The following is a 45040-nucleotide window of genomic DNA, read 5'->3' as shown; positions in this document are numbered from 1 at the left end:
TTTCTTGACGCATTTTCGCGATCGCCTTCCGTAACCGAGATATATTTTCATCCTCTGAAAATAGAGGAATACGGCGATAAGTAACCAAGGTTAGAAAAAATACTCCTCCTGGCACATAAGAACGACGATATTGTGACATAAATAATATTATAAACAAGTGCGATGTGCGATCGCATGATCTTGTAGGGTGGGACCCATTATGTTAATTTAACGATTCCATCAGAAATTATATACATTTGCCCACGCTACTCGCTGATACAGAAGACCGTTTCTTGCTTCTTGGCAGAAGCTATCGAATGCGAATATTACTCATCGTTCATTGTTACAGAGAACAAGAATCAGTAATTAGAATAATTTCGGCTCGAAAAGCCACTAAAAACGAAAGTAAATTTTATCGAGGATAAAACCATGCAAAAAGAATATGACCTTGACAAAATGAAAAGCAGACCCAATCCTTTTGCCCAAACATTAAAACAACAAGTAACTTTACCCTTGGGGATAGAAGTCATAGAATATTTTGAGGCAATGGCACAAGAAAAAGGAGTTAATTGGCAAGAATTAATTAATTTATACCTTGAAGATTGTGTTGCCAGCAAACGCGAACTATCTTTTGATATCTCGTAGTGCGATCGCCTGATATTGTCGGGTGGGCAAGATTACGTTCATTTGACAATTTCATCAAAATTATATCCATTTGCCCACCCTACGCCTACGCCTCTTTACCCAAATCACCAAATCTTTGCCATCACTAAGCTGAAACCGGGTAACTCTGGCTCACCACTAACCTGCTCCGGATTTTCCAAGATTTGAACCTCTTGATTCGGGCGATAGACATAAACAGTGCAATTTTGGCGGTCAATTAACCAGCCTAGAGATACACCATTCTCTATGTATTCCTGCATCTTCGTTTTCAAACTACTTAAAGTATCACTCGCCGAGCGTAACTCAATCACACGCATCAGGACAAATTGGCGCAAAGGATGCTTTTTCCTCCTCAGTCAGAGCATTCCACCGTTCCGTTTTAATCCAAGACGCATCAGGCGTTCGCGAAGCGTCTCCGTAGGAGAATCGCGTTGCACCATTAGGAAGGGTAAATCCTGCACTGGAGTCAAAACCCAAACCTGTACCATCAAGTTCCGCCCAGATACCAAGCTGTACAGCCAGATTAAAGTTGCGGTTTCCGGTATCTGAAAAAGCAGGTGGCATAATCACAACATCTCCAGCCGCAGTACGTTCGATACGTAAGTCTCGATTGGCTTGGCAAAAGGTGTAGAACTCCTCGCGAGTCATTGGCGCGATCGCGGGTAGCGAAATCTTTAAGGGAGTGGTTTCAGTTTGGATGAGTAGAGTTGTGGTCATAACAATATTCTCTTCCGCCAAGACGTTCAGTTAGCATAATGGGTCGAGATGTCCTGTATCAAATGTAATTAAAGTTCATACTTCTTCCGCATCTCTTCCAGACTAATAAGCTGTTCGGCATTTAAACCTTAATATTAAGAACGGCGAAAGCCTTGCCGTAGTGCGAGCCAGAGAGCTCGCTACATCAAGCATCTTGCTCGCTACTAATACCCAATTTAAATGCATGACAGCTTACCTTTTCCTTCCCTCAAACGGCTTCGAGCCTTATCTATTCGCTTAAGGAACTAATGATATCGTATTTCACGGTAACTTGACTCAATCAATTGCTCATAGATATTTGAGTAAGCGATCGCCAATCTTGTCGGGTGGGCAAATGGACATAATTTTTGGTGAAATTGTCAAATGATCATAATGGGTCCCACCCTACCCGCGTCTCTACTACAAGCTTACATTGATCACGTATCACAGTAAATCAGCTACGATCAATAGAATAGTGTTTGTGCGATCGCAGATGCCCTCAACCTCTTAATCAAACCCCCGCTTCTCATGCCCTCCGTGGACACAAAAACCCGTGAACAGATTGTAAAGAGAGTTCTAACCGCCCGTAAAAATAGGGCTGAGTTTTTGCTCCAGATGAAAAAACTCCAGCAGCAAGGTTGGCAAGCAGCACGCCAAGCTGCTGCTACCTTGAAGGAGGAATTTGGCGCAAATCGCGTTGTTTTATTTGGTTCAATGCTTGATCACCAGCACATGACCTGGCATTCTGATATCGACCTTGCCGTTTGGGGACTTGAAACAAACCATTACTTGCGGGCTGGAGCAGTTGCTGAAAGAGGACACCATTTCTCCATTGATCTGATAGATGCTGAATCATCACCCCCCCATATCCAAGCAGCTATTCATCAAGGGATAGAACTGTAACGATGACTATGTTGGTCCAGCGCATTGAGCAGGAATTAGCACCAATTCAAGAAGCAGTCACTCAAACTCAACGACTGATCAACAAACTTCCCCAAACTCAAGACGAGGATATGCAAAACGCACTCATCGATCGCGGCTATTGCACTGAATATGCAAAGCTATTATACGGGAGCAGAGCGTATCTTCTATGAAATCGCTAAAGAGATAGATGGAGATATGCCAACAGGTGCAGATTGGCATAAGCAATTATTGGAACAACTGTCTGTAGAGATCCCGACGGTTCGCCAAGCTGTACTTTCAGAGACAACATTAGTTGACTTGGACGAATTCCGACGCTTTCGCCACGTTGTGAGAAGTAACTACGCTCATAATCTCAATCCTGATCTAGTCATACAATTATCAGAAAAATTAGCGAGTTGTAGCCAGAACTTGAGGCAAGATATTCAGGTTTTTATGAGAGGTATGGGGCTAGGCTGAACTGGTTTGCGATCGCGTCTCTATAACCAGCTTACCCCATCTATGAAATCAGCAATGGGGAGTCTGTCTTAGTCGAAATTTCCCAAGTGACAAAAGAGGGCTAGAGTTACAACATTATAGTTCACCAGGGGAAGCGATCACACTGATTTTCTCTTTCTGATTGACTATAATTGTATAACTCCTCAGCATTATTGAAGCAATTGGCTTGGGATCAGTAAATCATTGGGTAACTGAAGCGGCATCATGGAGTATAAACCCGTACACAAGAAAAATTCATCCTGGACTCCAACCACAGTACAGAAAAAGGGTAAGAGTCCCGGTAAAATGGGACATTTTTCAATTCAAACCAAACCCAACCAGACATCTACCCCACCCCAAGAAATACGGGAATATTCCAGAGCATCAGCCGATAGACTCGCCGCCAATGTAATGCGAGGAATCCAAGCTAAGGAGCAGGAGGAAGCTGAAGGGTCAACAGTACAACGCAAATCTGAATCACCCTGGGCACCAACGTTTGAGCCACCCCCACCCTTACCACAAAGCCCTGCTTCCAAATTAAAAGGTGCTTTTGCCCCAGTATCAGAGAACCCGATTCAACGTCAATGTGCTGATTGTGCCAAAGAAGAGAAGGAACAGGCGGGGGAAGCAGGAAAAAACAAAAACTTAGAGGAAATTGGTATTCAAACCAAGTTGATCATAGGAGCGCCTGGAGATGCTTATGAACAAGAAGCTGACCGAGTAGCGTCTCAGGTAATGTCAATGTCAGCCCCTACGGATAGTTCAGCATCAGTTCAGCGTCAGTTGGACACCAATCACCCCCATCACCCCAAGCAGATATGGCAAAGAGCGCAGTCTATTGAACCTGTGATGCAGAGGCAAATTGATCCGCGTGTGCAAATGCGCCAGATGATACAACGGGCGCATCAAATAGACGGAAATCAAGCTTCTGGGGATGTGAAAAGTCGTTTAAATTTGTCTCAATGTGATAAAAAAAACTCACTCACACAACGTTTATCATGGTCAGAGGTTACTGAAACAGCAGGACAAATTGGAAATACGATTACAGATGCAGCTTCTAGTGTTGGCGAACAAGTTGAAAGAGGAGTTAATTATTTGACAAGTCGTCCAGAACGGCAACGAGCGGAACGAGAACGTCCAGAACGAGAACGTGAAAATCCAGGTGATTTTTGTACTCCCTATTCCTCTAGAGCCGAAGTTTATGCGGCAAAAACTTACCTGTGGACGACACTGATTCCATCGGCAACAGGAATGTTCGGAATGGATGTGGCGGGATTATGGCAACAGTACTTATCGGACGCATCAAGTGGTTACCGGACTTTTACTAAAGGGAGTAATATTGCTAATGCTTTTGCTAAATGTAATGTCATTCGACAACGGACTGAAAATTTGATGGCAATAGCCATAAATCGTACAGACCGATTCAAGACATTGGCGGCTAATAGATGGGTCGATGTACCTGTAAACAGGGTATTCACTCCTGCTGAAATTAACTATGGAATTAACTTTAGTAATCCCTATGATATTCCCGGTCACATTGCAGGTGGTGTTGGTAGTAGTAGCTTGGGAGCTGATACTCGGACATTAAAAGGCTATTTGAGTGTTTATCGAGAAACTGATTATACAGGCAAGACAATAGGATATCAGTTGAAATCAAAATTTGAATTTGAAGTCAAAGATACAGTCGATTTTTGTCCCGGTCAACCAGGTTCAGCTTTGGAACAGAGTTTGACAATTCCAGCTAGCCGACTAGAAGCTTCTGGTGAAGCATTTGACGTGCCTTTTGAAGTTCAATTTGCTGCCCCAGAAATTATTCGGACTATCGGTTTAACATCAAGTGGTGTTTCATCAGATGATAATTCAGACCGACGACATCGAACTGATCGTCAAGACGTAGGACGAGATTCAAGGCGTAGGCGTTAGCTTGATTTGATTAGTTTAACCGTTTTTCAGGCAAAACTATGATGTGTCTATTCTTAATTCTACTGTTAACAATGGGATGTGATGTGCAAAAAGCTGAATCTGACATACAAACAGCACAACCCGAAATTCATCTTATTCCAGAGGGATTTGTCGGTCATGTCAGTTTATACTTTGATACACCAGATGGAGCGCAAAAAAAATGGGAAGGTAATGCTCGTCTGTATGAAATTCCCCGGAGGGGTAAATTTCGCACCAGCTTTTCTCCTAATCTTGGGATTCGTCCACCTAATTCTATGCGGTTTTATTATGTGGATTCTCAGGGAAATCGTACTCTTATTCCCTCCCGAAAAGCTCAAAATCTATCACCAGATACTGTAGTGGTCAGTAATGTTTATGTCATTGATCAAGAACTCCACTACTTCATCGATCATTTAGACCGCATTGATACCTATAAAAATCCTGCGATCAACGAGAGCGAAAGACAATATCAATAAATTGATGGTGTTATTAGGCTAAATACTCAAGTAGCCGAAAAGTCCGGTTCTTCCGTTATCTGAAAAAGCTGGTGGCATAATTACAACATCTCCAGCCGCAGTACGTTCGATACGGAGGTCTCGATTAGCTTGGCAAAAAGCATAGAACTCCTCGCGAGTCATCGGCGCGATCGCGGGTAGCGAAATCCTTAAGGGAGTGGTTTCAGTTTGGATGAGTAGAGTTGTGGTCATAGCAATATTCTCTTCCGCCAAGATGTGCACCTTCCATAATTGGTCGAGATGTCCCGTATCACAAGTCTGTCTTAGTCGGAATTTCCCAAGTGACCAAAGAGGGTTAGAGTTACAACATTATCGTTCAGCCGGGGAAGCGATCGCACTGATTTTCTCTTTCTGATTGACTATAACGGAAAAGAACAACATGATGATGAATTGCTATAGGTACTTTGATGCTTCTAACTGTCCACAACGATTAGTTCAAGCAATGGAGGAAGTCGTCGAACGCGCTCGAAAGCTTGTCGAAGGAGCAGTAACTGTTGCAGTAATAACTGCGTTTATTGCTGCAATTATTGTACTTGGTAAAGCCATTATTGCTGTGGGTGTAGCTGGCACTGTAGCAGCAGGGATTGCAGCAGTGATAGTGGCGATCGAGTTAGCCCTAAAGCAAATTCAACAAGTACACTAAACAATCTCGCGATAATATGCAAGTACCTCCCAACAAAAACCTGAGAGTATATTTCTTTAATGCTTTTGCTGCGCGCCAGAAGCCCCTAAATACTCAAATACTAGTACCAGAACCTCGAGTGCAGTACGAATGTAGCAAACTGGGTCAATTTTTGGCCACAATGACCCCCATAGAACTCACCGCCTACCAGCTTCGCTATCAAGATTTGTAATATCTGGCTACAAGTTATGGTGCGAGCTGTATTGTAGAGTTTGGCAAAAACCTCCTTCTTACCATTAGGAAATTTAGTGTTTGGAAAGTCAAATCTAAATTAGCTCCTTCAGAAGAACTTGACCCCACAAGAGAACTTGAGATACATATAGAGTAGGAATCGATATCGTATTCATGTGTTATTAATCCATTCAGGGATAACTAACAAGAATTTACTATGGGTCAAGGCGGATACTGCGATCGCGTCTCTACTACAAGCTTACATTGATCACGTATCACAGTAAATCAGCTACGATCAATAGAATAGTGTTTGTGCGATCGCAGATGCCCTCAGTACGCACGGCATTAAATACGCGACTATTATACTCGCCTACTTTATCGTCTAAATCTTGACAATCCCGAACCTGTGATAAATAATTATATCCTGATTTGAATTTCTATAGGTTATTATATGCAGCTTGGTCCTGGTTTTTGGGCAACATTCTATTATTATTTTACAGGGATGACCCTGGTTGTGGCTGTCTTAGCCTCGCAAGTGCTAGGTCTAAGTTTAACTCAACCCCTTCCGTATCGTTATGGTATTACGCTCGGTTTTGTCGCTGGATTAGTGGGGGCTTACTTCAATCGCAGCGTGACTTTTTCTCTAGAGTTTAAAAACAAAAAAGTCTTTACTAAAACCCTAAATAAAACCTTATCCGATATGGGGTTTGAACCCAAGTCAGAAATCGATAGTTTTGTCGTGTATCAACGTCCGGCTTTGCGTAACCTTTTTTCAGGTAAAGTGTTTGTGCAAATTGATAGTGGCATAGCGACAATTATTAGCCGTGCCAGTATAATTAGACGATTGCGTCAGAAAATTGAACCTTAGAAAGAAGAATTACTGAAATAAATAAATCTGAGTGGGGTATTAAGTAGGTTGGTGGAAATAAACTCAACCTTATGAAGTTATGTGAACAAGCCTCAAACCCTTACAAATGACGAATGATCAATGACGATCAGCTTGCTTTTGACCTAACGATTGCACTTGGCAAAATCCGCTAAAATCAATAAAGATTGCATCAGCCCTAAACTTAACCCTAACCATGTATGAACTTGAACCAGTATACAAGCGCTTTCCTCAAGTGCCAATAGAGCGACGGTTCTATGCCTTCCTGATTGATTTTGTCGCCGTTTGGCTGGTTAGTTCGATGGCGGGTGGAAATCCTTTTTTGCGAGTGTTAGTGTTTTTGGCACTGTGGTTAGGAATGCGGGTCGTATTGGTATCGAGCAATCAGGGTCAGAGTTTAGGACGCTGGGCATTGGATATGAAAGTGCTGGATGCCAAATACGGCAAACTTCCAGGGCTATTGACACTAAGCAAACGAGAAGGCATTCTGGGTGTCTGTGCGCTCTTAGCCATGTTTGGCTTCAACGTTTTGGCTAATGGCATCTCCATGCTACTCTCCATGCTGCTGTTAATTGCACCATTAGGGGTAGATTGTGGCATCGCTTTATCGGAACCGGAAAAACAGCAAGCGTTTCACGATCGCATTGCCCAAACCCTGGTGATTCCAACCCGTCGTGGGTTCTCTCTGGATCTGCGTCTAAAGCGATGGGTTGCCCAAATCAGGCGTCGTATGCAAAAATAAGAGATTGTGTTTAAATTCACTCACGCCCTCATTTAATTTACTAGACGTAAGACTATGGCAAGTAAGAAAGGTGTTCGACTGGTTATAACCTTAGAATGTACAGAGTGTCGCACGAACGCAGACAAGCGCACAAATGGTGTATCTCGCTACACCACAATGAAAAACCGCCGCAATACCACAGGGCGGCTAGAACTGAAAAAGTTCTGCACTCATTGCAATAAGCATACGGTGCATAAAGAAATTAAATAGCCATGTCACAATGGCAATGCATCCTAAACTGAAATTGATGACCACAAACCCCTAAGAACTGCCCATGACCTACTTTCGCAAACGTCTTTCTCCAATCAAGCCGGGAGAACCCATTGACTACAAGGATGTGGAATTACTCCGCAAATTCATTACCGAACGCGGTAAAATTCTGCCACGTCGGATTACAGGTCTAACGTCTCAACAACAACGGGCATTGACCCGCTCGATTAAACGGGCTCGCCTTTTAGCATTATTGCCTTTCGTCAACAAAGAGGGATGATGCGGCTCAACAGAAGCTCAGGGTGAGGAGTGGTGAGATAATCGATCTCTGACTAAGCGGTGGTGTCAAATGATTAAATCCTTTGATACCCCGTCTAATGATTTTGGTATCATCCCATCACCCGTTAGACTAGGTTTAGAGTGTGATAACTCTGGCGAGGAACACCACATCCAATTTGGATGCAATGCCACTTTATAGGGGCATTACTGGCGATTTATCCCACGCTGAATAGAAAATTGCAGCGTGGGGAACCTATCGCCGGATTAGTGAAAAACTAAAGATAAACGACCGGGATTAGCAAAGCTGGTGGAAAAAGGAACACTTATCGAATTTCGTGTGCAAGGCGATCGTCATCTAGCGATTGTAGACCGTCCAGATGGCAAAACCCGCTGGACAGTTATCGACGAACAGGGTCAATCTCACACGCTTCATCCCCGGCAAGTTACTTACGAAGTCCAGGATGGTACATTTGACGTCTCAGAAATTCCCGACTTTCTCAGCCAAGTCGAACCATATCTAGATCCATCCAGCCTAGAAGTGGCATGGGAATTGCTGGTGGAAGAGGGAAAAGCGGTAACCTGTGCGGAAATGGCACAGCTTTTGTTTTCTGACCAAAGCCCATCCCTATGTTATGCGGCTCACTGCTTGCTATCGGATGACAAACTCTACTTTAAACAAAAAGCCGATAGCTATGAACCGCGTCCAGCTACGAAAGTGGCTGAAATTAAACATCAGCAACTCGCCGCAGAATCGAAGCAGCGAGAGCAAGAAGAATTTTTAACCCGCACCCAGCAGAAACTCAACGGTGAAGCGGTAGAGTGGCAAGAGAGCGATCGCACTCGCTTTGATCTCCTGGAACGGTTTGTCCTTTATCCGGAAAATGCATCTCGTGCAGCCCAAGATATACTCGCTACCTTGGATCGCCCCCAGACTCCCCAAGCGGCATTCGATCTGTTGGTAGACTTAGGGATTTGGAGTCCTACCGAGAATCTGTTTTTGCGGCGATCATCTTACCCTGTTCACTTTCGTCGTGAGGTTATTGACTTGGTTCAACAATACCTGGATTCTCCGCCTCCCGACCCGGATCAAGACCGCTTAGACTTGACTCATTTAAAGGTATATACCGTTGATGATGAGAGTACCTCAGAAATCGACGATGGGTTGAGTTTAGAACAACTCGACGATGGTAGAGAGCGTCTGTGGATTCATATTGCTGATCCAACCCGCTTAGTCAGACCTGACGATGAACTGGATCGAGAAGCCCGACGGCGCAGTACAACACTCTATTTGCCGACGGGGATGATTTCCATGTTTCCTGCTGAACTGGCAACGGGTCCGATGAGTTTGGTGGAGGGTCAAGTTTGCCCAACACTAAGTTTCGGGGTAATCCTCGATGAAGATGGCAGTGTTCAAGAGTACAAGATTCACCCTAGTCTGATTAAACCGACCTATCGCCTCACCTACGAAGATGTAGATGAAATGTTGGAACTGGGGGTGAAGGCAGAACCGGAAATAGCCGCGATCGCGAAATGGGCAAAGCGTCGTCAAGAATGGCGGTCAAGTCAGGGTGCGATTAGCATCCACATGCCAGAGGCGGTGATTAAAGTCCGTGATCAGGATGAAATCATCATTCAGGTTTTAGAGGATTCCCAAGCGCGGCTAATGGTCGCAGAAATGATGATTCTAGCTGGGGAAGTCGCTGGACGTTACGGTCAAAGCCATCAAATTCCTCTCCCCTTTCGTGGACAACCTCAGCCGGAACTGCCCTCTGATGAAGAGCTGCTGGTATTGCCACCTGGTCCAGTGCGCTTCTGTGCCATGCGGCGCTGTATGCCTCGCAGTGAAATGAGTATTACTCCCCTGCGTCATGCGGGTTTGGGTTTGGAAACTTATACCCAAGTCACTTCTCCTATCCGTCGTTATACGGATTTGCTGAATCATTTTCAGCTAAAAGCTCACTTGCGCGGTGATCCCTTACCTTTTTCAGCGGAATACCTGCAAGAAACCATGCAGGGCGTGACTACAGCCGCATCAGAAGCCGCAATGGTGGAACGCCAAACCAATCGCTATTGGGGATTGGAATATTTACGGCGTCACCCGGATCAAGTGTGGCAAGCGCTAATGCTGCGTTGGCTGCGCGAACACGATAACTTGGGCTTGATTCTGTTAGAAGATTTAGGGTTAGAGTTGGTGATGCGGTTTAAGCGATCCGTTAGACTAGGCGATCGCTTAGATGTTCAAGTGACTCATGCCGATCCACGTCAAGATGTGATTCAGTTTCGAGAACTGATGGATCAGGCGGTTGAACCTGCTGCTACCTAGAAGTTAGGGAGTTATCAGTTATCAGTGAGCAGTTATCAGTTATCAGTTATCAGTAGCATCGGGAGATGATGGAGATGGGAAAGTTTCGGTGAAATGTCTGTTGTAGGGGCGGGTTTTACCATTAACGGGAAGCTTTTTACCCAGATATCTTTAAACCCGCCCCTCTAGAGTGCAAGTCATCTTCAACCAAGGACAAATGACAAATGACAAATGACGAATGACCAATGACGACTGGCTAGAAATTGGTAGAATTGTAGCTCCTCAAGGATTAAAAGGAGAACTGCGCGTCTATCCCAATTCAGATTTTCCCGAACGCTTCGAGAAATCGGGACAACGTTGGTTAAAACAATCCGGTGATAGCCAACCGCAACCTGTGGAATTATTAGGAGGGCGTTACGTTCCTGGTAAAGAGATCTATGTCGTAAAACTTGCTGGGGTAGAAAACCGGGAACAAGCCGAAGCCTTAAGGGATGCAACGCTATTGGTTCCAGAGAGCGATCGCCCAGAATTGGGAGAGAATGAATATCATGTCCTAGATGTGCTGGATTTAGAGGTTTTCAACCAGTTAACTGGAGAAGCTGTCGGTATCGTGGTGAATGTGATTCCGGCGGGGAATATGCTTTTAGAAGTCAAACTCCACCAGCAACCTGAACCAACCCCAGCTAAACCGGAAGCGCCACTCCCGAACAGAATTAGTAAGCAACGGAAAGCTAGGAAAAAACCATCCAAGCCAGTAACGGTTTTGATTCCTTTTGTTGATGAAATTGTCCCAGTAGTAGACCTTGAAAATGGTCGGATTGAGATTACACCGCCTCAGGGTTTGCTATGATTTTTTTTACTGAAATATTTCTTTGAATCGCAGTAGACACATCGATAAAGTCAGCCTAGAACTAAAGTTCTCCTCTTAAAGCTTAAACCCGTTAAAACGGGTTCCTATCGGTTCGGCAGACCTTCTCGCCTACCAGATGACCCATGTTCAAGTTCCAGGACAGCCAGGAATCGGAATACCCAAGCCAGGTAATTCTAGCACACCTTCAGACCGAGGATTGCCATACACTACCCATAAGATTAAACCTACATTCCGCAGATCCTGACTGAGAGCATTAGGAAGGAATAAAAAATTCACTCCGACAAAATTAATAGGTCTAACAATTATTGTGTTTCTGTTGCTTTTTTGTTTATTTTTTATCCCAGGAAATGTCCACTGTTTTTTAAATTCTTTTAATCTTTCGACAAATACACTTTTATTATCGACAATCCCAATCCATTCAAAATCATCGCTTTCATGACTTGTCCGGGACTAAGAGTTTCTTTCTTTTTTATCCCTACTATTTTATTCACTTCTTCCACCAATCCCATCTCATCTATTATTCCCGCCACTATTCCTAATGCCATCCGGGGGCAAGGGTTTGGGCGACGATATAAGTTCCGGCTTCTAGGTCAGAGAACGTATAATTGCCGTCTTCATCGGTTAGGGTTGAACGTTCTCCGATATCGAATTTACCATTTTGATTGTCATCCAGGTAAACTGTCCCACCTGCGATTCCCGGTTCAAACGTATCCTGGAATCCATTACCATTCAGGTCATGCCAAAGCTTGCCGTTGATTTGAGAGGTCATTGGTATTGATGCTGGGTTTTTTAAACAAATATAACAATCTCTCGCGTTTTGCATAAAATTGGTGGGTTGATCGAGAGTAATAAGTAGAACTGAATTTTGCGAGTTGATACCTTCAGGTACTTTCTGAGTCATAACTTTTCAGTTCTTCATAACTATCAAGGTGTAATTCAACCATGATGACTGCTCACAAAATCCGTCGAACGCTTCTCACTCTAACCAGTTTTGCTACGTTAGGGTTTGCTGTATCCCTACCCGCCCAAGCCATAGAATTTCGGTCGATTGACGGGTCACACAACAACCTGGATAATCCGACTTGGGGTGAAACCGAAATTGAACTGATTCGCCTCCTCGAACCCGATTACAGTGACGGAATTTCCGCGCCTGCGGGGATGAATCGCCCCAACCCTCGCGCTATTAGTAACGCGATCGCATCTCAATCCGAATCACTCCCCAATCCCTTCCACGCCAGCGATTGGCTATGGCAATGGGGACAATTTGTGGATCATGACATCGACTTGACTGATCCGCCTGCGGGTGCAGAACCGTTACCCATCATCGTTCCAGAGAATGATTTAATCTTTACCCCTGGCTCAGAGATTCCCTTTAACAGAAATGTCGCCGCACCAGGAACGGGTACAGATAGTAATAATCCCCGCCAACAAGTTAACGCGATTACAGCGTATATTGATGGGTCAAGTGTCTATGGATCAGACTTAGAACGAGCGAATTTTTTACGATCTGGAGAAGGCGGAAAACTCAAAACCAGTACCGGGAATCTGTTACCCTTCAATACCGCAAATTTGGAGAATGCCAATCCCTTTGGTGTTGATGCTGACGATCTATTTATCGCCGGGGATGTGCGGTCAAATGAACAGATTGGCTTAACAGCCGTTCACACGCTTTTTGTCCGGGAACACAATCGGTTAGCCGATGAAATTGCCGCCGATCCCAACACTGCCGAAAAAGCCGCTGATGCGGGACTTTCTGTAGATGACTATATCTATCAAACCACCCGCCGGATTGTCGGTGCCCAAATTCAGGCAATTACCTACAATGAGTTTTTGCCTTTACTCTTGGGTGAAGGGGCGATTGATCCCTATAGTGGCTACGATGATACCGTAAACCCCAGTATCAGCAACGAATTCTCGACCGCCGCCTACCGAGTGGGTCATACGATGCTATCCTCAGAACTGCAACGGATCAACAATGATGGCACATCGGCAGGGAGTATTTCATTGAGAGACAGCTTTTTCAATCCCCAAGAAATTACCGATAACGGGATTGATTCGTTACTCTTAGGATTAGCCTCTCAAAAATCGCAAACTATTGATGCATTCATCGTCGATGATGTCCGCAATTTCCTCTTCCCCGCCGGAAACGGAGGACTGGATTTAGCCGCCGTGAATATTCAACGGGGACGAGATCACGGACTTCCCAGTTATAATGAAGCGCGTCGGGGGTTAGGGTTAGGCGGATACACGAGTTTCGATCAAATTACATCCGACGCCGAAATTGCCCAACGCTTCCGAGATATTTACGGCACAACCGATGGTCAAGATAACATTGATTTAGTCGATTTGTGGATCGGGGGAATTGCTGAAGACGCCTATAACGGCGGAATGGTTGGCGAATTGTTCAATGTGATTATCTCAGACCAATTCCAGCGTTTACAGGATGGTGATCGCTTCTTTTATCTAACCGATCAGGATCTCCTGAATTTAGTCCCGGATATTGGCGATACGAGGCTTTCGGATATTATTGTCCGCAATACGGATATTACGACAATTCAGGATAATGCCTTTATTGTCGCCAAAGATGTGCCAGAACCTTCGGCACTATTCGGATTGTTTTTAATTGGGGTGTTTGGCGGTAGTTTGGGGCAATTACGTCAGCGCCAATCCACCAACCAAGGACATTCCCAATCAATATAGCGATTCATCCGGTAGGGGCGCAAAGCTTGCGCCCTTATCCAAGTATCGCATCAGACCAGAAATTGCTGTAACAGGCGTCAACTCAACCTACGACCTATCTATCCAGTAATCCGAATTATTGCCAGTCAATTGTAGGGGCGGGTTTAGGGACTCAATTCTGCTATTCCCCAATCAATGAACAACAAAACCCGCCCGGGTCGCTTATGTTACAGTTTTTCAGTGCTGCTAACATCTTAAGATGAAAACATTAACCAATAAAACCTTTATTAAGCTGTCACGCATTTAAATTGGGAATGGGTAGCGAGCAAGATGCTCGCACTACTGTTCCCTGTCGGTTCTGGCGGTTCGGGAGCAAAAAGATAAGTGTCGGACTTAAGCACACAGGTCATTTAGGGTAGGGGCACGATATTATCGTGCCCCTACAGGTGGCTTGAAGAGTTTCCCAACACCCGACACCCGACACCCTACCCCCTATTTACTTTTGAGCTATCTTACCCGCCCCTTGAGCTTATCGAGTCTATCATTGGCATCTTTTGACCGAGAAGCCTGTCAAAACCTGATCGAACAGGCGGTGAAGCCATCAAATCACAGCGTCAGGCGAGTAAGTAGTGGACTGACACAGCTAAAATTGTGGGATAGGTTGGGTTCGTAGTAGGGGAACCTGAGCCCTCTCCGGCTAGGCGTTATAGCACTAAAGTGCTTACTACAAGCCGACTCCCCCAGCTTCCCCTCAGTAATTACCTTCTCTGGCGCGATTTCGTTCGGTTCGACAATCCCGATCGATATTATCAACCTCTTCTTGCGCTTTACACTGCTCGTAGACAATTTGACCCGTTGAATAATTGGGAAGTTGTTGTCGTTTTTCCAATGCTTTTTTAAAGTATTCTAGTGCAGTTTCTGGCTTATCTTGATGCACTAAAATTTGGGCTTTCAGGTATAAAACTTCTGGATTATCCGGCGTCATTGCCAAAGCGCGTTCGACATAATCCATCGCCTGATTATATTTTTTCAAATCTCGGTAGGCTACAGCTATCCCCCGATATGTCAGATACTTGGGATAACCATGAGTTTCTAACTTTTCAATCGCATCAGCCGGGTCAGCAAAGGGGACATTAACCGCTAACATCAAATCCATGTGACCGATGAGTAAGTTTAACTCTGGATCTTCACCATCAATATCTTTGGCGGCGTCTAAATATTGAAAGACTTTCTGTAATTTACTCAGCGCTCTAACCGGACCTTCTTTCTCAAAGTTATAGGTTCCTTCTAAAAAGTGACCGACAGCCGTGTAAAGATTACCGCGTAGTGGATCAGACGCAATCAGTTGTTCAGCCGTAGTTTTGGTTTTTGTAGCGTAAATATTCAGGGTTTCTAACTCTCGCTCAGTGTACGCGATCGCGGCTAGCATGGCATAGACTAACGGATCAGTTCCCTCACTGGCTTCCGCTTGCTGGAGGTAGTCCTTGGCGGCTTGATAATCCCCCTGTTGGAAAATCGATTCAAATGCCGCTTCTGTCTTATCGCCAATATTGCGGGGATTACTGGGACGAAAGGGATCGCCAGCTAAACTCGGAGTCACCCAAAAACTGACAACCATAATCGCTGCACCAGCTAAGGCGTTTACAGTTCGTCGCGGGGTTGGCAACCAATGATTCATGTCTTAACTACAACTAATGTCTGTTAACGTTCGACGTTGGCGGGAATTGGAGGTTCCAGTCCGCAATCCTAAGACAATCGATGTCAGAATGAAGAAGATCCGATCATCTTTTTGCTCAACGGATTTGGATGCTTTATCTCAAAAATATAACCTATCACCCCCCCGCTACCCACACCGCTATCTTAAAAGGTTTGACTCTAACCCTAGCACCGCAACAACTCGGACTGATCATCGGTCGCAGTGGGTCGGGTAAAACGACCTTATTGGAGATTCTGGCAGGTTTAGCCCAAGCCACATCGGGTGATATATTCTGGGGTGAACAAGGATTAACTCCTGATCACTTACAACAACTCGCCGGATTGGTGTTTCAGTTTCCTGAACGCCATTTTTGTGGCAGTACGGTGCTAGAGGAATTGCGAATGGGACACCCAGAATTGGGTTCAGAACGGGTTCAGGAAGCTTTAAGCGAAGTCGGACTGGGTGAGATTTCGCTATATACGTCTCCTCATGCGCTCAGTGGTGGTCAACAACGCCGTTTAGCCTTAGCGGTTCAGTTAATTCGCCAACCGACGGTATTGATGTTAGACGAACCCACTGCGGGACTAGATTGGTCAATGCGCCGCCAGTTAGCAAGTTTGCTCTTAAAACTCAAGTCCCATTGGACATTACTGGTGGTGACTCATGATGCAGGGGAGTTGTTGCAAATTGCTGACTCCTGTTGGACAATCCAACAGGGTGAACTGAACTCGGTTGACCCGGCGAGTCTGGGACAAAAGGCGGCGGTTACGAGTCATTAGTCATTCGTCTTTTGTCATTAGTCATTCGTCCTTCGTGGACATGATATTAATGAACGATCAACAATTGCTTCCGGAAATGGTTGAGGTTTGGCAAGAAACCTTAGACTGGCAACCTACCGAGAGTCAACACCAGCAGTTTCAACGTCTGTATGCTGGAATTTTGGCAGGGAATCGCCAGTTGAATCTAACCCGCATCACCCAACCGGAGGATTTTTGGGAGAAGCATTTATGGGATTCGTTGCGAGGTGTGGCTTCCCTGTTGTCAGGGGAGGAGAAACCGCTCAATATTATTGATATTGGTACGGGTGCAGGATTTCCCGGATTGCCTGTGGCGATCGCGCTTCCTTCAAGTTCGGTGACGTTACTCGATTCGACGCGCAAGAAAGTTACCTTTCTCGATACCCTGATTCCCCAGTTAGCCATCCCTAATACTACAACTGTACTGGGTCGGGCGGAAAAAGTTGGACAACACCGTCAGCATCACCAACGGTATGACATCGCCCTGGTTCGGGCTGTGGGTTCGGCATCCGCTTGTGCGGACTATGCGTTACCCTTCCTGAAGCCTGGAGGGTTAGGGATTTTATATCGAGGACATTGGAGTGACGATCAAACCGATGAGTTGAAGGGGAAGGTTGAATCATTAGGGGGCGCGATCGCATCGGTTGAATCCTTTACCACGCCGCTATCTCAGAGTATCCGCCACTGTTTGTACTTACGGGTCATCCCTGATCCGGCTTGAATCCCCTAGTCGTGAGTCCTAAATCACTCACATCTGGTAAAAAACCCCAATCTTTCTGATATACTAGCTTGCCTGCGGCAACTCGTGTTAGGTTAACAATAGTGTAAATATTCTGTAATAATTAGAGTTACGAGCCAAAGCATTAGCTTCAAACCTGATATGACGACCCGGAGTTCACAAAGGGGTCGTAGCTAAACCGTGTAAATGGTCAAAAGAGTTTGATTTTACTACATCAGTCTGTGCTGTTGAGGTTGGTCAGGATCAGTGGAAAATTATCTGGACGTAAAAATCGTTCATTCCTTTCCTCTATCCTGTTTCAATCCAATTGCTGGTGTATGCTCATGGATTTAAATTTCAATCACATCTGGAGGTATCCTTCATGTCCGTTCGTCTTTACGTTGGCAACCTGCCAAAAGAACCCGTTGATCGCGATGAACTGCAAGCAATTTTTGCCGAAGCTAGTCCATCGGTTTCCACCAAAGTGATTAAAGATCGCAAAACGGGGAAATGTCGCGGATTTGGTTTTGTCACCGTTCCCAATGATGAGTTGGCTGAGCAAATTATTGAGAAATTCAACGGTCACGTCTTTAAAGACAGCGCCTTGAAAATCGAAAAAGCCCAGCCCAAGTCAAAAAGTTCCAATGAGGAGGAATCTCGCCCAGCTGGGGGTGGTGGTGGTGCCTCTGGACGTCGAGGGGGTGGCAAAAAAGCCAAACGGAATACTCCGGCACCCGATGCGGGTTCAGTTCAACCTGACCCCCGGTGGGCAGATGATTTGGCAAAACTCAAGGAACTTTTATCGGCACAACCGAATAATTCCTAGAGTTGGTTTAACTCAAAAGCTCAATCAACTGAACTCGTCTAGCGACAAAAGCGGCGTTAGACAACCCGCGCTAACCGTAGGACACGGTAAACGCAGTGTTTTCTGCTGCCAATTTGCCGTGTCCGTCTTTGTTGCCAACTTTCAGGCAATGGTGATCGCTAAAGACCGACCGACAATGATACCCTTACTTCTGGGGTGACACCCTGAAATCTGGGCATCGTTAACCCAACGATGACATAAGCCCCATCCCCAGTAATTCATAACCAAGAAGGACATTTTAGTATGAGTGCAGAAACTGACCCGGTTAAGGTGATGAAGCAAGAAGTCGGTAAAGCAGCGGCTGAACGGGTGCAATCCGGGACAATTGTTGGCTTAGGTACAGGCTCAACTACGGCGTATGCGATTCAGTATATCGGCGATCGCATCAAAAAAGGTGATCTGAAAGATATCAAGGGAATTCCCACTTCATTTCAGGCAGAAGTGTTAGCGAAAGAGCATGGTATTCCCTTAACTAGCTTAGATGCGGTGGATCATATTGATGTTGCCATTGATGGCGCTGATGAAGTTGATCCGCAAAAGAATTTGATTAAAGGCGGTGGTGCCGCCCATACTCGTGAGAAGGTTGTGGATTCTCTCGCCGCTCAATTTATTGTGGTGGTTGATAGTGGTAAGCTAGTTGATCGACTGGGTTCTACGTTTAAACTACCTGTAGAAGTTATTCCTATGGCGTATGCCCCAGTGATGCGGGCGCTTGAGAAATTGGGAGGCAAACCCGAATTACGGATGGGGGTCAAGAAAGCGGGACCCGTGGTAACCGATCAGGGCAATATGGTTATTGATGTTACCTTTGATTCTATGGATAACCCAGGTGAATTAGAAAAGACGATTAATAATATTCCTGGTGTTTTAGAGAATGGTTTATTTGTCGGTGTGGCTAATGTGGTGCTAGTCGGTGAAGTGAAAGATGGTAAACCGCTAGTACGCGAGATGTAATCGGTTATCCATCTAATTTTATTGTAGGGTGGGTAAGACTATAAACATTGAAATGCTGATGTTATAGTTCGTTGCTCTTGCCCACCAAGCGAGGAACTGTAATTTAGTAGTATGGTTAAGTTGGGTTTATAACGCTCTATCTGCCCGAGTCGGATTCGTGTTATCTACAACAAACCGCTGTTGAGCATCGAGACATGCTTGAACCAGAATCGCTTCCCGATGCCGAGTTTTGAGCATATCCAAGTTAATCCGGATATGAGTATTATAAAAGCGATCGCGGCAAAATGATGATTTCCCTGACGCCTGAATTCCGATTAAGATAACCGCTTCCATAGTGGTTTTGCTTTATTGCTGCGACAACTCCATAACCCTTAAATTGAAGGGTACTGAAATTTTGGCTGGTGGGCATTGCCCACCCTACTGGCTACGATATATCAGGGATTTCGGTGATATAAAATTATTGAGCGTACCATTGTCTTTAAATTAGGATGAGAGTGACGGCGGTGATTTTTTACGGTGTTGGTGATAGTATCGGTAAACCTCAAGGTTTAACAAACAAGCCATCAGCCAGGTTAATCCTGCCGCTTGTCCAGCGACGATATCTGTGGGCCAATGAATACCCAGATAAAGCCGACTGAAGCCAATTAAAGCAATCAAGGTAATAAGTAGGCTAACAATCCACCACCGCCAACGGCGAAAGTGGCGGGCTAGCAAATAGGCAATAAAACCGTAGATAACCAGTGATAACATGGCATGACCACTAGGGAAACTGGAGGTATTGGGTTCACTCCTAGTCATTTCCCAGAGTTGAGGGCGCTGACGGTCAAATAACTGTTTAATTAACAGGTTTAATCCGGTTCCGCCAATAGCCGTAATCGCTAAAGCGGTAAAATAAACGCGCTGTTGTCGCGCCCAAAATATTGCCCCTAAAATTAGACAAATTAGAGTAACAACCACGGTTCCACCGATAATCGAAGCACCCCGCATCACCCAATCTAGCAGCGGCGAATGGAGTCGTTCTACCAGCAACATGAGCGTTTTGTCAATTGCCTGGGTTTGATCCTCTAACACCTCATCTGCAATTTCTAGAAAAACCCAAAGCCCCACTATTGTCAAGATTACCCCGGCAATTGGGATAATAGCAAGCTTCCAGAATAGAGGCTTATTAGCTTGCGATCGCCAAATCTGGATGATAGATGCAATGATTTGGCTTAATTTTTCCTTGAACACCGTTCATTTCCTATCTTATAAAGAAGTTATATTAACCATTCAATTAGAGTATCACCAATAACTGCTCAATCAAACCTGCCTTTCCTAAAGGAAATAATAATGTAGGGGCGGGCGCGAGCCATTTAATTAGGATATCACCGATAACTGCTCAACAAAACCCGCCCTTTCCCAAGACATCATCTCTCAACTTCAGTGGTATTAGTAGATGTCAAAGAGAATTTAAGCGTACCTTGATTAGCATGTCATTCAACGCCTCTTTTACTGATGGTGTTGCAGGTAGTTCACTCGACTGACTGGCTTGTTCTAATTCATCATACAGCCGTTCGTATTCTCCCCGATAAAATGCTAAATCTCCCTCTTCTATCGGAGATTTTTCCGCATTGGTTAATTTCTGGGTAATTAAATCGGAAATATAGCTTAATCTAAATTCTTCATTCAACTTGAGCAAATTGGCTTCTACTTCACCGGTTTTCATTAAATGAATACCTGTGAGTAAAACCCGATAGACATAAAGCAAGGGCTTAATGCGACGCGGACATTCTTTGCCAAACAGTCGCCATTGAGTTCGGGCAAACCCCAAGTAGTGATGGCTGTGGTGGCGGGTGATGCATCCTTTCGCGATCGCCTTTAATTCTTGATGGTCTGGAGTTGTATAAACAATCAGGGGAGAGTACAATTGCTCTAAGACATATCCATTCTTTTTCAAGAGCAGAGAAAAGAATTTTTTGATATCGTGAGTGACTAGATCCAGTTCCAATCCATCTCTCATTTGCGATACTTCAATTATCTCACGTCCGGCTTCCAATCCGACTACTTCTTGTATCGGTAAAATGTGACTACCGCGCAAATCGTAATCAGAATCGGGTGAGGGGAATCCATATAAATGCGCCCCGCTAATAGTGGCAAACAACAGCGGATACGGCTGATCGGCAATAGCGGGAAGTAAGGTATTTTGTCTTTCAATCATGATTTGTCTGATTTTTTAAAATATCTCTACCGATTGGGTTAAATCGGATTAATCGGAAACCTTCGTAGGAGTACAAAACCTTGTGTTCTTCTCAATCCTTAATTTAATTGATAACGCTTACACCCAGGAAATATAGGAAGCAACAGCCTTAATTTGTGTCAACTTAAGCTCAAAACTTGGCAATACCTTGATTTGACCCCTCCCTAACCCCACCCTTGCCAAGGGGAGGGAACTCGGATGACTTTTAGTTATTCTGCCTAATCTTAATGTACTGACACTGAATCCACTAAAAAACGCTTTTGTTGATAGGGTTGCTGACAGGGGAACGGCTGTTCAATAAACCAGTGTTTACACCCATCTGGTGACAGAGACGAAACTTGACTTCCGGCACTTTGAAACGCACCGTGCATACAAATGTTTCCCTTATGTTCTCGTAAAATTGATTGCGCTGTCTCAATCGAAAATTTGCCTTCATTAACTTGACATAAATGTCTGACTGTCCCTTCTCTGGAATCAATGGATAGGGATTCTGAATATCCTCCTTCCGAAAAAATGCTGGCAAAATCAAAATCTTCCTCTCCCGCACACCATCCTCGATTCACCGCATAATTAATTATCTCTGGATGGCGCAAATCACCTGAATTCCGAATACTGAGATTATTAGAAATTGAGCGAGTTCCTTGTTGTACTCGTTCAGCTACCCAATACTCGCCAGCGGTTTCTAATACCCAGGCTTCTTGGTAGTCTGCCAGAATAAATGAATTATGATAATTCATGGCGAAGTTTTCGGCACAATTCCCGCCTTGTCCATATTCTTTTAGCAGTGAGGTAATTACATAAAGCGCATCTAATGCTGTTTTGCCGCGTTCTAAGCCTAAGCGGACTAAATCCATGCCCAGCAAACCTTTGGTTTTATAGGGTTCAACTGTCCAAACGGCTTCATTGCCAATCACAACGCCACATTCATTCGCCCCCATTTCTGCACCCCACATCCATCGGGGTTTGGAGAGGATCACAGCTAGGGTTTTGTTAACTTGGGGAATGGCAATATAGGTACATTCAACTGTTGTGTTTGAGTTTTTGTTTCTGGCGGGAATGACGACAACATCTTGAATTTCACCCTGGGGGCGATCGCTATTTTTGCCGAAGATAACGTTACCGTTGACTGTTGAGTTGGGTAAGGCAACAAATGTATCACACATAGGATTTATCAATTTGACTTCAAAAACAGGTGGTGAATGGAATAAGGGATTTAATGGTGTAGAGACGTAGCATGCTACGTCTCTACAAGGTTAGGATGTGGGGCAAATATTTTGATATTTCATTATTCATTATAGGAAGGAATGCGAATGTTTAGGGCGAAGACAGGGCAACTACGAACGACTCCGCCTTGCTTGAATTAAAAAGGCATTGGCTTTTTCATAATCCGGACGTTCGGGTAATGAAGTTTTTCTCAATGCTTCATCAAACTGATGATGTAACGCTAACCGCCAAGCGTTTACCTCGTCCCAAGCCATGTCTCCCTGGCGAATCGCTAGCAATTGTTGTCGATAGTCCTCGACTTTAACCGGAACAAAGCCGTCTTTGAGGATTGTAATCCCTGATAATAACAACCGGATCAGATGCATGGCGTGTTTTAACCGAATTTTTCCTTTGGTGCGGAGATCTTGCTCCATTTTTTTGAATTGGGACATTACATAACCGTTATAGGTTTGATAGACTAATTGCGACAGAAACATTTCTCGCTGCTCTAGCAAGTCTTTGGCGATGGGGGTTGCTGTCTCGACTAAGGGAGTATACAAGCATTCTAAAACATTGGGATTGGCTTTAAGCGCTAAGATTAAAAACTTTTGGAGTTCCCAATAACATTCCTGGTTTTCTTTATTTTCTAATTGTTCGGGAATGCCGTAAAGTGACCAGTGAACGTCAGCAGGCGGTAAGTAAATCCCACGACGGTCAATATCTGAGGTTTCCTGATCTAAACCAAACGCCCTAGACCCGACAATACAACGATAGATGACATACTCGTATAAATTGTAATCACTCAGGCTATCTGCGGCTTGCTGTAATCCTTCGTTTTGAAAATGCTTACGGATACTAAATTCTTGTCGATTTAGGGTGATTTCAACGTTGTTCGGTAAACGGATACGATAGGCATGGGAATTATCAGTTGGCGATTTGACGATAACACCAACCGCACCGCGTACACATAAGGGTTCATTGGCAGAATTTTTGACCTCGACACGACTGACAACTTGCGTACCGACGGGCAGAATTAAGTTAGGATTCATGGATAACTCGATAAGCTGTCATGCATTTAACTTGAGTATAGGTAGTGAGCAAGATGCTCACACAACAAGGATTTTTCTGAGAACCGTCTGCCTTATGCCTTTGACACAGCGATCGCGGATTGTCCTAAACTGATACCAAACACCGATCATTAATCAGGGCATGGGGCAGAAACGGGCAATAGTATGCGGATATTATGGCAAGGGCAATGGGGGTGATGAGGCGTTGCTGGCGTCGTTGCTACAAATGCTGCCTAAATCGATAACACCACTGGTGCTTTCAGGTAATCCGAACCAGACAGGTAAACGCTATGGGGTAGAAACCTGCGATCGCACCTCAGCGTTTCGCGTCTTGCAAGCCTTTAACCAAGCCGATAGTTTTATCTGGGGGGGTGGTAGTTTAATCCAAGACGCTACCAGTGCCATGAGTCCAGTGTACTACAGTGGTTTAATGGGATTAGCTCAACAGCGGGGCTTTAAAACCATTGCCTGGGCGCAGGGAATCGGTCCATTGCAGCGTCCTCTAACCCGCTGGATGGCGCGACAATGTTTTCAAGGGTGTACAGGCGTCAGTGTGCGCGATCGCACCTCAGCCGCTCTCCTAGCCGATTGGCAGGTGCCGTTTCGGGTTGCTCCTGATCCAGTCTGGGCATTAGACTCAACCCCAGTCCCTGGATTGTGGGATTTACCGGCACCCAGAGTCGCCGTCACCTTGCGATCGCACCCCCATCTTACCCAAGAGCGTCTCGCCAACCTCACCCAAGCTCTGATCGCCTTTCAAGGAGCCACCAAAACCTGTATACTACTTGTGCCATTTCAGGCATCTCAAGATCTGAGCATCGCCCAATCCATTGCCTCCCAGCTTCCAAATACCCATCAGATTTTCCAGCTCGATGAACCCCAACAATTAAAAGGATTGTTTCGCGGGGTAGAAATGGCAATTGGGATGCGCTACCACAGTCTGATTATGGCAGCAGCCCAAGACTGTCGCTGTTTTGCCTTAAGCTATGACCCGAAGGTTGATTCCCTAATGGCAGAACTCGACTTGCCGGGATGGAGGTTAACCGACATACCCAATGACCCAAACGCGATCGCGCATACCTGGATCGATTACTATGCCAATGGTAATCCTCTTAGCCGCGATCAAATCCAATCCTTAGTCGATCGGGCGTTGATGCATCAAGATTTATTGGTAGACATCCTCGTCAAGGAGTCATGAAAAACAAAGGCAGAGGGCAGAAAGCAGAAGGCAGAGGGGTAGAGGGGGTTTATTCCGATGATTTTGCATACTCTGGTGAGGCGGTTGTTAAATTCTCCCAGCACAATTTGTAATCTGGCGAGTTTTGTGTCTTACTTTGGAAAGGAGTCAAAAACCAGGAAATCTTAACTCACCTTGGCTCTGAGCCATCCCCCAGCTTAAAACCCAAAATACTGGTTTATATCAATAACAACTTAAAATTCATAGTCCATAATTGATAATTTGGTTGATTTGTGACCCTCTGGATGAAGAGCAATGAGTGATTCTGACACCCCCAATAAAGAGCCTCTCCCGGAGTCCAGTGAATGGACTGATGAGAGTGCTGAACATACTCCCGATGAGCCAGAGAATCCTGAATCTCAGACGCTGCTCAACCTCTTTCAGATAGCCGACATGAATGAGGATGAACCCCAGCCGGATGTGGACATCGACCAAACCGTCGAGTTAGACTCCCCACTCAACGTTGAGGCAGAACCTAGCGATCCTGAATCACTCCCCACCCTGGCAGAATCTCGCAACAAAGACGCGGATTGGTTTGCCCTTGCTCAAAAAATGCGCCAGCGCAATCGCCGCTTGCTCGAACAAATTGCTCAACTTCAGGGCGCCCTGAATGAAAAACAAGACGCCTTAAACGCCGAGATGCTGCGATCGCAAGAGCAGGATAGTCTGATTGTCCGCCAAGGTGAGGAACTTAACACGCTGCAAGACCAATTAACTCGTCTCTTCCATACCCTAGAATCCTCCCATCAAGCCGCAACTCGTCAGCAAATTCTGATTGAAACTTTGTCCGAGCAACTACAAAGCTCTCAAGAACGAGTCGCCCAACTAGAACGGGAATGCGCCCTCACCCAGCAACGGAATAACGAACAATCCCATCAATTAGTGCAATCGGCTAATACCTGTCGAGAACTGAAAACCCGCTTACACCGACAACAACAGCAAACCTTACAATTCAAAGTCGCCCTGGAAAAATGCCTGGAAATGCCGAATCGTCAGGTAAGCGAAGCCCAACCTACCCGTCCAAAACGGGATGTAGGCGGTGTTGTCCCCAAAGCCCAACCCATCCAACCGTGGTCCACTCAACAGGATTTCCTCGCCGACGAATCCTCAACGGATACTGAACCCCTGTGGAATCGTCCCCTCCAGCTTGATTCATTATTGGCGACATCTACTGATACCGAAGACGTTACTGAACCCACAGAGTCTCACCCATCAACAACGCCAATTGACTCAATCGTTACTCCGATTTCAGGCAGTACGGCGGCGGAGTTAGAAGCCGAGCGACAACTTCTGGCGGAAATGAACTCCCTGGCGCAAGCTTCAGGATTATCAGAAGTAGCATACGATTTAACTCAGGAGCCAAACCCTTGGATGCTCGAACCTGGAAGGGACGCCGAAACGGTTGATGAATCCGGATTCTCCTCAGCAGAGACATCAGAGACTGAAGATGAAGGGGATGAAGAGAATGAGGTGACTCTCCCCCAACCCAATTGGCCCTCACCCGTCGTTTATCCCCTACGACGTCCGAAAAAAATTAAGTCATTGTCATCAATTGAGTTACCGAGTTTTCCCCGGTATCGCCCTGTCTAGATAATCGATATAAAACAAATGTCCCAATCCTTAGAGCATCAAGAGCGAGATAGCCTGGACATTCAATTACTGGTTCTGGATATTGATGGCACGATCGCGGGTGAAACCAATACGATTACAGAACCTGTAAAGCAAGCCATTCGTAGGGTACAAACAAAGGGAATTCAAGTCGCGATCGCAACCGGACGCATGTACTGTTCTGCTTTACGCTTCCATCGGGATATCGGTTCTACTCTACCGATTCTGGCGTATCAAGGCGCATGGATTCAAGATCCCGCCACACAGACAATTCACCGACATTTATCAGTCTCCCGTGCTAGGGCTGAACAATTATTAGATTACTTTGAGAGTGACATGCTGCGATCGCAGCTTTCCGTGCATTTCTATATCAATGACCAATTGTATGTTCGGGAAATGACCCCCGAAACCCAACGCTATGCTCAACGGGCAGATATTGAACCGCTATCGGTGGGTGACTTGCGCCAGGTACTCACGAACGAACCCACCAAGGTATTAGCCCTCTGTCAGGATACAACGGTTATCGACCAATTATTTAGCCGCTTACGCCAGCAATACACCCCAGCTGAACTTTACCTGACTAAATCAGTCGCCACCTTCTTTGAAGCCACCAATCCCCTCGTTAACAAAGGAGAAGCCGTGCGCTACCTAGCAGAAGACTTACTGGGACTATCTGCCCAAAATATTATGGCAATTGGTGATAACTTTAACGATATTGAAATGCTGGACTATGCTGGGTTCGGCGTCGCCATGGGCAATGCGCCTCTCGAAGTTCAGGCGATCGCGCAATGGGTAGCGCCCTCTGTTGAACAAGATGGCGTAGCTACAGCTATTGAAGCGTTAATTTTATAAAGTTTAGCTGGATCAGAAAGGGAACCGACGACTGTCCGTGTTTCGTCTCGGTTCCCTCGCTGGTTCGCTCCTCACACATTCAGAATCATACCGGAATAAGTGGAAAATGTCACGCCTCGTAAGAAAAGTTGTTTTTCTATGCTCCTAGAATAAAAAAACCTTTCCTTTCACCTATACCCAATTCTTCATCTCCCCCAGCACCTACAACGCTCTAGGAGCAGATACACCCAATTTTTCCAGGAGCGATCGCAACACCACCTGTGTAACCCCGATTAACCCCAATCTCGCCCGCGCCAAGGGCAAATCATGAATCTTCACCTCTCCCCAAATTCGGCAGGATTTGTAAAATTGCTCATAAGCCTCACTGACAGCCAATCCTTGTTTAACCCAACGCTGACAATCGGAAGTACTGATCACGTCTAACAGATCAAAAAGCTGGACAATCAAATCCCATTCAGCAGGATGGTTTGTACGTAGCCGTACCAACTCCCTATCGGAGTCTCCTGCATCCTGGAGCCAAGGAATTGGATTTGGGGAAATGATCGTAATTGGGGATTGGTGAGTGGTGACTGAAAACAATTCCTCCTTGTCTCCCCCAGCTTCCCCAGCTTCCCCAGCTTCCCCAGCTTCCCCAGCTCCCCCAGCTTCCCCAGCTTCCCCAGCTCCCCCAGCTTCCCCAGCTCCCCCAGCTTCCCCAGCTCCCCCAGCTTCCCCAGCTCCCCCAGCTCCCCCATCTCCCCCATCTTCCCCCCCTCCTGTATCGGTGATCTCAATCAATCCCTGTTCGTCAGCTAGGCGTAAAAGCGAACAGCAACGAGCATGAACATATTGAATGGGAAAAAGCTGATCAGAATCCGGCTGATTGTGTTGAGAGTTTTCTCGATTCCCTCTTCCTTCTTTTGGGTGAAATTTATCGTTTAAGTCATTTTGGGACACTGATGGAAAATAGGGTATTTTAAAGCACTCTTGTAAGTAAGTAGCTAAAGCGCGATCGCTAAGTCCCAAAAGAATCCAGCCTGGAGGCAATACTTCAACGGTAAAATTGATACCAATCGCGTCAGCAGACTCTTGAGAAAGCGTTAGCAACGCTTCGGTGAGCTGATGGGCAATGTCTAAGGGAGTCTGTTGCCAAGCCGAAGATAACTTAAGTGCGATCGCTGACCGATAGCATACATAATTATAAATAGAGGTACGGTGTAAAGGTACAGTATTCGGTGTCAACTGAGCCGCTATGGGTAAGGTATTGATTCTGTCAATTGCCTGCCAAAGCTGTCGTTGAAACTGAGATTTGATACTCACATCTTTACTGAACGACTTTACCGTAAAAACTCGGTAGTTAGATGTATTTTTAGCTACTTTAAACTCCATGTACACTGAGAGACAAATGGGATCTCTATCCTAATCGATCTATGAATTTCCAACCCTCAACCTCAGACCCATCCCGACCATTCTTAACCTGGCAACGGATTCTGGATTGGGCGCAGGAACACTACCGCGATCGAACGTTTAGCAAAGATGAGCGAATTCCCACTCGTTCAGGGTTGCTGTATCTCGTGCAGCGAGGTGTAGTACGCCTAACGGGTACCACTCAACTGAGTTCCCATGACTCAACAGACGGATCATCATACCCAATTTTAGAAGAAGCCTTTTTAGGATTTGTCAGTGCAGGTCAGCCGTTTGAAATTGTCGCCCAATCGCCCTTTACTCTGTCTGCCTACTCCCATATTGACCAAACCTCAGTGTTCTGGATGTACTGGCATGAGCTAGACAATTGGCCCCACTTCCGGCGTGAGATTTTTAATGCGTTCCACTATCAACATCAGCGTAAACTCCTATGGTTAAGCACATTAGGACAACGCAAAACTATTGATCGCCTTTTCGGATTACTCACTCTAATCATTGAAGAATTTGGCGAACCGACACCCGATGGTTACTGTTTGCCATTTCCTTTAACTCACGGGCAAATTGGTAGTGCGATTGGTGCCACTCGAGTCACTGTGACTCGCTTAATGGGAAAATTACGCAAGAAGGGATTGATTAGCACCTACGGGGATAATTTAATTTGCTTACCCATGCAATCAGTTGATTTTGATGAGGATGGTTCAAAATCAAGCTAACCGGGTTTAGCATAGCCGTTGATGAGTTGTTAGCATAAAGTTTGTAGTTGCGCTGTCTTCATTCCTGCAAACCTAAACCTGAGAACCAGTCCATGAAAATAAGTAAAATAATTATCAAGGGCTTTCAACAGTTCAATAATTTCCAGTTGGATTTGGTAAACCCCAAGACAGGTAAACCCATATATAAAATATGCTTTATTGGTACAAATGGAACGAAAAAAACAACAATTTTGGAGCAAATAGTTAATTTATTCAATAATTTTAATGGTCATGAAAATGAGCCACAGCCACTGCAAAACATGCCATTCTTTGCTGTAAAATTTTCTGCCTCGTCTGGAGATTTTTTTGCCTGCCATTATCCCTGTAGCGGTTCTGGTTCGTATCGTACTCCAATAGTCTACTATCAAATAGTCTACTATAATGCTGATGTCGAACAGACTGACGAATGGCATCGGTTTGTCACTGATCCAACCCAAAAAACCGTACCACCGAACTTCTGCGGACAACACTACATTTCCAGTCAGCCAGTTCCCTCGTTTACCAGTAAGAGAGATTTAATTATTCATGTACCAGCGGATCGGTCATTGCTTTTACAGAAAGGAGATTTACCCGTAACAACACTTGACGAAGCTTTAAAGCTATTCCAAAATTTTCCAGCTTATCACTTTATATCTATGGAAAATGCCGGAGAGTTTTGGAAATTATTAATTTATCTGGTCAAAAAACGGGAGAGTGATTACCTAGAACACTTAAAGAAACCTGAAAATAAAAAGAAAACGATTGAAGAGGTTGAGGCGGAATTCAACAAAAATAATCCAGACATTCTCCAAGGAATTGGAGACTTATGGAATCGAATACTAGACAAGCCAGGTAGCGATATAAATCGCAAACAGGAGTTGATTGCTGAATATCTAGAAATCGGAAACGCCTATAACTTTGATCCATCCACATGAGATATCTGAGAAAGTCAGCGCAGTCAAAGATAATTTCTAATCAGTGGCAGTATTCAAATCAAAGGGATAGAACTATTGATTGCGGTCGATCCTTAGTGTTGAGTTAGGACTTCCTGATAGTCTGATCGAAAGGATTAACAAAAGCTCGTGAGATTCCCATAGGAGAACATAGCACAACAATTTACTGGTTAGTAGCCGCGATCGCACCTTGTCCTTGGGGTGAACCAACATAACCCAGAAAAGCTTGCACCTGCGGCGTTGCAGGTTGCTTGTAGACATAGTAAAGTTCTCGTTGATAGGGATAATTTGCCGCTTCTGGAGTTAACCCATCGACGGGTACAATTCGCACCGTTTGTTGATCGGCAACTTGGGCGTAGGTGGCATAACTAATTCCATTACGTCCCAATTCTCGCAAAATGGGAGTGGTTGCATCTCGTTGCATTGTGACAATATTAGGTGTTGCACCAAATTGTCCACCGTTAAGTACCAGTTCTTGAAACGCTTGACGAGTTCCGCTAACCGGGGGGCGATTAATCACCCGAATCGGTTCTGAAGCACCACCGACTTGTGACCAATTGATAATTTGTCCTTGAAAAATTTGCTGCACTTGCGCCTGAGTTAAGCCTCGCTGAAAGGGATTAGCTTCACCCACCACGATCGCGATCGCATCTTTCGTTACAGGTACAGCCACTAAGCCTTGGGACTGTTCTTGGGAGGTTAGAGGGCGAGAAATCGCCGCAATATCTACACTTCCGGTTAACAGCGTCCGAATCCCCTGATCTGAACCCTCAGCTTGGGTTTCCACAGTTGTACCTTGAAACTGCTGTTCAAAACTTTGTTTCAAGGCTTGATTAATTTGCACCATACTCGTCGAACCTGCTATCCGGACAATTGTGCCACTGGGGACAGCTTGGGGCGGCGGAAAAGCACTATTGGGATTCGCGGCTGGCGTTCCTGGATTGGCAGGTTGAGTGGGTGGGGATGGATTTTGAGTCGAGTTATTCTCACCTCCTGTCAATGTTCCTAAATTCATCCCCGATTGACGAGTAAACCACCAAAAACCACCCGCTAATATAACAACTGTAATTACCAACGCAGCAATAAGTGTTCCAGTTTCGTTTTTCTGTGACATAATTAAGGGTCATTTGTCATTTGTCATTTGTCATTTGTCATTGGTCATTTGGAATCATTTCCCCTATCTTCCCCATCTTCAAGGCTAAAACTAATACAGTCGTTTCGTCTTTATGAGACATGCGATCGTGACTTCAAGTCGCCAAATAACCAATCACCTCTAGCTTACCTGGTAATTGTCCAGTTTTTTCGCATCCCCCTTGTCTCCCTTATCCCCCTTCCTTCCCTAGAGTGACAAAAGAGCGCCAGAGCCAGTCTAAATGATTCGTGAACAAAAATGGGACTAAAAACCTTGTCTAGCAAGGCTTGTTATTTTACAACTGATTTAGACGCCTGATAGCTTTACAAAACAACAAAAGCTAGCTGGAGTCTGTTGGGTTTCACGTTGTTCAAACCAACCTATCAAAGTCATACCAAATCCGGGTTAGTCATCCCCGTTATAACCCAGTCCGCGCAGGCGGACTTTGTTTGTGTAGCAGCGATTTCAATCGCCGTGGCAAAAGGGGGTAACAAAGGCGAATTTGGTATTAGCACCGCTATAGTCCCAGAGGGATTTTAATCGCCGTGGCGGGGGTTATTAAACAATGAACAATCAATAGCGAATACGCGGGTCAATTAAAGCATTGATAATATCAATCGCAATACTCGCCATCACCACAATCGCCCCAAAAAATACCATAATTCCCTGCACTGTCGGGTAATCTCGTAACTGAATCGCTTCATATAATCGATTCGCTAATCCGGGCCACGAAAAGGTCACTTCTGTTAATACCGCACCCCCTAACAACGACGCAAAAGTGAGTCCCATTACCGTAATCACCGGAATCAACGCATTTTTTAACGCATGACGCAGCAAAATCGTCCATTCCTGAATCCCTCTAGCGCGTGCAGCTTCTACATAATCAGCCTTCAGCGTTTGCTTGAGATTCACCCGGACGATGCGCTCAAAAATTCCACTTAGGAGAATTCCTAAAGTTAGCGAAGGTAGAGTTAAATAATATAATGCCGTTAAAAATTGGTTGAAATTCCCATTCAACAAACTATCAACGGTATAAAGTCCGGTGAACTCTGGCGGCGGAGTTACTGATGCCGGAAATCGTCCACCTAGGGGAAACCATCCTAACTGTACGGCAAAGATTAACTGAACAATCATTCCTGCCCAAAATATCGGTAAGGCGTAGGTAATAATCCCAAATAGCCGCCCCCCTAAATCAAAGACTGTACCAGGACGAGAGGCGGAAAAAATACCCACACCAATTCCTACCGTTATCGCGACTATCATACTACATACCGCTACTTCTGCCGTCGCCGGAAAATACTGCTGAATCACTTGCCAAACGTCTCGTCCTTGGTCACTAATTGAACTGCCTAAATCCAGGCGAAGTAAACTGAATAAATAATTGACATACTGTAAAGGTAACGGTTGATTTAATCCCAACCGTTCTCGAAATTCGGCTTTTACACTTTCAGGCGCACGATTACCAATAACCGCATCAATCGGATCTCCTGGCGTAGCGCGGAGAAGCAAAAATACGATAGTAACAATCGTAAACATCATTAACGGTGCCAGAAGCAACCGGGCGATGACATAGTAAAGTAAGGCACGAGAACGAGACATCCGAATTCAAATTATGGCGAGTAGGATTAACACAGGTTTGTAGTTGCGCTTTAGCGCCATTCCAATATTACGCAAAGCAGAACTCTTTTCTATCTGATATATTGCACCATTTTCAATAAGCCGCGATACCCGCCAATAATTCAAGTTCTTGGCTTATAGCTTAAGTTCAAGCTTAGTGGACTAAAACTCTTATCCAGTCGTCTTTAGACGACTTAAGCTTTTGGTTCCTTGGGTTTGAACCCAAGGCGGTTGGTGAGACTACTTAAGCATTTTTATCAACCTGCCAAAACGAGATACCAATAATTGGGTTAATTTCCACGTTCTGTAAGCTGTCTTGAGCAAACGCAAATTCTTTTTTCTGCAATAAGGGAACCAGCGGCACATCTTGAGCCATTAGCTCTTGAATTTGCCCAAATAGTTGTTGTCGCGCCTGGGGATCTTGTTCCTGGCGTTGCGCGTCAATGAGTTGGTTCATTTTCTCACTGTAATAGAAGAAACCTTGACTTTGACTAGCACCTTCCTGACATCCAGTTTCCGCTGATCCTTTCGTACAACTGAAAAAGGGACTGATGTAATTATCCGCATCGCCAAAATCCGGGAACCAAGCGACTAAATAGCTGGGATAAATGCCTTTGGGAATATTACCAAATAGGGTAGCAGATTCAACAGCTTGCGGTTGAACTTGCATCAAACCATCCATTTTTTGCTCGGCATATTCCTTGAGAAGCGTAACAATTTGTTGGCGTTGAGGGCTATCTGAACTGTACCAAATTTCCAATACAAACGGATTTTCAGCCGAAAAACCTGCCTCGGTTAACAGTTCTTTTGCCTTGTCCACATTGCCATCCCCATACGGTTCCTTAAATACAGGTTTGGTGGTGGCAAAAGTGTCGGGTATAATACTGTAAGCGGGTTCCGCTTGACCCCGATAGACGCGATCAATGATTAACTGACGATCCACTAACGCCGCGATCGCTTGTCGGACTTCGACCTGATCTAAGGGTTTTTGCTTGACATTTAGCACTATATAGTCTACGCGACTGCTGGGCTTTTCTAGTACCTGATACCCTTTTGATTCAGCATCCTCTTTAAGGCTGAGAATTTGATCGGCATCTAAGTCACGATAGGCAATATCAACCGCACCTGTGGTAAAGGAATTGTACAAGTTAGCGGGACTACTGAGAAACTGAAAGTCAATCCCTTGATTGGGTGGTTTTTCTCCCCAATAGTCCTCAAATACATCCACTTTGACTAAATTTGGCTCAAATGAAACCAGTTTATAGGGACCTGTTCCCACAAAATCATTGGGTTTAAATTTGCCTTGCCCAATTTCATAAGCTTGAGGCGAAACCGCACTTAATCCAGGAAAGGCTAGTAGGTAAGGGAAGGGAGCAAAGGCATTTTTTAGCTTAATTGTGAGTTCGTATTCCCCTGTGGCTGCTACGGATTCCATAATGTTAGAAAGTAGGGCTGAAGGTTTACCCCCGTTTTCACTAAACCGCCTCAAGGAAAATGCCATGGCGTCTGCGTTAAAGGGTGTGCCATCATGGAACGTAACGCCCTGACGCACAGGAATCGTGTAGGTTAACCCATCATCACTGACTTGCGGGAGTTCTGTCGCCAGTTGAGGAATCAGCGTATCTGTCTCCCCCTCGTAGGTATAGAGGCGATCGCCTAAGCTGGTAATAACATCACTAATTGCCACTTCATAGGCATCAGCGGGGTCAAGGGTTCGGGGTTTGGCAACGGAACCCACAGCGATGCGTTCAGGGCTACTGATGCTAGTGACGGAACTTGCAGCATTATCAGTGGGTGTATTTTGCCCACCACAGCTAATAATCAGGATGCAACAGCAGCAGAATAAACCGAGAAACTGGATAATCTGCCGTTTCTGATGAGATAAGGGAAATTTCATAATGTAAGTAGGTGGACACAATTAAAGTTAACGGTTGAGATTAGGGAACAGGGAACAGTAACGGTTTGAGGACGATTTACAACACTTGATTCGCTTCTCGACAGGCTTGAAAGCGTTGGCGTGAGGCGTTGAGGGTGGCGATAACTCCTGGTTGGGTGTCGAATAATTTTTGTTTTATTTTAATTATTCAACTATTGCCATCCGTTCGCTACTTAAGTCAAGATCGTAATTATATGTGATGGAAGGGTTTAATCCGATGACCATTTCTGCGGATAGAGTATTTTCAAATTTACAGAAAATTGACCAAGTTGATCCAGTAACCAGTGCTATCTACCGAGAACAAGCCCAAGAGGTGCTGGCTACACCATCGATCACGCTGAAACTTCGATCCGCGATCGCGGATCGACTCAACCGCGCTAATAACGATTTAGCATTGCATACCGTAGGCAGCGAAGATAGTTACTAGTTGAGGCTGGTGGGCAATGCCCACCCTACGGTCTATTTTCGGCTAGTTTAGTGGGAATTTAATTCCATGGGGTTGAGTCAAACTGCCTGAGCCACGACTCAGCTTGAGTTGAGCTACTCTAAAGAATAGAGAACGATTCGCCATAGCAATCAGGGGACTACTCATGTTAATTTTGATTGCTCATCCTAAATGTGGCAAAAGCTCAAGCAGAATATTTCTAAATGGCAAGGGGTACTGATCACTGCCCCCACTGTCGCCGGATTGGTGATCGCTACGGCTTGGACGGGTTCGTTTCAGCTTCTCGAATGGGCAACACTTGACCAATTTTTTCAGCAGCGTCCCCAAGAAGCTGTTGACTCCCGGATTCTGGTGGTAACCATTGATGAGTCTGATATTACCCAGATTGGAACGTGGCCCATTCCTGATCAGGTCTTAGCACAGTTACTTAGAAAAATAAACGCCCAACAGCCGAGGGCGATTGGCGTGGATTTGTACCGTGATTTGCCAGTCGAACCGGGTCATCAGGAATTAGTCGAGGTGTTTAAGTCTACACCGAACCTGATTGGTGTGGAAAAAGTCGTGGGCGAAACGGTAGCACCATCGCCAACCCTAAAACAACAGGATCAAGTGGCGATGGCTGATTTAGTCTTGGATGCGGATGGCAAAGTTCGTCGCGGATTGCTGTCTGTGCAATTAGACGATGAGTCCATCCACTTAGGATTAGGGGTAAAGCTGGCGTTAATGTATCTCGAAGCCGAAGGGATTACCCTGCAAATGACGGATGAAGCCAAGAGTCATTTACAGTTGGGTAAGGTGGAATTTGTGCCATTGACGGGGAATGAGGGTGGCTATGTTAATGTCGATGCGGGTGGTTATCAGATTCTATTAAACTATCGCGGACCGAGAGAGAACTTCCAAACTGTATCCATTGCGGATATTTTAGAGAACCGAATATCAGCAGATTTGATGCGCGATCGCATTGTTCTGATTGGCGCTACCGGACAAAGTGCTAACGATTTATTCTTTACACCCTATAGTCAAAATACCATCGGTTCTCGTCAGCAAACACCGGGCGTGATTATTCATGCCAATATCGCCAGTCAGATTATTAGTGGGGCGATGGCGGGACGCCCTTTAATTAAGGCGATTGATGGACGCCCTTTAATTCCCTTCATTGATAGAATAAACCAACTGTCCTGGCTGACAATTTGGGTTGATCCAGTCGAGTGGTTATGGATTATTGTCTGGTCTTTTATTGGTGCGGGAGGAAGCTGGAAACTCCAACAAGCGAACCAATTCGCGGATAGGATTTTTCCCCGATGGATGGTTGTTGGTTTCGGCACGTTCTTCATGGGTAGTATCCTGGTGGTGGGGAGTTATGGCGCGTTTCTCGTTAACTGGTGGTTGCCCGTGGTTTCCCCTCTAGTGGCGTTAATCGGATCATCAATGGCGATCGCGCTTTACCAAACCTGGGAATTGCAACTCTACAATGCTGACTTAGAGATTTTACTCGAAACCACCACGGCTCATTCCGATGCGATTGAGGAAGAGTTACATCAACAAGCCGAAGAAGCCGCACGGGAAAGCGAACGCCGATTAGCCCAATTTTTGGAAGCGGTTCCGGTTGGGGTAGCGGTATTAGATGCAAGTGGCAAAACCTATTACCTGAATCAACGGGCGCAACAGTTAATGGGTAAAGGCGTGGTTCCGGATACTTTTGCTGAACAATTCGCTCAGGTGTATCAATTTTATATTGCTGGAACTGAACAACTCTATCCGGCGGACTTATTGCCCGTCGTGCAAGCGTTAATGGGAGAAAGCGCCACGGCTGATGACATTGAAATTCACCAGGGCGATCAGATTATTCCTATTGAAGCTTGGGGTATCCCAATTTTTGATGAAGGGGGCAAAGTCACCTTTGCGATCGCGGCGTTTCAAGATATTACTGAACGTAAAAAAGCTGAAGTTGAACGTAAGAATTTCACGGCTCAACTCCTGCAACTGAATCAAGCCTATGAACGGTTTGTCCCGGAAAATTTTCTGCAATTGCTGGACAAGAAAAGTATTGTCGATGTCAAACTCGGTCAGGCGGTGCAGAAGGAAATGTCAATTCTATTTTCTGACATTCGTTCCTTCACCACTCTCTCGGAACGGATGAGTTTAGAGGATAATTTTAAATTTATTAATGCCTATCTGTCGCGCATGGAACCCGCTATTGTCGAACATGATGGCTTTATTGATAAATATATCGGCGATGCGATTATGGCACTATTTAATGGTAGTGCTGATGATGCGGTTCGCGCCGGAATTGATATGTTAAACCGATTGACTGATTATAATAAAACGCGGCGACGCCCGGATCGTCCCCCAATTCAGATTGGGATTGGGATTAACACTGGTTCACTGATGCTGGGAACCGTGGGCGGACACAATCGCATGGATGGTACTGTGATTAGTGATGCGGTCAATTTAGCGGCTCGCTTAGAACAGCTTACCAAAGAGTATGGGGTATCCTTATTAATTTCTCATCACACGTTTTTACAGCTCAATCATCCGGTTGAATATGCTTTCCGGATTATCGGTCAAGTTCAGGTTAAGGGAAAACGGGAAATGGTCTCTGTTTTTGAAATATTTGAGGCAGATCCACCAGAACTTCGCTCGGTAAAGTTAATGACAAAGCCTGATTTTGAGAAGGCTTTATTTCTGTATAGTAAACATTTATTTAAACAAGCCGCGCCAATATTCCAAGAGTGTTTAGAGATTAATCCCGTTGATCAAGTGGCTCAAATTTATTTAGACGCCTGTCAGAAGCAGTGTGAGGATTGAAATCGTTATCGTGGGGGGAACAGGGAACGGGAAACAGAGAACAGGAAATACCCAATTTAATAATAGCCGTTAAAATAAGTTAATTGTAGGGGCGGGTTTAGCCGTTTAATTTGGGTATCTACCGATAACCTCTAAACCAAACCCGCCCGTTATTATAACGTGGGTTTAACGTTGATGAATTTCTTTTTTCCGCTTCTGGGACTGCTGCTAGGACTCTTCGCGATCGCGATTCTACTCTATCTGGTTACGGGTCGCCGCTATCAATCCTCTGAATCGGTGGTCAATTCTTATGACCAATGGACAGAAGATGGTATTTTAGAGTTTTATTGGGGCGAACATATTCACTTAGGGCATTATGGCTCACCGCCTCAACCCAAGGATTTTTTAGTCGCAAAATCAGATTTTGTGCATGAAATGGCGCGTTGGGGAGGACTCGATAAATTACCTCCAGGAACCACTGTTTTAGATGTCGGGTGTGGCATCGGCGGCAGCAGTCGTATTTTAGCACGGGAGTACGGGTTCGCCGTAACCGGAATTAGCATCAGTCCCCAACAAATAAAACGCGCTCAAGAGTTAACGCCAAAGGACTTAGATGCGACGTTTTTAGTCGATGATGCGATGGCAATGTCTTTCCCAGATGCCAGTTTTGATGTGGTTTGGTCAATTGAAGTGGGTCCTCATATTCCCGATAAAGCTCTTTTTGCCAAAGAATTAATCCGGGTACTCAAGCCTGGTGGTATTCTGGTTGTTGCTGACTGGAATCAACGGGATGATCGCCAGAAACCACTTAATTTTTGGGAGCGTCCGGTGATGCGGCAACTCTTGGATCAGTGGTCTCATCCGGCGTTTTCTAGCATTGAAGGGTTTGCGGAACGGTTGCAGGAAACCGGACGGGTTGAGGGCAATGTAAAAACGGCAGATTGGACAGACGAAACGCTTCCATCTTGGCTTGATACTATCTGGCAAGGCATCGTTCGACCTCAGGGATGGTTACAGTTTGGTCTATCCGGTTTTATCAAGTCTGTGCGAGAAGTGCCGACAATTCTCCTGATGCGGCTAGCCTTCGGTTCTGGGCTTTGTCGATTTGGCATGTTTCGCGCTATTCGAGCCAATTCTCCAGCCAATTTAACTGAAACCGTCTCGACTCAAGCTGTGGCGACAGAACGGTGATGAATCAAATTTGACATCCTCACCGCGTTATACTGTTAGCGGTCACAAACTGAGCTTTTGTCATGCAGAGCTTAGTGAAGTACAGCGTAACATAGTCGTGAGATTCTTCACTCCGCTACAGTTCCTTCGCTTCGCTCAGGACTCAGAATGACAAATTTGACCGTGCGAAGCTACCAGCTACCAGGGGTTTGGTCACCAAACCCCTACTCTGGGTGGCGTAAACACGACTCTGCACAAAAGTGTTTTTCATGACATGGGGATATAGCCTATCCCTGCTATCCTTGATTTTGTGAAAACTGGGTCAATGTTGCCTCTAGAGATAAGTGTTATGGAGCCGTGGTTAAAATTACTTCTGCAATGGGCTGTCCCTGTTTTTAAGACCCTGGTCTATCTGAAAACGACTAATCAATTTAATGGCATACCCTTAAACGAGAAACCAACATCTGAACCCAAACCTCTTATCCTACCCTATCAGGGGGTCGATGAAGCGCCTCAACGGGAAAAACTGGTGACAATGGGGCAACATTTCGCCAATAAACTGCCAGATGTGATCAACGCGATCGCGCAAACCGTAGATGAAACAGATCAGCTAGAACAGCAGCGCTTCCAGCAACAGAAAGCCCTTCAGCAGCAACTCGTCGCCGAACATCGCCAAACCCTATTCAAACTCGCCGCCTATCAACGGGAAACCACCCTCCAGTTACCGGAAGTCCATAAAATCCTCGATCATTGGCCCCTCCGCCTGTTTCCTTCCCAACTCCTCGAACCCCATCGCCCCAATCGCCCGATTCCGCTACGAATTTTTATTGCCCCTCCCCAGGTTCAGTTTGAGCGGTTTGGCGAAATGAACTCAGAAGTGCCAGAAATTGAACTGGGTTTGGCGCAACGATTGCGAGAATTCTTAAGTCAACATTATCCCCTGCACTCTCAAGTGAGACCCACTGAATTTTTAGGCGGGGCGTGGGAGAGTAAGCGGTTTCATAGTGAATCGAGTATTAAGGCGCTGTTTAGTTTATTGAAATCTGAACCCACCTTAATATTAGAATCAGAAATTGATGGCGATTTTCTGATTTTTCGCCTCGCTTATTGGGGATTAGGGCAAGACAGTTATTGCTATTCAACCTTATGTAAGTTCTCCTATCGAGATTTTATCTATGAATCAACAAAAGCCAGGGCATTAAAATGGAAAACCACGCGAGACAAACTCCTGGCATTGGGAAAGAGTATTGAGGATATTAATGCCAAAGGCGGCGACAATGCGATTAATTTAGCCTACTTGGAAGAAGCCGAAGAATTACAGCAAGCTGGAATTGATCCGAGTGAATTGATTTTTCCCTATAAAGTGAACCGCCGCGATTGGGACAACTTTTGCCAGTTTTTAAGTACCTGTCACTGTTTAGTGGCGGGCTGGGTGGCGGATATTCACCATCTGGTTCACTCGGATGTATCACCGCTTTTGCCGGAATTATTACCACCATTAATTGCCGATATCTCTGATCCGAATTTAGTCCAAGTGGTGATACAAACTACTCTTTCAATTTATCAAGAGGTGTTACAGTCCCTTATTAGTAAACGCCCTTACTGGGAACCGGAACTGAGTTTAAAACTGGCACAGAGTTTAACCTGTTTACCCGATAAATCTTGGGCAACGGCACAGATTAAGTTCTCGGTGAAAGCGTGGCTGCAACAACGGAAACAGCCCCATCGAGAAGGCTTGCAGGCATTTGAAGCGATGCAATTGGTATTAACCCAACAGGATCACCACTATTGCCAGATGCTGCAATCCTGTTTAGCCGCTGTGGGCGATGAACAGGGGGCAAATCAAGTTCAGGAGTTGCTAGAGGCGATCGTATCCCGTCAACAGTCGCAGACAGTTGCTAATCTAAGCTTAACCTCTACGTTCACCGGACTCAGTGGCAAAGTGCAGGCGATCGCGATTCATCCAAATGGACGTACCCTGTTAAGTTGTGGGGGTGACAGTACGATTAAGATTTGGGATCTTATCAGGCTGAATTCGACACCGATTCAGCAATTAAATGGGCATTCTGGTGGAGTTTTGACGCTAACTCTTAGTCGCGATGGGCAGATTTTAGCCAGTAGCGATCAGTCGAAAAATCGCAGTTATATTAAAGTCTGGAATCTACATCAGGGTAAACTGCTGTGGACGCTTTCTGGACATCGCAAGCAAATTAATTCCCTAGCGATTAGTCCGGATAATCACACCTTGGCGAGTGGTTCCCACAAAATTAAGTTATGGAATTTAAACACAGGAGAACCCTTCCGCACGCTATTTGGGCATAAAGAATGGGTGTATTCCCTGGCGATTAGTCCCGATGGTCAAAGTTTAGTTAGTGGGAGTGGGGATAAGACGGTTAAGATATGGAAATTGGCAACCGGAGAACTATTGCGGACGTTGAGTGGACATAAAGCTAGTGTTAGGGCGGTGGCGATTAGTCCCGATGGGCAAACGATTGTTAGTGGAAGTGAAGATAAGACGATTAAACTCTGGGATTTTGAGACAGGGAAACTCCTAATTACATTAGCTGATCATACCGGAGCGGTGTATGCGATCGCGCTAAGTCCAGATGGTGAATATCTGATTAGTGGGAGTGAGGACAAGACAATCAAGATTTGGCATCTGCATCGGGGGGAACTCATGCAAACCCTTGAGGATCATACCGCCCCAGTATACGCCCTTGCTATTGGTGGTGATGGACTCCTCGCCAGTGGGAGTGAGGATAAGACGATTAAATTGTGGCGTCCCTTGTAGAGACGCGCCATGGCGCGTCTCCCTTATTGGCGTTTGTGCTATCAAGACGAACACAGAAGGTTAATCAAGGATTGAGGTATCTCTTCAAAATGCTCTAACAAAAAATCCAAAATTGCCAGATGGCGCAAGTCAACAGGTTGAGGACGATGATAGCCTTTCCCTCGGTTAAACCAACTCTGAACCGTCCCCTGGGAACGAGAACAGATGTGAGAAAGTTGCTCATAAGTGACATCCCATTTGGCATAAAACTGCTTGGGTGTCATCCCTAATTCACAGTAACAATAGAGGTGAATAATGTATTGTTCCCGCTGAGTAATTGGGCGGGGATAGTTTCGCCCTTGGGGGTTATAGCGTCCAGTTGGACTATGCACAGATAGAGGCGCAATCCGATGGCGAGAAAGGGTGGAATAACAGTAGAGATTTTGATCATTTTGATCATCTTCACTCATCGGTTCAATCTCCTCTATTTCCTCACCATGGCGCAGGGTATTTAAAGCGCCAGCGATGAGTTTACCGTTGAGGCTTTCGGTCAACTGCTGAATAAATAGCTTCGCGATCGCATGGACTTCAGCATCCGTTAGATGCATTTGCGACGCATCAAAATCAATATCGCGGTAGTGCTTGAGTAGAGACAGGAGTTGGGTAATCCCAAATTCCGTTAACGCTTGCTGGGTAGAGGTTTCAGCGGTATAGCTGGTGTCGAAGTGAGGCGGTAAAGGTTTCATAGGCTTCTTTTCCTTATGTCATATTAGTGTACTGCTTACTTGTAACAATGTTATAACATAACAATCAAAATTAAAACCCCCTTCTCTCAAAAAAAGAGCCAGGGGGGAAATACTTGAATCAAAAAAACGTAGGGTGGGTTAGGCGGGACTTAAACCGAAGCAATAACCATTTAATGAACAATCCGCCGTCACCCACCAATATTAACGGGACGGTGTATTATTTAATTAATAAGTCAGGAATAATCATTAATATTGGTGGGTTTCCTAAGTCAACCCAACCGACTCTCATATTCAGGCTTCTCCCATTAACTGTAGTACAGCGTCAATAAACCTCTGACTAAAATATATTCCTTGTTTAAGCATCGCATCTAAAAATGGTTTGACTTCTTCAATCTCTCCTAATTGCTTCGCTTTAATCAAAATTCCAACTGAACCGGAAACATTAAGATTGAGAGACTCTGCTACCTTTCTACCCGTTAACTCATCAATTAAAACAAGTTTAGCCTTTTCTTCTAATGCCAAGGTAATTACTTCTGCTTCTCCTCGATCAAGGCTAGGCAGTAGTAAAGCGAGTTGTTCTTTAGCAGTAATCGTCTGACGATTAATCCAAGTCTCTTGTTCTAAGTCAATAAATCCAGTTTTGTTGCGAGTATAATCTGATATTTCTTTAGCCACAGCATCAGGTATTGTCAACTCACCAACTATTTGTCGCAATAAAGATAACTGATTAATTTTTGCAAAAGCAATTAAAGGTGTGGCGTTGCTGATAATCATTGTTTGTTTATAACTGACTTATTCCTTGGATTTCGTGTTCTAAAACGGATTCATCATAATCAAAAACTATAATACCTTTTGCCGCTAAAACATCCATAAATTCTAAACGATTAATTCCTGCCAGTTCTGCGGCTTTGCCCAAAGATAATTTTTTCTCCTGAAAATAGGTGATTGCTGCTAACAAGCGCAGATTTTGGGTTAACTCCAGCGAACCCACCTTTAAAGCGGCGAGCAAATCTTGAGAAATTTGAAAAGAAATTGTCTCCGTTGCCATTAGAGTAATTATCCCTTTAGCTTTCCACCACCTTGTATTGTAACGTAGGGTGGGTTAGGCGGGAATTAAACCGAAGCGATAACCATTTAATGAAGTATCCGCCGTAACCCACCAATATTAACGGGAGAAGATATGATTTAATCAATATTTCAGACAATAATCCTAAACTTGGTTGGGTTTCCTGCGTCAACCTAACCGACAACTACACCTCAAAAAACGTAGGGTGGGTTAGGCGGGAATTAAACCGAAGCGATAACCCTTTAATGAACAATCCGCCGTAACCCACCGATGTTAACGGGGAAAAATATTATCGAATCAATATTTCAGACAATAATCCTAAACTTGGTTGGGTTTCCTGCGTCAACCCAACCGACAACTCCTAAAATCAAGCAATAGATTACACGGTTAAATCGGGCGCACGTCAGTAATTGGTGTCAACTTAAGGTGAAAGTCAATGCTGGCAATGTTTTAAGCTGTTTCTATCTACTCCTCAACATTTTCCCCCTCATCCCCTAACCCCTTCTCCCACCGTGGGGAGAAGGGGAACCGGATTCTCTTGCTCCCCTCCCCCGTGCAAAAAAAGCGAAGCAACATCTGGTCTCCCCATGGAACAAAAAGCGAAGCAACATCTGGTCTCCCCCTTTTTAAGCAGGGGATTTTCATTTTCAAAAAATATACCAAAATAAAAGCAAAATCTTTGCTGATCAAAACCGTTTTTTTGCGAGTTTTAATTCTCTCTATTCAAAAATATTTTAAAGCCCAACTTTTTGCTTATTTTATGGTTGCAAAAAATCTGAATCTCTTGCCGATTCGTGATTTCCAGGTTTGGCTTGTCTTTTTTTTGAGTTTTCTTTTTTATTGAAATTAGTTGCCTTGAATCTATCAATCGTTAAATTAGCAACATTTTTTGCCAATGTTTTCCTAACCACGCCTGCCCTTGACTAATTGACAAAAAACCACAAGTTCGATAAAGATT

The 45040-nt window shown here is 45.0% G+C and carries 41 protein-coding genes and 5 pseudogenes; 28 read left to right on the top strand and 18 right to left on the bottom strand.

All coding sequences use genetic code 11. The annotated features are described in order from the left end of the window. Positions 1–251 precede the first annotated feature (251 nt). Positions 252–404 (top strand): annotated as a pseudogene (locus RIB93_RS31065) (BrnT family toxin); the annotation flags it as partial. Between the two features lie 4 nt (positions 405–408). Then, positions 409–624, top strand: coding sequence for an antitoxin (locus RIB93_RS31060; protein WP_446378919.1), 216 nt, complete (start codon positions 409–411; stop codon positions 622–624). Positions 625–728: 104 nt separating this feature from the next. Here the strand turns inward: RIB93_RS31060 and RIB93_RS31055 are convergent. Further along, positions 729–1359 (bottom strand): annotated as a pseudogene (locus RIB93_RS31055) (Uma2 family endonuclease). Between the two features lie 633 nt (positions 1360–1992). Between RIB93_RS31055 and RIB93_RS31050 the strand changes: the two are divergent. The 5 genes from RIB93_RS31050 to RIB93_RS31030 all read left to right on the top strand — a co-directional run bounded on the left by RIB93_RS31050 (position 1993) and on the right by RIB93_RS31030 (position 5192). Further along, positions 1993–2280 (top strand): nucleotidyltransferase family protein, encoded by a 288-nt coding sequence (locus tag RIB93_RS31050; RefSeq protein ID WP_446378917.1) that lies wholly within the window; start codon positions 1993–1995, stop codon positions 2278–2280. Positions 2281–2282: 2 nt separating this feature from the next. Next, on the top strand, positions 2283–2471 hold the full coding sequence (locus tag RIB93_RS31045) for a hypothetical protein (protein ID WP_446378916.1): 189 nt from the start codon (positions 2283–2285) through the stop codon (positions 2469–2471). After that, positions 2431–2757: a ribonuclease toxin HepT-like protein gene (locus RIB93_RS31040; protein WP_446378914.1), complete on the top strand. Its 327-nt coding sequence runs from the start codon at positions 2431–2433 to the stop codon at positions 2755–2757. The genes RIB93_RS31045 and RIB93_RS31040 overlap by 41 nt, the downstream gene beginning before the upstream one ends. A gap of 243 nt (positions 2758–3000) precedes the next feature. Then, complete coding sequence (locus RIB93_RS31035; protein ID WP_446378912.1) at positions 3001–4698, top strand: hypothetical protein; 1698 nt, start codon at positions 3001–3003, stop codon at positions 4696–4698. 38 nt (positions 4699–4736) lie between these two features. After that, positions 4737–5192 carry a DUF6843 domain-containing protein gene (locus RIB93_RS31030; RefSeq protein WP_446378910.1) on the top strand — a complete coding sequence of 152 codons (456 nt, stop codon included), beginning with the start codon at positions 4737–4739 and terminating at the stop codon, positions 5190–5192. 51 nt (positions 5193–5243) lie between these two features. Here RIB93_RS31030 and RIB93_RS31025 read toward each other — a convergent pair. Continuing rightward, positions 5244–5423 (bottom strand): annotated as a pseudogene (locus RIB93_RS31025) (Uma2 family endonuclease); the annotation flags it as partial. 193 nt (positions 5424–5616) lie between these two features. Here RIB93_RS31025 and RIB93_RS31020 point away from each other — a divergent pair. The 7 genes from RIB93_RS31020 to rimM all read left to right on the top strand — a co-directional run bounded on the left by RIB93_RS31020 (position 5617) and on the right by rimM (position 11392). Next, complete coding sequence (locus RIB93_RS31020; protein ID WP_446378908.1) at positions 5617–5874, top strand: hypothetical protein; 258 nt, start codon at positions 5617–5619, stop codon at positions 5872–5874. Positions 5875–6535: 661 nt separating this feature from the next. After that, entirely contained in the window at positions 6536–6952 is a 417-nt protein-coding gene (locus RIB93_RS31015; protein WP_446378906.1) for a hypothetical protein, read from the top strand. Between the two features lie 214 nt (positions 6953–7166). Beyond that, the gene (locus RIB93_RS31010) at positions 7167–7712 is read left to right on the top strand and encodes an RDD family protein (protein ID WP_446378904.1); all 546 of its coding nucleotides are present in this window, start codon (positions 7167–7169) and stop codon (positions 7710–7712) included. A gap of 54 nt (positions 7713–7766) precedes the next feature. After that, positions 7767–7961, top strand: coding sequence for a 50S ribosomal protein L33 (rpmG, locus tag RIB93_RS31005; RefSeq protein WP_446378902.1), 195 nt, complete (start codon positions 7767–7769; stop codon positions 7959–7961). A gap of 64 nt (positions 7962–8025) precedes the next feature. After that, complete coding sequence (gene rpsR, locus RIB93_RS31000) at positions 8026–8241, top strand: 30S ribosomal protein S18 (protein WP_006106620.1); 216 nt, start codon at positions 8026–8028, stop codon at positions 8239–8241. A gap of 306 nt (positions 8242–8547) precedes the next feature. Next, entirely contained in the window at positions 8548–10563 is a 2016-nt protein-coding gene (locus RIB93_RS30995) for a ribonuclease catalytic domain-containing protein (RefSeq protein ID WP_446378900.1), read from the top strand. A 217-nt stretch (positions 10564–10780) separates the two neighbouring features. Next, positions 10781–11392 (top strand): ribosome maturation factor RimM, encoded by a 612-nt coding sequence (gene rimM / locus RIB93_RS30990; protein ID WP_446378898.1) that lies wholly within the window; start codon positions 10781–10783, stop codon positions 11390–11392. 147 nt (positions 11393–11539) lie between these two features. Here the strand turns inward: rimM and RIB93_RS30985 are convergent, their stop codons facing one another. The 3 genes and pseudogenes from RIB93_RS30985 to RIB93_RS30975 form a co-directional block, all read right to left on the bottom strand. Next, positions 11540–11689, bottom strand: a complete 150-nt coding sequence (locus RIB93_RS30985) for a hypothetical protein (RefSeq protein WP_446378896.1) — start codon at positions 11687–11689, stop codon at positions 11540–11542. Between the two features lie 107 nt (positions 11690–11796). Continuing rightward, positions 11797–11958 (bottom strand): annotated as a pseudogene (locus RIB93_RS30980) (DUF4277 domain-containing protein); the annotation flags it as partial. Further along, positions 11949–12182: an SdrD B-like domain-containing protein gene (locus RIB93_RS30975; protein WP_446378894.1), complete on the bottom strand. Its 234-nt coding sequence runs from the start codon at positions 12180–12182 to the stop codon at positions 11949–11951. The gene RIB93_RS30975 and the pseudogene RIB93_RS30980, both read right to left, overlap by 10 nt. Positions 12183–12355: 173 nt before the next feature. On the opposite strand from RIB93_RS30975, the gene RIB93_RS30970 reads away from it, so the two are divergent. After that, positions 12356–14113, top strand: a complete 1758-nt coding sequence (locus RIB93_RS30970; protein ID WP_446378892.1) for a peroxidase family protein — start codon at positions 12356–12358, stop codon at positions 14111–14113. 730 nt (positions 14114–14843) lie between these two features. Here the strand turns inward: RIB93_RS30970 and RIB93_RS30965 are convergent. Then, positions 14844–15770, bottom strand: coding sequence for a Sll0314/Alr1548 family TPR repeat-containing protein (locus tag RIB93_RS30965; protein ID WP_446378890.1), 927 nt, complete (start codon positions 15768–15770; stop codon positions 14844–14846). Between the two features lie 128 nt (positions 15771–15898). On the opposite strand from RIB93_RS30965, the gene RIB93_RS30960 reads away from it, so the two are divergent. The 4 genes from RIB93_RS30960 (at position 15899) to rpiA (ending at position 19122) form a co-directional block, all read left to right on the top strand. After that, positions 15899–16567, top strand: a complete 669-nt coding sequence (locus tag RIB93_RS30960) for an ABC transporter ATP-binding protein (RefSeq protein WP_446378888.1) — start codon at positions 15899–15901, stop codon at positions 16565–16567. A 49-nt stretch (positions 16568–16616) separates the two neighbouring features. Next, positions 16617–17306 carry a 16S rRNA (guanine(527)-N(7))-methyltransferase RsmG gene (gene rsmG / locus RIB93_RS30955; RefSeq protein WP_446378886.1) on the top strand — a complete coding sequence of 230 codons (690 nt, stop codon included), beginning with the start codon at positions 16617–16619 and terminating at the stop codon, positions 17304–17306. A 379-nt stretch (positions 17307–17685) separates the two neighbouring features. Further along, positions 17686–18129, top strand: coding sequence for an RNA recognition motif domain-containing protein (locus RIB93_RS30950; protein ID WP_446378884.1), 444 nt, complete (start codon positions 17686–17688; stop codon positions 18127–18129). A gap of 282 nt (positions 18130–18411) precedes the next feature. After that, positions 18412–19122: a ribose-5-phosphate isomerase RpiA gene (gene rpiA / locus RIB93_RS30945; protein ID WP_446378882.1), complete on the top strand. Its 711-nt coding sequence runs from the start codon at positions 18412–18414 to the stop codon at positions 19120–19122. A 135-nt stretch (positions 19123–19257) separates the two neighbouring features. Here rpiA and RIB93_RS30940 read toward each other — a convergent pair. The 5 genes and pseudogenes from RIB93_RS30940 to RIB93_RS30920 all read right to left on the bottom strand — a co-directional run. Beyond that, positions 19258–19455, bottom strand: a pseudogene (locus RIB93_RS30940) (ATP-binding protein); the annotation flags it as partial. 150 nt (positions 19456–19605) lie between these two features. Further along, the gene (locus tag RIB93_RS30935) at positions 19606–20352 is read right to left on the bottom strand and encodes a phosphatase PAP2 family protein (protein ID WP_446378880.1); all 747 of its coding nucleotides are present in this window, start codon (positions 20350–20352) and stop codon (positions 19606–19608) included. A 208-nt stretch (positions 20353–20560) separates the two neighbouring features. Then, entirely contained in the window at positions 20561–21319 is a 759-nt protein-coding gene (locus tag RIB93_RS30930; RefSeq protein ID WP_446378878.1) for a nucleotidyltransferase domain-containing protein, read from the bottom strand. A gap of 263 nt (positions 21320–21582) precedes the next feature. Beyond that, positions 21583–22521 (bottom strand): C69 family dipeptidase, encoded by a 939-nt coding sequence (locus tag RIB93_RS30925; RefSeq protein ID WP_446378876.1) that lies wholly within the window; start codon positions 22519–22521, stop codon positions 21583–21585. Positions 22522–22692: 171 nt separating this feature from the next. Beyond that, positions 22693–23610: a nucleotidyltransferase domain-containing protein gene (locus RIB93_RS30920; protein ID WP_446378874.1), complete on the bottom strand. Its 918-nt coding sequence runs from the start codon at positions 23608–23610 to the stop codon at positions 22693–22695. Positions 23611–23770: 160 nt separating this feature from the next. On the opposite strand from RIB93_RS30920, the gene csaB reads away from it, so the two are divergent. The 3 genes from csaB (at position 23771) to RIB93_RS30905 (ending at position 27325) form a co-directional block, all read left to right on the top strand. After that, a complete protein-coding gene (gene csaB / locus RIB93_RS30915; RefSeq protein WP_446378872.1) occupies positions 23771–24826 on the top strand; it encodes a polysaccharide pyruvyl transferase CsaB in 1056 nt (351 codons plus the stop codon). Between the two features lie 294 nt (positions 24827–25120). Next, positions 25121–26455, top strand: a complete 1335-nt coding sequence (locus RIB93_RS30910; RefSeq protein ID WP_446378870.1) for a hypothetical protein — start codon at positions 25121–25123, stop codon at positions 26453–26455. A gap of 18 nt (positions 26456–26473) precedes the next feature. Then, on the top strand, positions 26474–27325 hold the full coding sequence (locus RIB93_RS30905) for a Cof-type HAD-IIB family hydrolase (RefSeq protein WP_446378868.1): 852 nt from the start codon (positions 26474–26476) through the stop codon (positions 27323–27325). Positions 27326–27526: 201 nt separating this feature from the next. Here RIB93_RS30905 and RIB93_RS30900 read toward each other — a convergent pair whose 3' ends face one another. Beyond that, the gene (locus RIB93_RS30900) at positions 27527–28624 is read right to left on the bottom strand and encodes a DALR anticodon-binding domain-containing protein (protein ID WP_446378866.1); all 1098 of its coding nucleotides are present in this window, start codon (positions 28622–28624) and stop codon (positions 27527–27529) included. A gap of 110 nt (positions 28625–28734) precedes the next feature. Here RIB93_RS30900 and RIB93_RS30895 point away from each other — a divergent pair, with 110 nt between their 5' ends. Both RIB93_RS30895 and RIB93_RS30890 read left to right on the top strand, forming a co-directional pair. Beyond that, positions 28735–29442: a Crp/Fnr family transcriptional regulator gene (locus RIB93_RS30895; protein ID WP_446378864.1), complete on the top strand. Its 708-nt coding sequence runs from the start codon at positions 28735–28737 to the stop codon at positions 29440–29442. A 92-nt stretch (positions 29443–29534) separates the two neighbouring features. Next, positions 29535–30395, top strand: a complete 861-nt coding sequence (locus tag RIB93_RS30890; protein WP_446378862.1) for a hypothetical protein — start codon at positions 29535–29537, stop codon at positions 30393–30395. A 181-nt stretch (positions 30396–30576) separates the two neighbouring features. On the opposite strand, the gene RIB93_RS30885 is transcribed toward RIB93_RS30890, so the two are convergent. The 3 genes from RIB93_RS30885 to RIB93_RS30875 all read right to left on the bottom strand — a co-directional run bounded on the left by RIB93_RS30885 (position 30577) and on the right by RIB93_RS30875 (position 35059). Continuing rightward, the gene (locus tag RIB93_RS30885) at positions 30577–31527 is read right to left on the bottom strand and encodes a phosphate ABC transporter substrate-binding protein (RefSeq protein ID WP_446378860.1); all 951 of its coding nucleotides are present in this window, start codon (positions 31525–31527) and stop codon (positions 30577–30579) included. A 591-nt stretch (positions 31528–32118) separates the two neighbouring features. Next, on the bottom strand, positions 32119–33144 hold the full coding sequence (locus RIB93_RS30880; RefSeq protein WP_446378858.1) for an ABC transporter permease: 1026 nt from the start codon (positions 33142–33144) through the stop codon (positions 32119–32121). Between the two features lie 262 nt (positions 33145–33406). Continuing rightward, the gene (locus RIB93_RS30875; protein WP_446378856.1) at positions 33407–35059 is read right to left on the bottom strand and encodes an ABC transporter substrate-binding protein; all 1653 of its coding nucleotides are present in this window, start codon (positions 35057–35059) and stop codon (positions 33407–33409) included. Positions 35060–35315: 256 nt separating this feature from the next. On the opposite strand from RIB93_RS30875, the gene RIB93_RS30870 reads away from it, so the two are divergent. The 4 genes from RIB93_RS30870 (at position 35316) to RIB93_RS30855 (ending at position 42291) form a co-directional block, all read left to right on the top strand. Then, entirely contained in the window at positions 35316–35525 is a 210-nt protein-coding gene (locus tag RIB93_RS30870) for a hypothetical protein (RefSeq protein ID WP_446378854.1), read from the top strand. A gap of 189 nt (positions 35526–35714) precedes the next feature. Further along, complete coding sequence (locus RIB93_RS30865; RefSeq protein WP_446378852.1) at positions 35715–38351, top strand: CHASE2 domain-containing protein; 2637 nt, start codon at positions 35715–35717, stop codon at positions 38349–38351. 174 nt (positions 38352–38525) lie between these two features. Next, on the top strand, positions 38526–39521 hold the full coding sequence (locus RIB93_RS30860) for a methyltransferase domain-containing protein (RefSeq protein WP_446378850.1): 996 nt from the start codon (positions 38526–38528) through the stop codon (positions 39519–39521). A gap of 328 nt (positions 39522–39849) precedes the next feature. Beyond that, positions 39850–42291, top strand: coding sequence for a WD40 repeat domain-containing protein (locus tag RIB93_RS30855; protein WP_446378848.1), 2442 nt, complete (start codon positions 39850–39852; stop codon positions 42289–42291). A gap of 41 nt (positions 42292–42332) precedes the next feature. Here RIB93_RS30855 and RIB93_RS30850 read toward each other — a convergent pair whose 3' ends face one another. The 3 genes from RIB93_RS30850 to RIB93_RS30840 all read right to left on the bottom strand — a co-directional run bounded on the left by RIB93_RS30850 (position 42333) and on the right by RIB93_RS30840 (position 44064). After that, the gene (locus RIB93_RS30850) at positions 42333–43016 is read right to left on the bottom strand and encodes a hypothetical protein (protein ID WP_446378846.1); all 684 of its coding nucleotides are present in this window, start codon (positions 43014–43016) and stop codon (positions 42333–42335) included. 291 nt (positions 43017–43307) lie between these two features. Continuing rightward, positions 43308–43790, bottom strand: a complete 483-nt coding sequence (locus RIB93_RS30845) for a DUF3368 domain-containing protein (protein WP_446378844.1) — start codon at positions 43788–43790, stop codon at positions 43308–43310. Positions 43791–43797: 7 nt separating this feature from the next. Further along, the gene (locus RIB93_RS30840) at positions 43798–44064 is read right to left on the bottom strand and encodes a UPF0175 family protein (RefSeq protein ID WP_446378842.1); all 267 of its coding nucleotides are present in this window, start codon (positions 44062–44064) and stop codon (positions 43798–43800) included. Between the last annotated feature and the right edge of the window lie 976 nt (positions 44065–45040).

This window comes from Coleofasciculus sp. D1-CHI-01, from assembly GCF_040218875.1.
Taxonomy (GTDB): Bacteria; Cyanobacteriota; Cyanobacteriia; order Cyanobacteriales; family Coleofasciculaceae; genus Coleofasciculus.
This window is presented reverse-complemented; position numbering and strand designations above follow the sequence as displayed.

Excerpts from the sequence above, each read along its gene's own strand:
- RIB93_RS30930 (WP_446378878.1), bottom strand. The coding sequence starts at position 21,319 with ATGATTGAAAGACAAAATACCTTACTTCCCGCTATTGCCGATCAGCCG.
- RIB93_RS31010 (WP_446378904.1), top strand. The coding sequence starts at position 7,167 with ATGTATGAACTTGAACCAGTATACAAGCGCTTTCCTCAAGTGCCAATA.
- RIB93_RS30920 (WP_446378874.1), bottom strand. The coding sequence starts at position 23,610 with ATGAATCCTAACTTAATTCTGCCCGTCGGTACGCAAGTTGTCAGTCGT.
- RIB93_RS31050 (WP_446378917.1), top strand. The coding sequence starts at position 1,993 with ATGAAAAAACTCCAGCAGCAAGGTTGGCAAGCAGCACGCCAAGCTGCT.
- rpsR (WP_006106620.1), top strand. The coding sequence starts at position 8,026 with ATGACCTACTTTCGCAAACGTCTTTCTCCAATCAAGCCGGGAGAACCC.
- RIB93_RS31060 (WP_446378919.1), top strand. The coding sequence starts at position 409 with ATGCAAAAAGAATATGACCTTGACAAAATGAAAAGCAGACCCAATCCT.
- rimM (WP_446378898.1), top strand. The coding sequence starts at position 10,781 with ATGACCAATGACGACTGGCTAGAAATTGGTAGAATTGTAGCTCCTCAA.
- rpmG (WP_446378902.1), top strand. The coding sequence starts at position 7,767 with ATGGCAAGTAAGAAAGGTGTTCGACTGGTTATAACCTTAGAATGTACA.
- RIB93_RS30870 (WP_446378854.1), top strand. The coding sequence starts at position 35,316 with ATGACCATTTCTGCGGATAGAGTATTTTCAAATTTACAGAAAATTGAC.
- RIB93_RS30840 (WP_446378842.1), bottom strand. The coding sequence starts at position 44,064 with ATGGCAACGGAGACAATTTCTTTTCAAATTTCTCAAGATTTGCTCGCC.
- csaB (WP_446378872.1), top strand. The coding sequence starts at position 23,771 with ATGGGGCAGAAACGGGCAATAGTATGCGGATATTATGGCAAGGGCAAT.
- rpiA (WP_446378882.1), top strand. The coding sequence starts at position 18,412 with ATGAGTGCAGAAACTGACCCGGTTAAGGTGATGAAGCAAGAAGTCGGT.
- RIB93_RS31030 (WP_446378910.1), top strand. The coding sequence starts at position 4,737 with ATGATGTGTCTATTCTTAATTCTACTGTTAACAATGGGATGTGATGTG.
- RIB93_RS30850 (WP_446378846.1), bottom strand. The coding sequence starts at position 43,016 with ATGAAACCTTTACCGCCTCACTTCGACACCAGCTATACCGCTGAAACC.
- RIB93_RS30865 (WP_446378852.1), top strand. The coding sequence starts at position 35,715 with ATGTGGCAAAAGCTCAAGCAGAATATTTCTAAATGGCAAGGGGTACTG.
- RIB93_RS31040 (WP_446378914.1), top strand. The coding sequence starts at position 2,431 with ATGCAAAGCTATTATACGGGAGCAGAGCGTATCTTCTATGAAATCGCT.
- RIB93_RS31015 (WP_446378906.1), top strand. The coding sequence starts at position 6,536 with ATGCAGCTTGGTCCTGGTTTTTGGGCAACATTCTATTATTATTTTACA.
- RIB93_RS30905 (WP_446378868.1), top strand. The coding sequence starts at position 26,474 with ATGTCCCAATCCTTAGAGCATCAAGAGCGAGATAGCCTGGACATTCAA.
- RIB93_RS30975 (WP_446378894.1), bottom strand. The coding sequence starts at position 12,182 with ATGACCTCTCAAATCAACGGCAAGCTTTGGCATGACCTGAATGGTAAT.
- rsmG (WP_446378886.1), top strand. The coding sequence starts at position 16,617 with ATGAACGATCAACAATTGCTTCCGGAAATGGTTGAGGTTTGGCAAGAA.
- RIB93_RS30970 (WP_446378892.1), top strand. The coding sequence starts at position 12,356 with ATGATGACTGCTCACAAAATCCGTCGAACGCTTCTCACTCTAACCAGT.
- RIB93_RS30855 (WP_446378848.1), top strand. The coding sequence starts at position 39,850 with ATGGAGCCGTGGTTAAAATTACTTCTGCAATGGGCTGTCCCTGTTTTT.
- RIB93_RS30880 (WP_446378858.1), bottom strand. The coding sequence starts at position 33,144 with ATGTCTCGTTCTCGTGCCTTACTTTACTATGTCATCGCCCGGTTGCTT.
- RIB93_RS30860 (WP_446378850.1), top strand. The coding sequence starts at position 38,526 with ATGAATTTCTTTTTTCCGCTTCTGGGACTGCTGCTAGGACTCTTCGCG.
- RIB93_RS30925 (WP_446378876.1), bottom strand. The coding sequence starts at position 22,521 with ATGTGTGATACATTTGTTGCCTTACCCAACTCAACAGTCAACGGTAAC.
- RIB93_RS31020 (WP_446378908.1), top strand. The coding sequence starts at position 5,617 with ATGAATTGCTATAGGTACTTTGATGCTTCTAACTGTCCACAACGATTA.
- RIB93_RS30845 (WP_446378844.1), bottom strand. The coding sequence starts at position 43,790 with ATGATTATCAGCAACGCCACACCTTTAATTGCTTTTGCAAAAATTAAT.
- RIB93_RS31035 (WP_446378912.1), top strand. The coding sequence starts at position 3,001 with ATGGAGTATAAACCCGTACACAAGAAAAATTCATCCTGGACTCCAACC.
- RIB93_RS30890 (WP_446378862.1), top strand. The coding sequence starts at position 29,535 with ATGAAAATAAGTAAAATAATTATCAAGGGCTTTCAACAGTTCAATAAT.
- RIB93_RS30960 (WP_446378888.1), top strand. The coding sequence starts at position 15,899 with ATGCTTTATCTCAAAAATATAACCTATCACCCCCCCGCTACCCACACC.
- RIB93_RS30910 (WP_446378870.1), top strand. The coding sequence starts at position 25,121 with ATGAGTGATTCTGACACCCCCAATAAAGAGCCTCTCCCGGAGTCCAGT.
- RIB93_RS30875 (WP_446378856.1), bottom strand. The coding sequence starts at position 35,059 with ATGAAATTTCCCTTATCTCATCAGAAACGGCAGATTATCCAGTTTCTC.
- RIB93_RS30965 (WP_446378890.1), bottom strand. The coding sequence starts at position 15,770 with ATGAATCATTGGTTGCCAACCCCGCGACGAACTGTAAACGCCTTAGCT.
- RIB93_RS30950 (WP_446378884.1), top strand. The coding sequence starts at position 17,686 with ATGTCCGTTCGTCTTTACGTTGGCAACCTGCCAAAAGAACCCGTTGAT.
- RIB93_RS30895 (WP_446378864.1), top strand. The coding sequence starts at position 28,735 with ATGAATTTCCAACCCTCAACCTCAGACCCATCCCGACCATTCTTAACC.
- RIB93_RS30885 (WP_446378860.1), bottom strand. The coding sequence starts at position 31,527 with ATGTCACAGAAAAACGAAACTGGAACACTTATTGCTGCGTTGGTAATT.
- RIB93_RS31045 (WP_446378916.1), top strand. The coding sequence starts at position 2,283 with ATGACTATGTTGGTCCAGCGCATTGAGCAGGAATTAGCACCAATTCAA.